Annotated in this window: 33 protein-coding genes and 1 pseudogene (1 of these 34 running past the window's edge); 14 read left to right on the top strand and 20 right to left on the bottom strand. The window is 71.2% G+C overall.

From position 1 onward, the window contains the following. A partial coding sequence (locus CAP_RS00390) for a GAF domain-containing protein (RefSeq protein ID WP_044234752.1) occupies nucleotides 1-3,021 on the top strand: 3,021 nt, incomplete at its 5' end. A 161-nt stretch (nucleotides 3,022-3,182) separates the two neighbouring features. On the opposite strand, the gene CAP_RS00385 is transcribed toward CAP_RS00390, so the two are convergent. Then, nucleotides 3,183-4,400 carry an SUMF1/EgtB/PvdO family nonheme iron enzyme gene (locus CAP_RS00385; protein WP_052373873.1) on the bottom strand — a complete coding sequence of 406 codons (1,218 nt, stop codon included), beginning with the start codon at nucleotides 4,398-4,400 and terminating at the stop codon, nucleotides 3,183-3,185. 225 nt (nucleotides 4,401-4,625) lie between these two features. Here CAP_RS00385 and CAP_RS00380 point away from each other — a divergent pair, with 225 nt between their 5' ends. Together CAP_RS00380 and CAP_RS00375 are read left to right on the top strand one after the other, a co-directional pair. Beyond that, nucleotides 4,626-7,421: a hypothetical protein gene (locus CAP_RS00380; protein WP_044234694.1), complete on the top strand. Its 2,796-nt coding sequence runs from the start codon at nucleotides 4,626-4,628 to the stop codon at nucleotides 7,419-7,421. A 56-nt stretch (nucleotides 7,422-7,477) separates the two neighbouring features. Continuing rightward, nucleotides 7,478-7,861 (top strand): DUF533 domain-containing protein, encoded by a 384-nt coding sequence (locus CAP_RS00375; RefSeq protein WP_044234692.1) that lies wholly within the window; start codon nucleotides 7,478-7,480, stop codon nucleotides 7,859-7,861. 51 nt (nucleotides 7,862-7,912) lie between these two features. Here the strand turns inward: CAP_RS00375 and CAP_RS00370 are convergent, their stop codons facing one another. Genes CAP_RS00370 through CAP_RS00360 form a run of 3 tightly spaced genes read right to left on the bottom strand, consistent with a single transcriptional unit; the run spans nucleotide 7,913 to nucleotide 11,606 of the window. Continuing rightward, the gene (locus CAP_RS00370) at nucleotides 7,913-8,809 is read right to left on the bottom strand and encodes an FAD binding domain-containing protein (RefSeq protein ID WP_044234686.1); all 897 of its coding nucleotides are present in this window, start codon (nucleotides 8,807-8,809) and stop codon (nucleotides 7,913-7,915) included. Further along, a complete protein-coding gene (locus CAP_RS00365; protein ID WP_081864406.1) occupies nucleotides 8,806-9,354 on the bottom strand; it encodes a (2Fe-2S)-binding protein in 549 nt (182 codons plus the stop codon). The genes CAP_RS00370 and CAP_RS00365 overlap by 4 nt, the downstream gene beginning before the upstream one ends. Further along, entirely contained in the window at nucleotides 9,351-11,606 is a 2,256-nt protein-coding gene (locus tag CAP_RS00360) for a xanthine dehydrogenase family protein molybdopterin-binding subunit (protein ID WP_044234684.1), read from the bottom strand. Before CAP_RS00360 ends, CAP_RS00365 begins: the two co-directional genes overlap by 4 nt. Before the next feature lie 524 nt (nucleotides 11,607-12,130). Between CAP_RS00360 and CAP_RS00355 the strand changes: the two genes are divergently transcribed. After that, complete coding sequence (locus CAP_RS00355) at nucleotides 12,131-12,892, top strand: hypothetical protein (RefSeq protein ID WP_044234681.1); 762 nt, start codon at nucleotides 12,131-12,133, stop codon at nucleotides 12,890-12,892. A 58-nt stretch (nucleotides 12,893-12,950) separates the two neighbouring features. Here CAP_RS00355 and CAP_RS00350 read toward each other — a convergent pair whose 3' ends face one another. Together CAP_RS00350 and CAP_RS00345 are read right to left on the bottom strand one after the other, a co-directional pair. Continuing rightward, on the bottom strand, nucleotides 12,951-13,580 hold the full coding sequence (locus CAP_RS00350) for a nucleotidyltransferase family protein (protein ID WP_044234679.1): 630 nt from the start codon (nucleotides 13,578-13,580) through the stop codon (nucleotides 12,951-12,953). Continuing rightward, entirely contained in the window at nucleotides 13,577-14,548 is a 972-nt protein-coding gene (locus tag CAP_RS00345; RefSeq protein WP_044234677.1) for an XdhC family protein, read from the bottom strand. Before CAP_RS00345 ends, CAP_RS00350 begins: the two co-directional genes overlap by 4 nt. Nucleotides 14,549-14,590: 42 nt before the next feature. Between CAP_RS00345 and CAP_RS00340 the strand changes: the two genes are divergently transcribed. From CAP_RS00340 to CAP_RS43360, 3 genes are all read left to right on the top strand, one after another. Further along, complete coding sequence (locus CAP_RS00340; protein ID WP_044234675.1) at nucleotides 14,591-16,648, top strand: HEAT repeat domain-containing protein; 2,058 nt, start codon at nucleotides 14,591-14,593, stop codon at nucleotides 16,646-16,648. Between the two features lie 1,862 nt (nucleotides 16,649-18,510). After that, entirely contained in the window at nucleotides 18,511-18,912 is a 402-nt protein-coding gene (locus CAP_RS49610; protein WP_156040354.1) for a hypothetical protein, read from the top strand. An 8-nt stretch (nucleotides 18,913-18,920) separates the two neighbouring features. Further along, nucleotides 18,921-19,715 (top strand): hypothetical protein, encoded by a 795-nt coding sequence (locus CAP_RS43360; RefSeq protein WP_156040353.1) that lies wholly within the window; start codon nucleotides 18,921-18,923, stop codon nucleotides 19,713-19,715. A gap of 4 nt (nucleotides 19,716-19,719) precedes the next feature. Here CAP_RS43360 and CAP_RS00325 read toward each other — a convergent pair whose 3' ends face one another. The 10 genes and pseudogenes from CAP_RS00325 to CAP_RS56015 all read right to left on the bottom strand — a co-directional run. After that, on the bottom strand, nucleotides 19,720-21,039 hold the full coding sequence (locus CAP_RS00325) for a hemolysin family protein (RefSeq protein ID WP_044234665.1): 1,320 nt from the start codon (nucleotides 21,037-21,039) through the stop codon (nucleotides 19,720-19,722). 70 nt (nucleotides 21,040-21,109) lie between these two features. Beyond that, complete coding sequence (locus CAP_RS00320; protein ID WP_063748615.1) at nucleotides 21,110-22,486, bottom strand: glutamate--cysteine ligase; 1,377 nt, start codon at nucleotides 22,484-22,486, stop codon at nucleotides 21,110-21,112. Nucleotides 22,487-22,549: 63 nt separating this feature from the next. Further along, nucleotides 22,550-23,545, bottom strand: coding sequence for a homocysteine S-methyltransferase family protein (locus CAP_RS00315; protein ID WP_231511005.1), 996 nt, complete (start codon nucleotides 23,543-23,545; stop codon nucleotides 22,550-22,552). 267 nt (nucleotides 23,546-23,812) lie between these two features. Then, nucleotides 23,813-26,647 carry a VWA domain-containing protein gene (locus CAP_RS00310; RefSeq protein WP_044234664.1) on the bottom strand — a complete coding sequence of 945 codons (2,835 nt, stop codon included), beginning with the start codon at nucleotides 26,645-26,647 and terminating at the stop codon, nucleotides 23,813-23,815. After that, a complete protein-coding gene (locus CAP_RS00305) occupies nucleotides 26,644-28,548 on the bottom strand; it encodes a vWA domain-containing protein (protein ID WP_044234663.1) in 1,905 nt (634 codons plus the stop codon). The genes CAP_RS00310 and CAP_RS00305 overlap by 4 nt, the downstream gene beginning before the upstream one ends. Nucleotides 28,549-28,554: 6 nt before the next feature. Then, nucleotides 28,555-29,508, bottom strand: a complete 954-nt coding sequence (locus CAP_RS00300) for a DUF58 domain-containing protein (protein ID WP_044234661.1) — start codon at nucleotides 29,506-29,508, stop codon at nucleotides 28,555-28,557. 14 nt (nucleotides 29,509-29,522) lie between these two features. Further along, nucleotides 29,523-30,530 (bottom strand): AAA family ATPase, encoded by a 1,008-nt coding sequence (locus CAP_RS00295; RefSeq protein ID WP_044234742.1) that lies wholly within the window; start codon nucleotides 30,528-30,530, stop codon nucleotides 29,523-29,525. Between the two features lie 128 nt (nucleotides 30,531-30,658). Next, on the bottom strand, nucleotides 30,659-32,626 hold the full coding sequence (locus CAP_RS00290) for a DUF8809 domain-containing protein (protein WP_044234659.1): 1,968 nt from the start codon (nucleotides 32,624-32,626) through the stop codon (nucleotides 30,659-30,661). A gap of 192 nt (nucleotides 32,627-32,818) precedes the next feature. After that, complete coding sequence (locus CAP_RS56020) at nucleotides 32,819-33,490, bottom strand: HvfA family oxazolone/thioamide-modified RiPP metallophore (protein ID WP_442340130.1); 672 nt, start codon at nucleotides 33,488-33,490, stop codon at nucleotides 32,819-32,821. Beyond that, nucleotides 33,457-33,822, bottom strand: a pseudogene (locus tag CAP_RS56015) (response regulator transcription factor); the annotation flags it as partial. The gene CAP_RS56020 and the pseudogene CAP_RS56015, both read right to left, overlap by 34 nt. A 234-nt stretch (nucleotides 33,823-34,056) precedes the next feature. Here CAP_RS56015 and CAP_RS00280 point away from each other — a divergent pair. The 3 genes from CAP_RS00280 (at nucleotide 34,057) to groL (ending at nucleotide 37,676) form a co-directional block, all read left to right on the top strand. Next, complete coding sequence (locus CAP_RS00280; RefSeq protein ID WP_044234647.1) at nucleotides 34,057-35,058, top strand: NAD-dependent epimerase/dehydratase family protein; 1,002 nt, start codon at nucleotides 34,057-34,059, stop codon at nucleotides 35,056-35,058. A 657-nt stretch (nucleotides 35,059-35,715) separates the two neighbouring features. Further along, nucleotides 35,716-36,006, top strand: a complete 291-nt coding sequence (gene groES / locus CAP_RS00270) for a co-chaperone GroES (protein ID WP_044234644.1) — start codon at nucleotides 35,716-35,718, stop codon at nucleotides 36,004-36,006. A gap of 38 nt (nucleotides 36,007-36,044) precedes the next feature. Beyond that, nucleotides 36,045-37,676, top strand: a complete 1,632-nt coding sequence (gene groL, locus CAP_RS00265) for a chaperonin GroEL (RefSeq protein ID WP_044234642.1) — start codon at nucleotides 36,045-36,047, stop codon at nucleotides 37,674-37,676. Between the two features lie 69 nt (nucleotides 37,677-37,745). Here the strand turns inward: groL and CAP_RS00260 are convergent, their stop codons facing one another. Next, complete coding sequence (locus tag CAP_RS00260; RefSeq protein WP_044234640.1) at nucleotides 37,746-38,258, bottom strand: TrmH family RNA methyltransferase; 513 nt, start codon at nucleotides 38,256-38,258, stop codon at nucleotides 37,746-37,748. A gap of 12 nt (nucleotides 38,259-38,270) precedes the next feature. Beyond that, the gene (locus tag CAP_RS00255; RefSeq protein ID WP_052373870.1) at nucleotides 38,271-39,095 is read right to left on the bottom strand and encodes a PDZ domain-containing protein; all 825 of its coding nucleotides are present in this window, start codon (nucleotides 39,093-39,095) and stop codon (nucleotides 38,271-38,273) included. A gap of 62 nt (nucleotides 39,096-39,157) precedes the next feature. On the opposite strand from CAP_RS00255, the gene asnS reads away from it, so the two are divergent. From asnS to CAP_RS00235, 4 genes are all read left to right on the top strand, one after another. Further along, nucleotides 39,158-40,504 (top strand): asparagine--tRNA ligase, encoded by a 1,347-nt coding sequence (asnS, locus tag CAP_RS00250; protein ID WP_044234638.1) that lies wholly within the window; start codon nucleotides 39,158-39,160, stop codon nucleotides 40,502-40,504. Between the two features lie 160 nt (nucleotides 40,505-40,664). Then, the gene (locus CAP_RS00245) at nucleotides 40,665-41,501 is read left to right on the top strand and encodes a class II glutamine amidotransferase (RefSeq protein WP_044234635.1); all 837 of its coding nucleotides are present in this window, start codon (nucleotides 40,665-40,667) and stop codon (nucleotides 41,499-41,501) included. A gap of 55 nt (nucleotides 41,502-41,556) precedes the next feature. Beyond that, the gene (locus CAP_RS00240; RefSeq protein ID WP_052373869.1) at nucleotides 41,557-42,192 is read left to right on the top strand and encodes a hypothetical protein; all 636 of its coding nucleotides are present in this window, start codon (nucleotides 41,557-41,559) and stop codon (nucleotides 42,190-42,192) included. 41 nt (nucleotides 42,193-42,233) lie between these two features. Next, nucleotides 42,234-43,151, top strand: a complete 918-nt coding sequence (locus CAP_RS00235) for a patatin-like phospholipase family protein (protein WP_044234634.1) — start codon at nucleotides 42,234-42,236, stop codon at nucleotides 43,149-43,151. Between the two features lie 93 nt (nucleotides 43,152-43,244). On the opposite strand, the gene CAP_RS00230 is transcribed toward CAP_RS00235, so the two are convergent. Continuing rightward, complete coding sequence (locus CAP_RS00230) at nucleotides 43,245-43,730, bottom strand: nuclear transport factor 2 family protein (RefSeq protein WP_044234633.1); 486 nt, start codon at nucleotides 43,728-43,730, stop codon at nucleotides 43,245-43,247. A gap of 195 nt (nucleotides 43,731-43,925) precedes the next feature. Continuing rightward, on the bottom strand, nucleotides 43,926-45,418 hold the 3' portion of the coding sequence (locus tag CAP_RS00225) for a beta-ketoacyl synthase N-terminal-like domain-containing protein (protein ID WP_044234632.1). The gene runs 484 nt beyond the window's last position; 1,493 of the gene's 1,977 nt are visible here — the last part of the coding sequence; the start codon falls outside the window, past its right edge — the gene reads right to left on this strand; the stop codon is at nucleotides 43,926-43,928.

Here is a 45,418-nt window from a genome sequence, read left to right as displayed (position 1 = left end):
CGGATGGTCGAGGACGGTCACAAGCAGGAGGTCCACCTCACCATCGGCCGCCTCTTGCGCGGCGAGAGCGGCGGCTCCTCGCGCGACGAGGCGCTGTTCACGATCACCGAGCACCTGAACCGGGGGGCAATGCTCATCACCGATCGCGCGGAGCGCCGCGCCCTCGCGGAGATGAACCTCACCGTCGGCCGGAGGGCCAAGGCGGCCATTGCCTACCAGACCGCCGCGGACTACCTGCGCGCCGGGATCGCCCTGCTGGGCGACGCGCTCGACGCCTCCTGGGCGGACGACTACGCGCTCTGCTACGGCCTGCACGCCGAGCTGTGCGAGTGCGCCTTCCTCACGGGCGACCTCGCCGAGGCCGAGGCGCTCTTCGGCACGGCGATCGCGCGCGCCCACGCCCCGGCCGACCAGGCCCACCTCCACGACATGCGGATGGTGCTCTACACGACGGCCGGCAAGTACCGCGAGACCCTGGACGCGGGCTGGACGGCCCTCGCGCTCTTCGGCCTGGAGGCGCCCACCGGCGCTGGAGGGCGCGCCGCGCGGATGGAGGCCGAGCTCGCCAGGGCCCAGGCGACCCTGGCCGAGCGCACCCCCGAAGCGCTGCTCGACGCCCCTGGCCTCGTCGACCCCGAGCGGCGCCTGGAGATGAAGATCCTCATCGACATGAGCCTCGCCGGCTACTTCGTCGATCCGGTCCAGTTCGCGCTGGCCGTGGCGAGGGCGGTCAACATCTCGCTCGAGCACGGCCACATGGACCTGTCGGCCTACGCCTACATGCTCTACGGCCTCGTCCTCCAGGCCTCCGGCAAGCTCCGGGAGGCCCACCGCTTCGGTGAACTCGGCCTCGCGCTCTGCGCGCGGTGGAACAGCCCCCGGGTGGAGGCGAAGGTCCTCTGCTCCGCGGCGAGCACCTTGATGACGCTCTTCGAGCCGCTCCGGGCGTCGCTCCCGCGCGCCGCGCGGGGGATGAAGCTCGCGCTGGAGTCGGGCGACACCCTCTCCTTCTCGTACTGCGCTTACATGAAGCTCTTCAACAAGGCCGCCGCGGGCGAGGAGCTGCGTGCCCTTCGCGCCGGGCTCACCGAGGTGCGCGCGCGCCTCGTGAGCTTGAAGAACGCCCCTGGCATCGAGGTGGTGGAACTCGGCATGCAGTTCGCCGCGTGCCTCATGGGCGAGACCCGGGCCCGCACCTCGCTGGGCGACGCGACCTTCGACGAGGACGCCCTCGAGGCCCGCCTGGAGCAGGCAGACGCCTCGTTCAACGCCGGCTGGTACTACACCCTCAAGGTCCAGCTCGCGGTGCTCTACGGCGACCCCCGGGGCGCCCTCGCCTCCGCCGTGCGCGCCGAGCCCTTCTGCACGGCCCTTGCCGGGTGCTTCTTCCTGACCGACCTGATCTTCTACGCGAGCCTCGCCCGCGCCACGCTCGGCGCGGACGGCGCGGACGGCGCGGACGGCGCGGACGGCGCAGGCGGCGCCGACGCCGAGGCCCTCGCCCAGGGCCGCGCCCAGCTCGCCGCGTGGACCGAGAGCTGCCCCGAGAGCTTCCTGCACAAGAAGCTCCTCGTCGACGCCGCGCTCGCGCGCGCCTCCGGCGACCCGATCGCCGCGATGGGCCTCCTGGATCAGGCCATCGAGGCGGCGCGGCGCCACGGCTTTGTCCACCACCAGGCCTTCGCCAGCGAGATGCTCGCCGAGCTGCACCTCGCCGAGGGCCGGCCCCACGCGGCCTCCCTGCACCTCTCCGAAGCGCACGGCGCCTACCTCCGCTGGGGCGCCACCGCCAAGGCCGAGCACCTCGCCGAGACGTACGCCGAGATCTTCGTCCCCTGGCCGGGGATGCAGCGACCCGGGGGATCCGCAGAGGCCTCCCCTGCCCTCCCGTCGAGCACCGTCACCACCACCACCGGTGACACCAAGAGCAGCGCGCTCGACATGGTCGCCCTGCTCCGCGCCGCCCAGGCCATCGCCAGCGAGATCGTCCTGGAGAAGGTGCTCGACCGGATCATGCGCCTCGTCGTCGAGAACGCCGGCGCCCAGCGCGGCTTCCTCTTCCTGCCCCGCGAGGGCAAGCTGATGACGAGCACCTCGATGACGGTGCAGCCGGATACCGTCACCGTGGGCCCGCCTGTCCCCCTGGAGGAGACCCGGGACGTGGCCCACACCGTGGTCCACTACGTCGAGCGCACCCGAGACCCCGTGGTCCTCGCCGACGCCCACCGCGACACCCGCTTCGCCGGCGACCCTTACATCCTCGCCCGGCGCCCGCGCTCCCTCCTGTGCCTCGCCCTGACCCACCAGGGAAAGCTCACCGGCGTCCTCTACCTGGAGCACAACGACGCCGCCGACGCTTTCACCCCGGCCCGCCTGGAGATCTGCCACGTCCTTTGCTCCCAGGCCGCCATCGCCGTGGAGAACGCCCTCCTCGTCGCCCGCGTCCAGGCCTCCACGACCGCGCTGCAGCGCCTCAACGGCGAGCTGGAGGCCCAGATCGCCCTGCGCACCGAGGAGCTGCGCGAGACGAACGATCACCTCACCCGCGAGCTGGGCGAGCGCGCCCGGGCCGAGATCGAGCGCGCCAGGCTCCAGGAAGAGGTCATCCAGGTGCAGCACGAGCGCCTCTCGGAGATGTCCACGCCGCTCATCCCCATCACCGACCGGATCATGGTCATGCCCCTCATCGGCACCATGGACGCCGCGCGGGTCAACCAGGTGCTGGAGACCGCCCTCGAAGGCGCGCAGTCACGGGCCGCCTCTGTGGTGATCATCGACATCACCGGCGTGCGTCGCGTCGACTCCCACGTCGCCAGCTCCCTCATCAAGACCGCCGCCGCCCTCCGCCTCCTCGGCGCCCAGGTGGTCCTCACCGGCATGCGCCCCGAGGTCGCCCACACCATCGTGTCCCTCAACATCGACCTCAAGGGCATCGTCACCGTGGGCACCCTCCAGAGCGGCATCCTCCACGCCCTCCGCCACTCCGGCGAAGCCGGCCGCATCCGCTCCGCCCTCGCCTGATTCTCATTCACACGGCAGGGGCTCGCGCACCCGCCCCACGCCGAGCAAAGCTCGTCGGGGCCCCCCACTCCGCGATCCACCCGCGGCTTCCACAGCGCTCTGCCGCTTCGGGCCTGACGCCCGTCGCCTCTGGAAGCGGACACCGTCCCCGGCCGCATGGTTCAGGGCGTGGCCGGGGTGCTCGCCGAGCCGCAGCAGCGGAAGCCGAGGTGGTAGTTCCCGTGGCTGTTGTGGTCCTTCACCTTGGTGCCGTGCCAGTCGGGGGCGCGCCAGCGGCAGTCGTCGGGGTGGGCCTCGTAGCCGGAGAAGATGAACCAGCTCCCCTTCATCTCCGTGTAGCCCATGCCCCCGGCGCTCGACATCTCCTCGGGCCTGGTGGGGAGGTTCATGTGCTCGGCGACGTTGCCGTGCTGGTCGTAGACGCCGAGGGGGCTCACGCAGCCAGGGAACGCGCCCGCCGGGTAGGCGTTGGTGCCGCAGCGCTTCCAGCCTCCGGAGGTGCAGCCCTTGGTCTTGTTGCTCGCCGTCGCGCAGCGGGCGTGGTCCTTCTCGGCGCCGTAGGCCCAGCGGATGTCACGCTTGTCGTTGTGGCGGTGGCGGGAGAGCTTGCGCTCGCGGTTGAAGACGTACTCGTCGTCGGGGGTGTGGAGCGCGCCGGCGCAGCCGCCTTCCCACTCGTGGGCGTCGCAGAGGCGCTTGCCCACGGCGGAGCACAGCTCGGAGGCCTCGCGGGCGGTGGCCCACACCACGGGGTGCTCGCAGGGGATGCCGGGGAACTCGTAGCGGTCGATGCACGCCTTGGCGTCGGCCTCGGTCTGGCCGGCGGCAGGGTCGTAGAGGGGGACCATGAAGGGGGCGCCGCACATCGGCTTGTCGGCGTCGACGACCTGCGCGCGCTCGCGGGTCTCGCGGCACTGGCGCCGGGTCATGGCGTACTTCGCGAGGGCGGGGTTGCCCTGGCCGAGGACCTTGGACTTGCCGAAGATGGCGCGGACTGCGGCGAGCTGCGCCTCGCTGAGGCGCATGGTCGCGGCCATGCGGCCGAACATCGCCTCGCGCTGGGCGTCCAGGGTGGTCGGGTAGAGGTCCTCGTCGGGCAGGGGCGGCGGCGGAGCGGCGGCGGCGGCAGCGCTCGCGGAGGTGGATGGCGCAGTCGCAACCTGGGCGCTGCTCCCCGGCGGAGCGCTGCCGGGGGGCGCAGCGGCGGAGGCTCCGGTCGTGGGCGCGCCGAGGAGCGAGGCGTGCGCCACGCTGGAGGCCGGCTTGCCTTCGGTCGTGCCTGCATCGCCGGACGTGTCACGGCAGGCCGAGGCGGCGAGGGCGGCAGAGAGCGGCAGGAGCAGCGACGCGACGTGAAGAAAAGAGCGGGGGAAGTGCATGGGACGCGGGGCGAGCGGCGCACCATGGAGCGGGCTCCGCGCATCCGTCAAGGGCCGTTGCCACCCCCCGCTCTGGGACACGCGGCACCGGGAAGCCGGGGTGGACGGGGGGGGTGTCGGGCAGGTCATGCAGAGGAGTTGGCCCAGGTGCCGGGCACCCGCTAGCTCCGGGCAAAGCATGCTCGCGAAGTGCATTACCCCGGGGCTCGCCGCGAAGGACCGAGCATGACCGACGCCTGCATCACGCTGGAAGAGGTCCTCTCGGCCGCTGCCGTGCGCAGCGCGGCGATGGTGGCGGAGACCGCGGGCTACCTCACCCTGGCCATCGCCGACGCCACCTCGCGGCTCCCGCTGTCGATCGACGACCGGGCCGTGCTCCTCACCACCGAGGGGACGGTGACCATGGCGCGGCGCGGCTCTCCCGTGCCCGCGTCGGAGTCAGCGCGGATGCTGCGGGACGTGCTGGCGCGCCTGCTCACGGTCTCCTCGGGGACGGCCATGCCCGGGCTCGCGGTGGCAGCGCGCCCGCGCGCGGAGACGGACCGCGGCGCCGACACGGTGGTGGAGGAGATCGAGGCGGCGCTGATCCCGGTGAACCGCAGCGCTGCACGCCGTTCGCTGGCCCGTCTGGCGCGCGAGACCCTGCGCGCCAGGGAGTCCGGGCGGCTGCGGAAGGCCCCTCGTGTCACAGCCCAGGTGCCCGTGCAGCCCGCAGCGCAGGCGCCTGTCGCCTTGCAGGCCGCGCCGGTCGCTGCGCCCCTCCACCAGCCGATCGCCGCGCCCCTCCACCAGCCGATCGCCGCGCCCCTCCAGCCCGTCGCTGCGCCCCTCCAGCCCGTCGCTGCGCCCCTCCAGCCCGTCGCAGCACCCCTCCAGCCGATCGCAGCGCCTGTTGCTCCTGTTGCACCGCCTGTCGTTGCGGAACCCCACGGAGCAGCACAGACAGCCCCGGCGCTCGCCCCGCAGCCCGCGGGGGCGTCCCTGCCTGCACCCGAGGTGGTGCGGGGGAACATGGCGCCTCTTCCGGGGCCGGAAGACGACATCGCGACCTCGCTTCCTGCAGCCATCGCACTCGTAGTCCCCGCGCTGACCGTCGGTGCAGACACCCTCGCGAAGGTCGCGTCCCAGGGCTCCACGGTGCAGGACGACGTCTCCACCGCTCCCCCCACGATGGTGGCGCTCCTCCCGGTCGTGCAGGCGTCGGGGCCCGTGCTTGCGCACAGCGCCGCCGCAGAGCCTGAGCGCGAGGGCCTTCAGGGCCGTGCGTCGCTCCAGGAGAGCGCTCCGTTGCTCCACACCAGCCTGGAGGACGACGCGGCACTGCTCGACGCCCTGGAAGAGCCGCCGGCGCCCGTGATGGCGCGCGTCGCGTCATCGTCCTCGTCGCCGCACGCGCTGCAGACGCCTGTCGAGCCGAGCCCGTTCTTGCCGGCGCATGTGCCAGAAGAAGCACTGTCTCCCCTTCCTGCGCCAGCCGCTGCCTTGCCGCGGTCCGTGCAGCCTCCGGAGGCAGCACGGCAGACGCCTCCCGATCCGTCCCCTTCCCTGCCCGCTGCCTTGAAGGTTCTGGAGGTCAGTCCGGGCGCGCCGCGTGTGTCGACTCCTCTGCCGCCCTCCGTCGTGCCCGCGCTGCCGGTACTGGAGGCGGCGCCGCCGACCCCCGAGCCTACGCCGACGGCGATCGGGATGACCTGGGTGGAGCCTGTCGACACGGCTGTCGAGGAACCAGGGGCCCCCACGACGCTCGACGTGGTGACGGCCTTTGCGCCTCCTCCGGTGCCTCCGGCGCTGACACCTGCGCCTCTTCCGGCGCTGACGCCTGTGCCTCCTCTGGCGCTGACGCCTGCGCCCCTTCCCGCGGTCACTCCCCTGCCCTCTCCGGCTGCCGGGACGCAGTTCGCCGCGCCTGCACCGTTCTCGCTGCCGCTGCGCGACCACGTCGAGCCTCAGGAGCTGACGCTCCCCTTGCGCCTCAGCGCTCTCGCGCCTCCTCCGGTGGACCCGCAGCCGTGCGACGCCCTCTCCACGGCAACGCCTGCACCGCCCCCTGCGGCCGCAGCCGTCGAGCCCTCTGTCGCGCCTCCCGAGGTGACCGCAGTCGTCGAGGCGTCTGTCGCACCGCCGCCGGTGGCTGCACACGTCGACGTTCCCGCCGCGTCAGGTGCGGTGGCTGTCGCCGCGGAGCCCTCTGCTGCACCCCCTCCGGTGGCCGTGGCCGTGGAACCTTCCGCTCCACCGCCCTCGGTGGCCGCTCACGCCGAGAACACTGTCGTTCCCCCTGGGGTGGCTGCTCGCGTCGAGCCCTCCGTCGTGCCTCCCGCGGTGATCGCTCCCGTCGAGCCCTCCGTCGCGCCTCCCGCGACAGAAGAAGCTTCTCCCGGCAACCCCGGGGTTTCCGGCCCGGAACTCGCCGCCGCAGCTCCGGTCTGGACCGCGACCCCCTCTCCTGCTCCTGCTGCAGTACTCGCACCTGCCGAGGCCTCCCCCGCAGGTCAGGACCTCGCTGCGGGCGGTGACCTCACGCCATCCGCGGAGACAGCACCGCCGGAGCCGATCCTCACGCCGACGGCCGCCCTTCTCCAGGTCGCCATGCGGGCGGCCGCTCGGACGACGGAGGAGGTCGGAGAGAGGACCCGGGCCGACGATCTGCTGGAGAAGTTCGCGCGGCCCGAGGAGGACCCCGGCCGACGCGTCGCAGCGCGGACCCTCAAGGCGCTCGCAGGGCTCGACATGACGGTCACGCCGCCCCCGGTGGGAGGGTTCCAGCTCGTGGATCCGGCGCGGCGGACGTCTTCGCTCCCGGCCGAGACGTCGGCGGCGATGACGCCGACGCCGGTGCCGGTCAGGGTCGCGCCGGTCAGGGTCGCGCCGGTCGTGGTGTCCCCGGGGGGTGGGCGCAAGAGGCCCCTGTGGATGGCGCTCCTGGCGCTCCTCCTCGTCGGCGCGGCGGGGGTGGCCTACACCCTGCGCCCGGGGTTCCTCTCGGCGTCCGTGGATCCCGCGACGGCAGCGACGCCGTGAGGGATCTCGCGGCTGGCGATTGACGCTCGCCCCTCGGACCGTGGACACTCCCTGCCATGAAGACGCAGGACCTGGCGATCTTGAAGTCTCTGGTGAGCGTTGCGTGGGCGGACGGGGAGTACCACGACAGCGAGCGCGAGATGGTGGAGGCGCTCATCTCCGCGTTCGAGGCGAACGAGACGGAGGCGCAGTTCATCCGCGAGTACGCCTCCGAGCAGAAGACGCTCGACGACATTCCCCTCGACGATCTCTCGGAGGCTGATCGCCGGTTGCTGCTCCAGCACGCGGTGTACCTGACCTTCGTGGACAAGGAGCAGCACGAGGCCGAGAAGAAGTTCCTCGAGGCGCTGTCGACGCACCTCGGCCTCGCCGAGGACGAGGCGCGCCAGATCCGCGAGGCCGCCGAGCAGCGCGCCCAGGCGCACATGACCATGCTCTAGTCTCCACGAAGGGTCTCGCGACCCCTCGCCCCGCCGCGCAAAGCGCGTTCGTTACACGGGCGCGCCGAGGTCGCGCAGGAAGGCGCGGACCACGGAGCGGGCGCAGTGCGCGCGGTAGTCGCGGGTGGAGCGGATGTCGTCGATGGGGGAGACGTCGGCGTCGACGGCAGCGTCGATGTCGGCGGCGGTGAGGTCGCGGAGGGGGCGCGAGGTGGCGAGGGTGCGCACCCTGGAGAGGAGCGCGGTCACGGGGGCGACGGACGCCATGCCGAGGCCCAGGCGGGTGAGGCGGTCGCCTTCGCGGACGGCCACGCCGGCGAGGGCCACCTTGGAGATGGACTGGGCGCGGCGGGTGCCGACCTTGCGCCAGATCCAGGGGGAGCCGGCGGGGGGGAGGTCGATCTCGACGGCGACGATGACCTCGTCGGCGGCGCGGGTGGAGCGCTTGTAGGCGGTCTGGAGGGAGGCGAAGGGGATGCGGCGCTCGCCGCGGACGCTGTGGACCACGAGGGTGGCGTCGTAGGCGGCGAGGGCGGTCACGCCGTCGGCAGCAGGTGAGGCGGTGGCGAGGTTGCCACCGAGGGTGCCGCGGGCCTGGATCTGGATGGCGCCGATGTCGCGGCCCATGCGTTCGAGCATGGGCGCGCGGGCGAGGACGGCAGGGTCGCGGCGCATGTCGAGGTAGGTGGCGGCGGCGCCGATGCGGAGGCGGTCGCCGTCGAGGGTGATGCCGCGCAGCGCAGGGAGGCGGGAGACGTCGAGGACGAGCGGAAGCGCGGCCTCCTTCGCGAACGCGGGGCGCGTCTCCTGCTCGACGAGCCAGTCGGTGCCGCCGGCGAGGAGCACGGTGGGCTCGCTCCGGGAGACGCGCTCGGCGAGGACGGCGCAGACGTCGGGGAGGTCCGCGGGGCGGCGCATCTCGAAGAGGCGCAGGTCGGAGACGCTCACGGGGCCTCCTGCCGGTCGTGGCTGACATCACGCGCGCCACGCGCGTCGCCGACGTCGCGCGGGTCGCCGACGTCGCGCGCGTCGGCACGCCGGAGCACGGCCGCGGCGCGCACGCTCTCGATGATGCGCTGGTAGCCGGTGCAGCGGCAGAGGTTGCCGGCGAGGGCCTCGCGGATGGCGTCGTCGTCGGGGTCGGGGTTGCGGCGGAGGAGGTGCTCCGCGGAGATGAGCACGCCAGGGGTGCAGATGCCGCACTGGGCGCCGCCGTGATCGATGAAGCAGCGCTGGAGGGGGCTCAGGTGGCCCGCGGCGCCGAGGCCCTCCACGGTGGTGATCTCGCGGCCCTGACACTGACCCACGGGGACCAGGCAGGCGTTGACGGGCTCGCCGTCGAGCAGGACGGTGCAGGCGCCGCACTCGCCCTCGGCGCAACCTTCCTTGGTGCCGGTCAGGCCGAGGACGAGGCGAAGCGCGTCGAGGAGCCGCTGGAGGGGCGGAGCGTCGAGCTCCCGCGCGGCGCCGTTCACCTTGAACGAGATCTTCATGCGGTCCTCGCGAGCGTATGCAGGCGCTCCGGTGTCATGGGCAAGCTGTCGGCGATGAGCCCCGTGGCGTGCTCGATGGCCGCGGCGAGCGCCGGGGCGCCGCCGTCCATGGGCAGCTCGCCGATGCCCTTGGCGCCTCCGCCAGGGCCGTACGGCCAGGGCTCCTCGATGAGGGTGGTGTGGAAGGGCGGGGCGTCGAGGGAGGTGGGGATGATGTAGTTCGTCATGCGGGGGTTCTTGATGAGGCCCTCCTTCCAGACGACCTCCTCGCAGAGGGCCCACCCGATCGCCTGCAACGTGCCGCCCTCGATCTGGCCCTTGCACATCACGGGGTGGATGGCCTTGCCCACGTCGGTGGCGGACCAGAAGTTCTTCACGGTGACCTCGAAGGTGTCGAGGTCGACCTCGACCTCGGCGATGTCGCAGGCCCAGGCGAAGCAAGGGTAGGCGTCGCCCTTGTAGGTGGTGTCGTCCCACTGGATGAAGGAGGGAGGCTCGTACACCTTGAGGCAGCTCACCTCGCGCTCGCGGGAGAGGAGCCGGTCACCGGCCTCCGTGAAGGAGCCGCCGCCCGCGGCTTGCTCGGCGAGGACGCGCTCGGCGATCTCGCGGGAGGCGCCCTCCACGATGGCGCCGACGACCATGACCGTGCGGGAGGCGACCGTGGGGCCGGAGTCGGGGACGACGGTGGTGCTGGGGACGGCGAAGTCGACGTGGGTGACGGGGATGCCCGCGGCGTCGGCGGCGATCTGGCGGAAGACGGTCTCGGTGCCCTGGCCGATGTCGGTGGAGGCGGTGCGGATCTGGAGGCGGCCGCCGGGGAGGAGGTCGATGGCGACCTTGCCCTTGAGCATGCGCTCGCCGGAGCCGGTGAAGCCCGCGCCGTGCATGAAGACGGAGGCGCCGATGCCGCGGGCGACGCGGCCGTTCACCGCGGGGCCAGCGGCGCGCTTCTCGTGGTACCCGCTCTCGGCGAGCGCGGCTTCGAGGCAGGCGTGTCCGCCCACGGAGAGGCCGAGGGTCTGTCCGGTGGCGGTGGTGTCGCCGGAGCGGAGGAGGTTCTGGGCGCGGAGGGCGACCGGATCCTTGCCGATCGCACGGGCGATGCGGTCCATGTGCCGCTCGATGGCCCAGATGGTCTGGGGCGCGCCGAAGCCGCGGAAGGCGCCGTTCGGCGGGGTGTTGGTGGCGACGGCGACGGACTCGATGAAGGCGTCCTGCCAGCGGTAGGCGCCCGCGGCATGCAGGGTGCCCCGGGAGAGGACGACGGGGGTCAAGGTCATGTAGGCGCCGCCATCCATGAGGATGCGGGCCTTCAGCGCGCGCAGGGTGCCGTCGCGGTCGCAGCCGGTGGTGATCTCGACGATGGCGGGGTGGCGCTTGGTGGTGGCCTCGATGTCCTCGGTGCGGTCGTAGATCATCCGCACGGGGCGGCGGCTCTTCCGGGCGAGGAGGGCGGCGTGCAGGGCGATGATGGAGGGGTACTCCTCCTTGCCGCCGAAGCCGCCGCCGGTGACGGCCTGGGTCACGTGGACGCGCTCGGAGGACAGGTCGAGGGCGCGCTTGAGGACCTTGTGCACGTAGTAGGGACACTGGAGCGAGCCGGTGACGTGCACGCCGGCGTCGTCCCAGAAGGCCACGAAGCCCTGGGGCTCGATGTAGAGCTGCTCCTGGTGGTGGGTCTCGTAGCGTCCGGAGACCACCACGTCGCAGGCCGCGAGCGCGGCGTCGATGCCGGCCTCGCTCGCGGCGCGGCCCTCGGCGTCGCCGCGGCCCTTGGTGATCAGGTAGCGCTTGAAGACGTTGTCCTCTCCCCAGATGACGTCCTTGCCGGCGAGGGCGGTGTCGATGTCGAGGATGGCCGGGAGCGGCTCGATGTCGAGGGTGATGGCTCGGGCGGCGCGGTCGAGCTTGAGGCGGTCGGGACATGCGATGAGCGCGACAGGCTCGTAGGCGTGGAGGATCTTGCCTTCGGCGAGGACGGGCTGCTCCTCGCTGATCATCAGGATGGCGTTCACCGGGATGTCCCGGGCCTCGACGACGGTGACGTCGCTCCAGTCGAAGCTCGGGTCGAGACGAATACCGCGCAGGACACCGCGGGGGACGGTGCTGCGGAGGGTGCGTCCGAAGATCTCCCCGGGCATGCCGGGGAGATCGTCAATGTAACGCGCAGATCCGGTGACCTTGGCCGTGCCGTCGGTCCGGGGAACGCTGACACCCACAGAGTGGGTCGAGGGGGGGCTCGTCGCCATGGGCTGGTCCCTGCGACCTTATCCTGCGGGGGACAGGGGCGTCGACTGGTTACGCCGTGAAAGGGAGGGCGGATTGCGCGCATTCGATAGCGGGCGCACGGCGCTGCCGGCTCCGCGTGCAGATTGCGTGGGACGTCTGTCGCAATGCGCTACGCGCAGGGGGATTCAATGGCGAGCCCGACCGCCGTACGGCGTCACCTCCGCGCCTCCTCAGGCGATCGACCCGCACACGACCCGCACACGACCCGCACACGACCCGCACACGACCCGCGCGCGATACGAAGACACGACCTGCGGGGGAGCCGCAGGCGACCCCATCGAACGAACGTCCCTGCGCCGCGTAACGGGTGACGCTGTTGTCTTACGGTGAGCAGAAGGAGATTACCGACAAACAGGTCGTAGTTTTCTCGGCTGGCAGGCCTTTCGGTTTCGGCTACCCTCGGATCTGTCTGGTGCCTCGCCAGCGGTGGCCTGCTGCATCTCAGGCGGTTGAAGGCAGGTCCCCCCCTCCGGAGGTATTCCCCATGGGGTCCATCGATTACAGTCGGTTTTCCCGGGTGCTGCAGCGCTGCGACGAAGTGGCCTCGGAGCCGGGCATGAAGATGGTCGTGGTCCGGGTTTACGAGACGTCGCTCCGCGAGGCTGCCGAGGCTTTCCTGAACGCGCACGAGGCGGTCCGGGTCAGCGAGGCGGCGTTCAGGAAAGAGCAACGCGAGGCGATGGAGGCGCTGGTCACCCTCGATCGTCCCTACCGCGAGGTGCGGGGGCGGGTGCTGGCCTTCGCGCCGGAGGCGGTGCTGCCCGACGCGCTGCGGTCGCAGCAGACCGACCTGGATCGGCTCGACGCCATCGAGGGGATGATCGATACGCTCGACGATCACGCCGGGGAGACCTGGGCCGACGAGCTGGCGCAGGGCGCGTTCGGGCAGCTCGCCGCGCGGACCGTGAAGGAGGTCAACGAGGCGCTCCATGCCGACAGGACGCTCGGGATGGCGCGGGAGGCGCGCGCGTCGGCGTACGGTCCTGCCTTCGAGCGCTACCTGCGCTTCAAGCGCGCGGTGCGCGACGCGCTGGGCCCGAAGTCGCGGCAGTTCCAGCGCATCCACCTGCGCGCCCCGAACCACGCCGACACCGGCCCGGTGACGCGGCCCGACGTGCGGGTGGAGCCCTTGGCCGTGAGGCCCAGCGTGCCGCCCAGCATCCCGATCGAGGCGATTCCTCCCACGGAGCGCGTGGGCCGCCAGGCGCCCGCGGGACACGCCGCGGCACCGTTGAACCAGCCCTGAGACACGGCCCGACGCGGGGAACGCGGGGCGCGCAGCAGCGTTGCCGGTCAGCGCTTCTTCAGCCGAGGAAACGAGGCTGGGTGCCGGTGAGCCGGAAGAGGTCGATGGGCTTGTCGAGGTCGGTGAGGATCGCGGGGTCGTCGACGTCGTGGTCGACGATGCCGGCGCCGAGGGAGCGCAGGTGGTCGCGCAGCGGCGGCGGATCCGGTTCGGCATAGCGCGCGAGGGCCGCGGCGCGGACCACCACCGGGTGACCCCCACGGCTGTCGTGGCGCGGGCGCACGGCGAGGGGCGGTGGGTCTCCCTGAGCGATGCGCGCGAGGAGCTGCGCCACCGTGGTCCCCCGCGCAGGAGGGGTGTCGACGGGGGAGATGATGGCGATGTCGGTGGGGGCGAGGCGGCTCGCGGCCACCGCGAGGGAGCCGGCCGGGCCGAGATCGTCGGCGGCGTGGGAGACCAGGAGGTCGATGCCCGGTCGCACGTAGCGGATCAAGGCGGTGACCACGGGCTGACGGGCGACGATGAGGACGCGCGCGCTCTCGGCGTCGAGGCGCGCCTCGGCGTGCGCGATGGCCAGGGGACGCTCGGGGGCGCCCTTCGTCGCGCCGGGCCAGGCGAGGAGCGCCTTCGGGCCGCCAAGCCGCGTGCCGCGCCCTGCGGCGAGGAGGATGGCGACGGGGGCGCTCACGCGTCCACCTCGTCGCTGGCGCTGGAGCAATCGGCGCTGGAACGGTCGACCAGGGCCTCGTTCACGGCGGACCAGCGGGGGCGCTGACGACCCGAGCGCCACGCGATCAGCTCGGCGGCGATGGACACGGCGATCTCGGCGGGGGTGCGGGCGCCGATGTCGATGCCGATGGGGATGCGCACCCGGGCGAGGTCCGGCTCGGGGACGCCCTTGGCCTCCAGGCGCGCGCGGGTGCGGGCAGCCTTGGCCCGGCTCCCCACCGCGCCGACGAAGCCGAAGCCGCGCGTGATGGCCCACTCGACGGCCGTCTGATCGAGCTGGTGATCATGGGTCATCACCACGGCCGCAGCCTCGGGGAAGGCACCGCTGAAGAGGGCGGTGACCTCGGGGTCGTCGTGGTCGGCGTGCACGAGGCGCACCGACTGGGCAGGGCGGGGCTCCTCGATGCGCTGCCCGGCCGGGAGCGGGGCCCCAGGAGACGGCAGGGCCACGGGGACGAGGCGCGAGAGATCCGCGGCGGCTTCGCGGGCGTCGCAGAGGGTGACGCGGAAGCCGAGCGCGGCGAGCAAGGGCGCCGTGACGGTGCCGACGTGGCCCGCGCCGACGACGAGGACGTGGACGGCGGGGTGCATGGGCTCGATGAGGATGTCGACGGAACCGCCGCAGCACATGCCGAGCGACGGGCCGAGCCGGAAGGTGTCGAGCCTGGGGGTGCTCGTGGGATCGTCGAGCGCGCTGGCCATGGCCGTCAGCACGGCTTTCTCGACGGCGCCTCCGCCGACGGTGCCCACCGCGGTGAGGTCCTCCACGAGGCAGAGCTTCTGTCCTGGTGTGGAGGGCGCAGACCCGTGGCGCGCCACGACCGATGCGACTACGACCCGGCGGCCCCGCTCGAGAGCGTCCAGCGCCACGCGCAGGACCTCGTGCGGCAGGGCCGTGCGCGGGATGAGCTGGCTCAGGTCGGGCATGGATGAAACTCTAGCGACCCCTCGCCGGGACGAAAGGATCAGATGACTGCACCCGCCACTCTACCCGCGCTCGCCAGGAACCTCGCGGACCCTGGCTTCACGCCAGGGAAGCGTCACTTCCAGGAGCTGCTCGATCTCGTGGTCGGAGGTGACGAGGAGACCGGTGCGCTCGCCGAGAAGGCCCTGCGGCGGGCAGGGGCTGCGGCGCTGCCGGCAGCGCTTGGCCGCGCGTCCGAGGCGGTGCTCCCCGCGAGGGCGCTGCTGATCCGGTTGATCGGGCGGATCGCCAGCGGGGCCATCGAGGCGCCCGCAGCCGGAGGGCAACCCTGGGGCGCCGGCCAGTCCGCGGGGGGAGCGTCAGGCGAGGCGGCGCGCGAGGTGTCCCCCGGGGAGGGAGGGCAGCCTGCGGTGGGTGAGGTCGCCGAGGTCGCCGAGGTCGCGGCAGCGCGGACCTTCTTGCTGGCGAGGCTGCGGGACGACGATGCCCGCACGCGGCGGCTCGCGGCAGTGGCCCTCGGCAAGATGGGCGCGGGGCCAGAGCCCGCTGCCGTCGAGCAGGCGATGCTCGCGGCGGCGCGTGAGGAGCAGGCGCCGGAGGTGCGGCGGGCCATGGTGGCGGCGCTCGGGCGCGTGGGGGGACGCGAGGCGATGACGCTGCTCGAAGGGCTGTCGCTCGATCCGGTGATCGGCGAGGCCCGCAAGCGCGCCGAGCTGATGGTCAAGCGCACGCTCTCCCGCGAGCGGGCCTCCACCATCCTGGGCGACGCCACGCCGGAGCGGCCGTTCCGGGTCGCCCTGCGCTGTCGCCCGGGGCTCGAACGGCTCCTCCTGGAGGAGGTCGGCGCGCTCTCGGGGGGCAAGGCGAAGATCGCGCACGATCCTCCCGGCGGGGTGCGGGTGGAGTTCGCGCTCGCGCAGCCGCTGAACACGCTGTTCCAGGCGCGCACCATGCTCTCGCTGGCGATCCCGCTCCCGGCGCGCGCGCTGCGGGCTGGCGAGGACGTGGCCGACGTGGTGGCCGAGCGGCTCCTGTCACGCGAGGCAGGCACCGCGCTGCGCGGGCTGACCTCGGGGCCCGTGCGCTACCGGATCGCGTGGACCGGGGGCGGGAAGCGGCGCGCGCAGACGTGGAAGGTCGCGCAGGCGGTGCAGGCGAGGGCCCCCGATCTGGTGAACGATCCGCGCGACAGCGCCTGGGAGGTGCTGGTGCACGAGGCAGGGGACCGGGTGCGGGTGGAGCTGTCTCCGAACCTGCCCGATCCGCGCTTCACGTACCGGCGCGGCGACGTCCCCGCCGCGTCACACCCGACGGTCGCTGCGGCGCTCGCGCGGATCGCCGGGGCGCGGCCCGACGACGTGGTGTGGGATCCTTTCGTGGGCTCGGGGCTGGAGCTGTGCGAGCGGGCGAAGCTCGGGCCCTACCGGCGGCTTTACGGATCGGACCTCGATCCGGCAGCGCTCGCGGTCGCGCGCGAGAACCTGAACGCGGCCGGAGCCGGGGACGCGGAACTCTTCGAGCGGGACGCGCTGTCGAGCGTGGTGCCGTGGGGACGCAGCACTGGCAGCACTGGCGGCGCGGGCAGCGGTGGCGGCGCGGGCAGCGGTGGCGGCGCGGGTGGAGGGAAAGGGCGTCGGGCCGAGCCGCCGACGCTGATCCTCAGCAACCCGCCGCTGGGACGCCGCCTGCATCGGCGGACCGACCTCGGGGAGATGCTGGAGCGCTTCGTTTACAATGCGGCGCGGCTTCTGGCACCGGAGGGCAAGCTGGTGTGGATCTCGCCGCTGCCCACGCGTACCGCGACCGCGGCGGAGCGCTCGGGCCTGAAGGCCGAGCTGCTCACGTCCATCGACATGGGCGGCTTCGAGGCGCAGATCCAGGTCTTCGTGCGGGATACGGAGGGCGGCAGGGTGCGCCGGGAGAACGCGGAGGGCCGCTCAGACAGCGCCGGAGTTCATGGCGAGCACCGCCACCGCCGCGCCCACCACGATGGCCACGAGCATCAGAATGAGCACGCTGCGCCAGGGCGACTTCGAGGGCGGCTCGGGAGCGGGGAGCAACCCTCCGGGGGCCGCGAACGGAGACATCCCCGCCGGTCCTGAAGGAGCCCCCGCGAAAGGGGCCATGCCGGTCTCTCCGGGGCGCTGGTTGGCGCCGAAGGAGCCGATCATCGAGGGGCCGAGAAGGCCTCCCGGCTGCTGCCCGGCGCCTGGAAAGCCGCCGGGTTGCGCCATGCCTGCGGGCCCACCATAGCCGCCGGGTGTCTGCGCGGGGCCGGAGCCGCCGTAGCCGCCCGGCATCTGTCCCGGACCGGGCCCCCCGTAGCCACCAGGCTGCTGGGCTCCCGGGGGCGCGCCGTAGCCGCCCGGAGACAGACCCCCGGCCCCGGGACCACCGTAACCGCCGGGCGGCTGGGCGCCCGCGGGACCGCCATACCCCCCTGCATGGGGTGCAGCGTCCGGCCCACCGTAGCCGCCACCCCCAGGGTACGCCGCTGCGGGCCCACCAGCCCCACCAGCCCCGCCAGGACCACCGAACAGCGGCGCGCCACCGGACATCGCTCCACCGTGACCGCCGCCGTGACCGCCGCCAGGGACACCGCCATAGGGCGACGGGCGCGCTTCACCAGGGAATCCGCCCGGCGCTCCAGCTTGAGGGGAGAATGCAGCCGTTGCAGCGAAGGCGCCGTGGCTCCCGGCGACCTGGGAAGCAGCGGGACCAGGCCCGCGCTGCAGCCCGGCCGCGAGCGAGGCCTCCGGCCCCTCGCGCATGACCGTGCGCACGTCGTCGTCGTCGTCGTCGTCGTACGACGCCGGCAAGCCCTGGGCCGGAGCGAGCCCGCCGCCCCGGCTTGCCCAGGGCGCATCGGGGACGCCAGGAGAGGCTGACGTGTCGAGCGCCACGGTGCTCCCCAGGTGCGCGCTCGCCGAGGCCGGCGGCGGCAACCTGGGCCCCCGGGGCGCGGAAGGTGGCGCAGCCTTCGGGACAGGCCCACCTGCGCCCCTGCGCCCGGCACTGTCGGGGCCTCGGGGCACCGGGTACTCGCGCATCACGGTCGCGGCGCTGTCGTCGTCTTCGTCGTCGTGGAGGGCCTGCGGCACGCGCTCCAGGGGTTTCGGCGCGGCTGCCATGGGGCGGGCGCCAGGAGGTGGCCCGAAGCCCACCGCCGGAGCGCCTGCGGCGGGACGCTGGGCAGGAAACCCTGCGGCAGGACGCTGCACCGCAGGCCCGGCGCGCGGTGGCTCCGGCGTGAGGTCACCCGCCCTCATGACGGTGCGGACGTCGTCGTCGTCGTCGTCGCTCGTGGAGTCCTCGTCCTCCAGGGCCCGGAGGCCCCGCACGCCCATGTCGGGGTGCCACTCCTCCAGCGCCTTGCGCAGCGCCGCAGCGTTCCGGATGCGGGCTGCCGGCTCGCGCTGGAACGCGCTGTCGATGATGTGCTGGAGGTCGTCGTCACCCACGTCGAACACCGCGAGCGGCGCAGGCGACGCGGCCGAGAGGCGCTGCCGCGTCTCCACGTCGTTCACGCCTCCGAAGGCGGAGGTGGCGGTCAGCATCTCGTAGAGCGTCGCCGCGATGGCCCACACGTCATCGGTCGGCGACAGGTCGCCCCCCGCCGCGCGCTCGGGCGACTGGTAGGCGAGCCGGCTCGGAATGCGCCGCACGTCGACGAGCACGCCCTTCGAGCTGCGGTCGACGGCGGTGGTGACCACGCAGGCTGGCGAGATGCTGCCGTGCGCGACGCCCAGGGCGTGAAGCGCCTCGATCCGCTTCGCGAGACGAATGGCCCATCCGACTGCGTCGAGCTCGTTCAGCGGTCCATCGCGCGAGATTCGATCGGCGAGCGTTTCCACGGAGGGCCCGAGCCTAGTACCCCTCAAGAGAAGTTTGTACCAGGATCCGCGCCTCGCCCCGACGTCTGCCCCCGCAGTGTTTCCTCGGCGAGGATCCTGATAGAAGGCTGATGATGGGACGCTCTGCCCTCGCGCCGAACCCTGCTGCCCTGGCCGCTGCCCCCGCCTTGCTCCAGGGCCTCGTCACGTCCACCACCACGGCACGAAGCCCCCGCGCGGCGCTCTCCCGAAGGCTACCCGGGAGCCTCCGCCAGCTTCGGGGCCGCGGCATTCACTGCGCCTTGCTTGCCGCTGCGACCGTCTTTCTGCTCGGTTGTCAGCACACGCTGGACATGCCGAAGCTCCAGGGCGAGCAGCGCGCCGCGACCACGGTTCGTTACCTTGGCGTACGGGGGGAGACACGGCTCTATCCGGACTACAGCGCGCTGAACGCCAGCATCCTCGCGCCTCCCGCAGGCGCGCCGCAGGGGACTTCGACCAGGCCGGTAGCACCGCAAGGAGCACCGCGATGATGCGGGCGATGGATGGAGTGACCCTGGCGGCGCGGCACCTCGCGCTGACGCTCGCCGGAGTGTCGCTCGCCGGGACGTCGCTGGGGTGCGCGGGAAGTCCTGCGCTCGCAGCCCAGCTCGTGGCCGCAGCGCAGCCTGGCCACCTCCCCCTCGTCGTCTCCTGCTGGGAGAAGCAGGTCGAGGCCTCCGGGTTCCAGGGAGAGTACGTGACCACCGTGGACTTCACCGTGGAGGGAGAGATGTCGCGCCTGCGCGACGCCCGCGTCACCGCCGTCACCCCCGACGACGCGCGGGGACAGGCGCTCGCCACCTGCGTCGCGCAGGCCCTGAACGGCACGACCCTGCCACGCACGGCGGACGGGGAAGGCCCAGGCTTCGCCCCCGGCACGGCCATGGCGGTCAAGGGCTACGCGATCGCGTTCGTCGCTCCGTCTCCCGACGAGCGCGGGCGCGCGGAAGCGCAGCAGGCCCACGTGCTGCTCGGGCCGCGCGCGAACCGGTGCGAGGGCCTCTACCGGTACGCCCCGCCGCGCGACGTCACCGCGCTCTCGACCGAGCTCGAAGAGCAGGAGAAACGCGCGCAGGCCTCGGCCGAGGGCTCACCCGACCAGCACGCGCGCGCCCTGCAGAAGGTCTACGACATCCAGCTCGAACTGCGCGAGCGCCTCCGCCTCGACGCCGCAGCCCCCGAGGTGCCTGCCGCCAACCGTCAGCGCCTGGAGGAAGCGCTCGCGCTGGTGGACCAGGATGCCCGCCGCACCGGCGCGCTGATCCGCTGCGAGGCCCCGCCGCTCCCGCGGTGAACCCTCACTCCTTGGGCGGGATCGGGGCCTCGGGCTCGGTCGGCACGATGCGCACCCGGCGCACCCTCCGCCCCGCGACGTCGATGGCGACGAGCGTGTGCCCCTCGCACTCCACCCGCTCCCCTGCCTCGGGCGGGTGCTCCAGGCGCGCGATCATGTAGCCGCCCACGGTCTCCACGCTCTTCACCTCGGGCAGCAGCGTGATGTGCGCGTCCCGCTCCAGGTCGGCGAGCAGCACGCGCCCGTCCACGTCCACGATGCCACCCCCGCGGCGGTGGATGGGCGGGACCTCCTCGTCGTTCTCGTCGCGGATCTCGCCCACGATCTCCTCGAGCAGGTCCTCCATGGTGACCAGCCCGATGAACTCGCCGGTCGCCGAGGTGATGATCGCCACGGGCACCTGGCGCGCCTGCATCTCCAGCCGCAGGCGCTCCACGGTGATGTTGTCGCGCGCGAAGATGGGCTTGCGCAGGAGCTCGGCCACCCTCGACGCGCGCCTCCGCCCGCTCAGCACGTCGAACAGGTCGCGCAGGTGCAGGTAGCCGAGCACGGTCTTGCCGGTCTCGTCGAGCACCGGGTAGCGCGAGTACCCCGCGTCGCCCGCGTGGCGCACCGCCTCGTCGATGGTCATGTTGCCGCGCAGGGTCGCCGCGTCCGTGCGCAGCGACATCACGTTGCGCGCCGTCCGCCGCCGCAGGTCGAAGATCCGCACCAGCATGCTGCGCAGCGCCGGATCCAGGCCCGCCGGGCTCCGCGTCAGCAGGAGCCGCAGCTCCTCCGAGGTGTGCGCGATCTCCTCTTCACCCGCCGGCTGCAGGCCGAAGAGCCGCACGAAGGCGTTGGCGAGGGAGTTCAGGACCCAGATCACCGGCCAGGCCATCAGGAAAAACCCGTGCAGCGGGTACGCGGCGAGGAGCGTCACCTGCTCGGTGCGCTGGATCGCGAGCGACTTGGGCGCGAGCTCACCGATAACGGTGTGGAGCGCGGTGATCACGATGAACGAGATCGCCACTGCGATGCCGTGCGCGCCGACCCCGGCCCACTTGCCGAAAGGTTCGAGCAGGGGCTCGATGAGGTGGGCGATCGCCGGCTCGCCGAGCCAGCCGAGGCCCAGCGACGCGAGGGTGATGCCGAGCTGGTTTGCGGAGAGGTAGGAGTCGAGGTGCTGCGACATCCTGAGCGCGAGCTTCGCCTGCGCGTTCCCCTCGCGCACGAGCTGCTCCAGCCGCGTCGGGCGCATCTTCACGATGGCGAACTCCGACGCGACGAAGAACGCGTTGAGAAGCACCAGGAGCGCGGTTGCCAGGAGATAGACGATGGTCATGCCGGAGAGGTTCTCCCCCTCCCGTCGCGCAACCGGTCAGCCGGCGCTGCGGGAGGAGGTCGAAGGCGTGTCAGATCCTGGCGAGCTCCAGGATCCGGCGGCGAGGATCGGAGCCGCCCTCGCCGAGCTGCTCGAGCATCGCGTCCGCGGGCGACATGCCCCGGGAGACGAGGCCACCGAGGCGCTCAAGATGCACCCGCTCGTCCTTGCCGTTCTTGTTCACGCGCCCCCGCCGCGCGAGCCCTCCTGCGGAGATCTCCAGGAGCCGCTCGGCGTACGTCGCCAGCTTCTTCCCCCTGAAGGTCGCCTGGAGCGCCTCCTCGGCGATCGCCGGGCGGAGCGCCATCAGCTCGTCGTACGTGTAGCTCTCCGAGAGCGCCTCGGCCTCGTCGAGCGCCTGGGCGTCGTAGAGGATCCCGGTCCACAGCGCCGGCAGCGCGCAGATCAGGTTGGCCGGGAGCGAGTCCGCGCCACGCACCTCGATGGTCCGCTTCAGCCGCACCTCCGGGAACATGGTGTTCAGGTGCGTCTCCCAGTCGCTCCGCGTGGCCCGGTAGCCGTGGGCGCCGTGCTCCATGAACTCGCGGAACGTCTGGCTGGTGTTGTCGAGGACCTTCCCGTCGCGCTTGATCAGGAACATCGGCGCATCGAGAGCCCACTCGACGTAGTCGAAGAAGCTCTGCCCATCCTCCATCACCCGCTGGATCAGCCCTTGCCGCGACGGGTCCACGTCGAGCCACACCCTGGCGCGGTAGCTCCGCCCCCCGAAGGGCTTGCCCTCGTAGAACGGAGAGTTCGCGAACATCGCCGTCACGAGCGGCGACAGGCGCAGCGTGACGCGCATCGCCCGCATCGCCTTCTCCTCGCTCGCATAGTCGAAGTTCGCCTGCACGGTACACGTCCGGCGCATCATGTCGTGCCCGTACTGGCCCCGTGTGGGCAGGTAGCGCTGCATGATCGGGTAGCGCCCCTTCGGCACCCAGGTGAGGTCCTCCTGCCGCGCGAACGGGTGGAACCCGATCCCGAGCCAGACCAGGTGGAGCTCCGCCGAGATGTCGCGCAGCTCGGCCAGGTGGCCGCTCATCTCCAGACAGATCTGGTGGATGTTCTCCAGGGGCGCGCCGGAGAGTTCGAGCTGCCCTCCCGGCTCCAGGGTCACCGAGGCCCCGCGCCGCAGCAGCGCGATCAGCGGCCCGCCTGGCTTCTCCGGCTCTGGTGTCCACCCGTGCCGCTCGACGAGCGCCCCGAGCACCGTCAGCACGCTCCGCTCGCCCTCGTACGGCAGCGCCGCGCCCGTCGACGCATCCACGCCGAACTTCTCGGCTTCAGCTCCGATCCGGTGCAGCTCTTCGGGCTTCATCGCCTCGAAGAACGGCGCGAGGAGATCGTCCCGAGAACTCAGGAACTGCTGTTCTTTCACATCGCCCGCCAGGCTACCTTCGGCCATCTTCAACCTTGCTCTGGTGCATCTTTGTGCGGCTGGTAGCCCCCCCCCGGGCAACAGGCCCGCTCAGACCGTCCGACGCCAGGCGGGCACGCGCCTGGCTTCCCGGAGGACCTTCGAGAGAGATGCGAGGTGTTCCACTGTGGTCCCCGCGCCTCCGCCGACGATCCGGGCACCGGCATCGATCAAACGCATCGCGGCGGCAACCCATGCGTCGACGTCGGACATCACTCCGGGCGCATCCTCCCCGGACGCCCCCTCCGCCTGGTGTTCTTGCCCGCCATGTTCTTCTCGACTTGCCTGCCCTTCCGGGCCAGCGGCCGCCGCCCGTTCCTGCTGGAGGGCAGCGCCCGCCGAGGCGCCGAGCGAGAAGCCGATCTGACCGTCGAACTTGGTCTTCTTCAGCCGCGACAGCGCGCCGAGGCCGAGCGTCGACGAGTCCACGTCGAGCACGATCGAGTCCACCCCGCCGTCGATCGCCACCTGGACGGCATCTTCCAGCTTCTCACCGTCGGCCGTGCACGAGCCCGGCGTCAGCTCCAGGTGGACCCACGTCGCGAGCTGCGTCGCGTTCGCGCTGTCCACCGCGGCACGCCGCGCCATCCTCGCCAGCCCCGCCGGCACGGGCGAAGCGGCGTCGAAGCCGCACGCCATCAGGATCTCGCACCCCGCCGCGGACATCCGGGTCGCGTGGGTCGCGTAATCCTCCGCGACCCGGTCGGCCTCGGGCCCGCTCACGTTCGCCGGGAACCGCCCGAGCACCCCGGCCACGGCCACGCGGCGCGACACCGTCGCGGTGGCCTCCAGCGCCAGGTCCACCGCCACCCCCGTCAACGCGGCAGCCCGGAAGGCCATCCCGATCGGCGCCAGCGCCCTCGGGGTCGTGCCCCAGGTGAGCGCACACAGCACGTCCACCCCGGCCTCGATCTGCGCCTCGTAGAGATTGCGCACCGCGTCGGGAGCCTCGCGGATCAGCCTGCCCAGAGGGGCCGTGGGATCCAGCCGCACCCCGAGGGCCCGCAGGGCAGCGAGCGCGTCACAGCCCATCAGGAGCGGACGCATGCCCGACGGGCGAACGATCGTCGCTTCGTCTGCGCTGACGCTGCTGGCAGCCTGTCCCTGCTCGCCGATCACCTGTGCTCTCCGGGAAACTAGCCCAAGACTGACCCGGCGCATCGCGAAATGGTGCACCCCGGGCTCGACGCCGCGCGGCGGGCAGCGCCCTGACAAGCCGGCGGTACACCCTGACCCGATGGAATACCGCCAGGCTCGCCAGCGCGACCCGGCGCCCCCCCCGCACCCTTGACCGTGACGACGCCCGACCGGACCTCACGAGGCCGCGTGGGCTTTCCGGCCCGAGTCGGCCGTCCGCCCCCGGCGGGCCACGAATTTGCGATCGAAGAGCCGCACGCGCCGTACCAGCAGGTCGAGGAGGAACACCACGATCGCCGCGTAGATGAAGCGGCTCCACAGCTCCTCGTGGAAGGTCACCTTCTCCCCGGCCGGATCGAAGATGGCCGCCACGCTCTCCGGATCGACCTTGCCGCCCGTCGCCGCCGCCGCCTTGTCGAGCGTCGGGACGTCGGGCTCGAAGCTCGCGTACTCGCGCGGGTACGGGTTCGACACGTGCCCGTAGCTCACCGCTGCCTGCTTCATCGACCCGTCGGTCGCCTCGCGCAGGTGCTCCGCCCGCAGCAGGAACGAGCCGAACCTGTCGAGCGGCACCGCCACCTCGTAGCGCCCCGGCGCCGTCTGGCGCATGTCGACGACCCGCGTCTCACCCCCGGGCTCCGGCCCGATGATGCTCAGCTTCGAGCTCAGGTTGTTGTCGAAGCGCTCGTCGACGCCGAACGCATCGACCGACGCGCGCAGCTCGCCGCCCACGATCTCGGCCTTCATGTCCAGCTCGCGCCGGTGCTTCTGCCGCATGTGCTCGTGGACGAGCTGCCCCCAGAACCGCTCGAACCCCGGCCACCTCAGCCACTCCACCGCCCAGCGCGACTTCACGTCGCTCGTCCAGGCCAGCGTCCACCCGAGCCCCACCCGCCAGCGCGCCAGGATCGGCTCGCCCACGTCGCTCGTGAGCAGCTCCTGCGCCGGCGTCGGCTTCAGCTTGGTGGAGACATAGCCGTGCAGGTACGGCGCGGTCCGCACGTCGATCCCCCGCAGGAACGCCGCTTCCCCCACCTGCGTCACCGGGAACCACTCCTCCACCGCCGCCGCCCGCGCGATCATCTCCGTCTCCTTCGTGAAGACGCGCGGCAGGTTGTTGGGATCGGCGACCGCGTGGTACCGGCCCCCGCTCACGTCGGCCATCATCTTGAGGAGCTGATCGTCGACGTCGCTCCCGAGCCCCACCGTGGTCACGGTGATCGACTCGGCGGCCATCGCCGACACCACGTCACGGATCCCGCCCGACGGCGCCTTGCCGTCCGTCAGCAGGATGACGTGCTTCTTCCGCGCCTGCGTGACCGTCATGTCCTGGTAGGCCGCGTCGAGCGCGGAGAAGATCTCCGTCCCGCCCCCCGGCTGGATGCGGGCGATCTCCCCGGCGATGCGCGCCCGGTTCCGCGCCGGCTGCATCTTCACGTAGCGCGTCGGTGCCGTGTCGAACGCGATCACCTGGATCAGATCGTCCGAGCCCAGCACCCCCGCCGTCGCCTTCGCGGCGGCCTTCGCCATCTCCAGCGGCAGGCCGGTCATCGACCCCGAGCGATCGATGACCAGCGACATCGCCACGCTGGGCATCTCCTTCTTCCGCTCGTTGTCCATCCGCACCGGCAGGATCCGCTCCATCGTGGTGCGGTACCAGCCGCCGAGCCCGTAGCCGCTCTCGCCCCCCGCGAAGAGGAACCCGCCCCCGAGATCGCGCACGTACGTCTCGATCAGCTCCTGGGCCTGGAGGCTCATCGCCTCCTTCGCCGTGTCGGAGACGATGAGGAAGTCGAAGCGCTCCAGCTCCTTGATCGACCCGGGGAACCCCGCCGGCGGGCGCACGTCCACGTCGAGCTGCTGCGCCGTGAGCGCGCTCGACAAGGGCCCCGCGTGCTGCGGCGTCCCCTCGATGTAGAGCACCGCGGGGCGCCCCGGCACGTCGATGGTGGTCGCCCAGCGGTTGTTCTCCTTGAAGGTGTCGTCCTTCAGCTCCTCCAGGTCGAGCGCGTAGGTCACCTGCCCCGCGACGCGCACCACGCTCTTGAACACCACGTCGTTCGCGCCGGCCTTGAGGTCGAGCTGCTTCAGGCCTTCGAGGCCGTTCAGCATCTCCCCCTGCTGGAGCCTGGCCCGCGCCGTCGTCGCGCGGCTCGCGTAGATGTCGGCGTGGATCTCGAAGGTCTCCCCCACCTTCACCCGGTCCGGCATCCGCAGATCGCGGAGGGCCACCTCGGCCGGCGCCGGCCTGCGGTACGGGATGGTGTGGAGCCGCACCCCGAAATCACGCGCCCGGTTCGCCTCCGCGATCACGTCGCCATCGGTCTGCACCCCGTCCGAGAGCAGCACCGCCCGCTTCAGGTACCCCGGCGGGTACAGCCCGTACGCGAGCTGCAGCGCCGCCTGCAGGTTCGATCCCGCGCCGAGATCGCCCCGCTTCCCCTGCGCGTCCACGTGGCGCCCGATGGTGGGAAGCGGCGGCTGCTTCTCCGCGTCCTCCGTCCCCGATCCGGGCTCTCCGCCTTCATCGAGCCGCGGCCGCCGCGCGAAGGTGATCACCTTGATCACCGCGTCCTCGGGCTTCTCCGCGTATGCCCGCCGCACCGCCTCGCGCGCGTCGCCCAGCGCCTCGTCCGTCACAGAGTCGGACACGTCGACGAGGTAGACCGTCGCCACCTTTTCCGTCGTCGCCGTGCGCGCCAGCCGCGAGAGCCCCAGCGCCACGAGGGCCACGAAGGCCACCCGCAGGAGCACCGAGAGGATCCGCTGCTGCCAGGGCAGGTCCGCGAGCGAGGCCCCGAGCACCGCGACGAACCACGGCGCGAGCAGCGCGGCCCCGAGCATCTTCGGGTTGAGCAGCTCGTACTTCACCCCTCCCCGCTCCCAGGTGAGCGTCGGGTCCGGGTGCAGGAGCACGAAGCGCCGGTAGGCCCAGAAGAGCAGCCCCGCCAGCGCGACGCAGGTGATGGTCCAGGCGATGACCCGGAAGCGGCGCCCCTTCCACACGCTCACACCGTCACCCTCCTGTGATATGTCAGCCACTCGATCGCGGTCACCAGCAGCACCGCCGCGAGCAGGTACACCCAGATCTCGCGCCGCACGCCGATCTTGAACTCACCCACCGCGCCCGCCGCGCGCCCGTGCACCTTGAGATCCGGCACCGGCGTGATCGCGCTCTCCGCCGCCGACGAGAGGTTCGCCGCGAACATGCTCTTCTCCTCCGAGCCGGGCGCACCGACCGCGAGCGTGTAGAACCCCGCCTGCTGCCCGAGGAACACCGCCCGCCCGTCCTTGATCGGCACTGACCGCGTGCTCCCGTCGGGGAGGGACAGCGTCCCGCTCTCCGCCGCTGACGGGGCCGGGATGTGCCACACCACCCCCGTGCGGAACGAGGAGATGTAGCCCGTGTCCTCCTCCACGAAGTCGTTGATGGTGTTGAGCAGGAGCAGCGGCCACGAGATCCGGAGCGGCAGATCGCTCTCCCGGATGTCCATCCCGAGCGCCACGAACTTCACCCCCGCCCGCCGCCCCTGGAGGAGCAGCGGCCCCTTGTAGCTGCTGGCGACGACCTTGTCCTCCTTCTCGCCCTTCAGCACGTGCGCGCGCGCCACGTTCACGTCGCTGAGCGAGGTGTACCGGAGGATGGGGTGCTTCGCGTCCAGCTCGTCGAAGCCCAGGCGGTAGTTGGGGTCGTCGTCCGCGACCTCCTTGCTCACCTCGAAGGGCACGTTGGTGCCGGTGGGGTTCAGGTAGAGCAGGCTCCCGCTCCCCGGCGCCACGTTCGGCGTCACCCCGTCGAAGATCGTCACGTCGAACGACCCGTTCCCCGGATAGCGCCCGGGGTCCACCACCGTCACGTCGAGGTACTCGTCGAGCAGGAGCGCCGCCTCCAGGTACATGTTCCCCGGCGACACCACCTGCACCCGCGCCCGCCGCCGCTCCGGCAGGAGCGCGAACGCACGGTCGTCGGCGGGCAGCTCGTCGGACCCACCGTCGGCGAGCGCGAGCTTCGCCTCCAGGGTCCGCGACGCGCCCGACAGGTTCGGGTAGAACCGCGGCAGCCGCTCCTTCGGCTGCAGCTTGAGCCGGGTCAGGTCCGTGAGCTGCCCATCGCCGAGGAGGCTCAGCTCCAGATCGAGCACCTCGTCGCTGGTGTTGGTGACCTCCAGCATCACCTCGTAGCGGCTCTTGTCGAGCGGGTAGCGCCGCACCGAGAACTGGGTGATCGCCGCGTTGCGCCCGCCCTTGCCCACCGGCACGAACGACAGCTTCGCGTCCCCCGTGTCCACGGCCCCCGCCCCGTCCGACGGGTCCCCGAGTGCCCCGTCGCTCACCACGATGATCTCCGGCGACGACATCCCCCGCAGCGTGTCCGTCGCGAACCTGAGCGCCCGCGCGAAGTCCGCCGTCGCGTCCGTCGCCTTCACCGCCGCGACCGCGGCCTCCAGGTCCGCGATCTCGCCCGTCAGCGTCGACAGCGGCGTCACCGCGGCGTCCATCTGCGCGATCAGCATGCGATCGCTCCCGGACAGGCCGCGGACCATCCTCTTCACCTCGTCCCGCGCCGCCTCCATGCGCGACGGGGCGACGTCGGTCGCCTTCATGCTCGCGCTCGCGTCGAGCAGCACCACGATGTTGCGCCCCTCGATGGTGTTCGCCGCCGTGCGCGGATCGCCGAGCGCGAGGAGGAGCAGCGCCAGCAGCGCGAGCTGGAGCAAGAGCGACAGCAGCCGCTTGAGCTGCGAGAAGAGGCTCGTCGCCTCCTTGTCGCGCAGGATGCGCTCCCAGATCCGCGAGAACGGCACCGGCACCGGGCGCCGCTTCAGCTTGAGGATGTAGAACGCCACCACCAGCGCCCCGGCGACGGCGCCGATCTGGAGCAAGGTGGCGAGCGGGAGTCCGGTGAAGTGCATCGCCGCCTACCGCAGGAACCCGCCGCGCCGGAACACGCGGAGGATCAGCTCGTCGAAGGGTACGGACACGTCGGCGCGGAAGTAGCTCACCTGCCGCGCCGTGCAGAAGCGCTTCACCTCTTCCAGGTACTCCTCGTAGGCCTGGCCGTAGCGCTCCAGCACCTTTGCGGTCACCGTCACCTCGCGCTCCTCTCCGGACTCGCAGTCGTACACCCGCACGTCCCCCCGCAAGTCGGGCCGCGCCTCGCGCGGATCGGCCACGTGGAGCACGAACGGCTCGAACTTGTTGTACCGGAGCACGTTGATCCCCCGCTCGAAGCCGGCGGGATCGTAGAGATCGCTCACCAGCACCGCGAGCCCGCGCCGCTTGTGCTGCGCCACGAAGGTCTTCATCGCCTCGCCGAGGTCCGTCGCCCCGTCCGCCCCGGCCCCGCGCAGGAAGCGGAAGATCCGGAAGATCCGCGCCTTACCGCGCGTCGACGGCATGCGCCCGCTGATCTCGTCGGTCGCGGTCACCACCGTGATCCGGTCGAGGTTCGCGAGCCCCACGTACGCCAGCGCCGCGCAGAGCCGCTTGCCGTGCCGGAGCTTCTCCCCGTCGCCGAACGCCATCGACGCCGAGGTGTCGAGGATGAAGTAGATCGCGAGGTCCTCCTCCTCCTCGTAGAGGCGGATGAGCAGCCTGTCGAAGCGCTGGTACGCCGCCCAGTCCAGGTAGCGGATGTCGTCGCCCGGCGCGTAGTCGCGGTGATCCGCGAACTCCACCCCCGAGCCGGTCTTCTTCGTGCGCCGCTCGGCGCGCATCGCCCCCGAGAACACCCGGCGGCTCACCATGGCCAGGTAGTCAAGCTTGCGCTGGAACTCGTCGTCGAACAGATCGTCGTCGACGCTCACCGACGCGCCGCGCGCGCGGCGTGACAGCGGTGAAGCAGCCCTCTTGAAGACGTCGAGCAGGCCCATGGCAGCTCCGACCGTTACTTGCTGCTCTCGGGCAGGTGCTTGAGGATCGACGTCAGCACGTCGTCCGTCTTGATCCCCTCCGCCTCGCCCTCGAAGTTGAGCAGCACCCGGTGCCGCAGCGCTGGCAGCGCGCTCGCGCGCACGTCCTCGATGGAGGGCGCGAACCGCCCCTCGAAGAGCGCCCTGATCTTCGCCGCCAGCAGCAGCGCCTGCGCCCCGCGCGGCGACGCCCCGAACTTCACGAACCGCTTCACCGTGTCCAGGCTGTCATCCACGGTGGGGTGCGTCGCCTGCAGCAGCCGCACCACGTAGTCCTGCACGTGCTTCGACGCCGGCACCTCGCGCACGAGGCGCTGCATCTCCAGGATCCGCGGCCTGTTCAGGACCGGCGACACCGTGGGCGTCTCCGCGCCCGTGGTCCGCTCCAGGATCGCGTTCAGCTCCTCCCGCCCCGGGAACGCCACGTGCAGCTTGAAGAAGAACCTGTCGAGCTGCGCCTCCGGCAGCGGGTACGTGCCCTCGCTCTCCAGCGGGTTCTGGGTCGCGAGCACGAAGAACGGCTGCTCCAGGGTGTGGCTCTGCCGCGCGATCGTCACCCGGTGCTCCTGCATCGCTTCGAGCAGCGCGCTCTGCGTCTTCGGCGTGGCGCGGTTCACCTCGTCCGCGAGCACGATGTTCGCGAACAGCGGCCCCTTCCTGAAGGAGAAGTTCCGCTGCCCACCCGCGCCCTCCTCGATCAACGTGGTGCCGATGATGTCCGCCGGCATCATGTCGGGCGTGAACTGGATGCGCGAGAACTGCAGATCCAGCGCCTCGGCGACGGTGCGCACCAGCATCGTCTTGCCGAGCCCGGGCACGCCTTCCAGCAGGGCGTGCGACCCCGCCAGCATGCACGTGAGCACCCCGTCGATGATCTCCCGGTTCCCGACGATGACCTTGCCGACCTCCTCCCGGAGCGCCCCGATGCTCCGCTGGAAATCGCCCACGTCGGCCCGCGCTGCTTCCTTCGTCTTCTCGGCCATGGCGTCCTCTACAGGGCCCGTCGCTCCGGGCCCTTCGACCAGGCCCGCCTGCGCGGGCTTCTTCATCCGATCCCGCCTGCGCGGGCATCCCACCACCAGGGACCAGAGCGCGCGAGCGCGTGCTGCCTCTACTCGCGCGGCCTGATGAGCTGGAAGTAACGGTTCACGTAGAACCTGTACCCGTCGGGGATCTGCTCCTTGTTGATCTGCTCCTCCGCGACGGTGCGGTACTCCGTGAACACCTTCTTGTACGGCGCCCCCTTGAACCCGCGCTCCGCGGCGCTGAGGATCACCTCGCTGTTCGAGGGCCCCTGCTGCGTGTCGACCGCCTGGGCCTGCACGTCCTGCGTCCCCATCTTGGGATCGGTGCGGTTGCCGGCGATCTCCCCGCCTCTCCCCTTCCCCGCGCCATCGCCGCCGGGCTGGCTGCCCTCGCCGCCGCTCTCCTGACCCTGACCCTGACCCCCCGACTGCTGACCGCCCCCACCACCGGGCATCAGGATCTTCTTCCCGCCGGGACCGAGCACCCAGACCTGCCCCTCGCCAGGCTTCCTCCCCTGCTGGCCCTGGCCCTGACCCTGCTGGCCCTGGCCCTCCTGCCCCTCTTCCCCCTCTTCACCTTCCTGGCCTTCGCCCTGGCCTTGACCCTGCTGCTGCTGCCCTTCGCCCTGCTGGCCGCTGCCGCCGCGGGCGCGCTTGCCGAAGCGCATCATCCGCGACATCCGCTGCTTGCCGCCCTGCCCCTGCTGGCGAAGCACCTCCCGCAGCTCCTCCAGCCGCTGGCGCAGTTCTTCCTTCTCCTGCTGGGACATCTCCTCTTCCTGGAGGCGGTTCAGGTCCTCTGCGGCCTGCTCCAGATCGTCGGCGGACATCCCCAGCTCGCGCATCAGATCCTGCGCCGCCTTCGACAGCTCGCGGTCGAGCCGGTCGAGCTGCCGCCCGCTGCGCTCCTTCTGCTCCGCCTCGCGATCGAGCCGCTCGAGCTCGCGCTCCTTCTTCTTCAGGAGCCGCTCTTCCTCCTCGCGCTGCTTCGCGTCCTCGCTCTTCTTCTGCTGCTTCTGCTTGAGGAGTTGCTCCTGCGCCTCGGCCCGCTTCTCGTTCAGCGCCTGCATCGCCTCCTTGCGACGCGCCGCCGCGCGCTCCAGCGCCTTCTGGAGCCGCTCCAGCTCCGCCTTGTCGGGCTTCTTCTTCTTGTCGCGCAGGCGCTCGGCGAGGTCCTTCAGGTCCTTCTTGGCCTTCTCCAGGTCCTTCTTTTCGAGCGACTCGCCCACCTGCTTGGCGAGATCGCTCTTCTTCAGGTCGAGGCCCGTCTCCTTCAGCTCTTCTTCGAGCGCCTTGAGGTCGGCCTCCGCGCCCTTGAGCAGCTCCCGCTCCAGCGCCTCCATGCGCCGGAACGCCTCGGTGCGATCGAGGCGCTTGTTCGCGATGTCCTCGATGAGCTGGTTGAACCGCTCCACCGCGGCCTTCGTCTCCGGGCTCTGGTCCTTGCGCTCCAGCGCCTTCGACGCCTCGCGGAACAGTTCCAGATCGTCCGGCGACATCAGGAGCGCGTCGATGGTCTGCGCCACGGGTGCCTCCCGCCGCGGCACCCGCACCTCCAGCAGCGCCACCCCGAGCAGGCCGAGCCCCGCGAGCGCCGGCGCCCAGAGCTGGTCCGGCACCGGGAGCGGCGCGGCCTTCGCGGGCCGCAGCTCCGCGGAGAACGCGCAGGCGTCGTCGATCGCCGCCTCCATCAGGGGCGAGCGCTGGGCCGTCGGCACCGACTCGAACGCCACCGCGTTCGTCAGCCGATCGTGCAGCTTGTGGTGGCGATCGAGCGCCATTGTCCCCACCCGCGGCGGCAGCCTCCGCAGCATCGCCGCGATCACCACCACCACCACCAGCGCCCCTGCGCCGATGAGCACCTGCCACGCGCGCGGCTCCGACAGCAGCGCCGGCATCACCTTGCGCGTCGCGAGCGCCGAGGCCGCCACGGCGAACGCGGCCGTCAGGGCCAGGGGGAGCGCCCGGAGCGCCCGGGAGAAGCGCAGCCTCCACTCGACGAGCTGCGCGGCGCGGTGGATACGACCCAGGTGCTTCGTGCGGGAATCGCTCACGTTGCTCGGCTATCCGGGCAGGGCCGCCCGTGCTGGGGGAGGAGCGTGGCGGAGATCGCCATGCGGAACCCGTCAGGGAATGACACCGCGACGTACTTCGGGCGCCATTGTACCTGCAGACGTAGCGCACGCCCGAAAGTTCCTCGGGAGGAACGCGCCGCCTGCAAAGAACTTACGCCTTATCGTGAGGTGCTATTCCCGGGAAGCATGGCCGGGAGGGGCGGATCTCACCGCCCGGAGGACTTCTTCGCGCTCCGGGCCGATGATTTCCCTGCGGACCGCTTCGCCGTCGCCGCGCCGGCCTTCCTGGCCCCCGCCCGTCCCGCCGTCTTCCTGGCAGGGGCCGCCTTCTTCGCCGCGCCAGCCCGCGTCGTCTTCTTCGCCGCAGCGCCCTTCGCCGCAGCGCCCTTCGCCGCAGCGCCCTTCGCTGCGCCAGCGCGCGTCGCCGTCTTCTTCGCCGCAGCGCCCTTCGCCGCAGCGCCCTTCGCTGCGCCAGCGCGCGTCGCCGTCTTCTTCGCCGCAGCGCCCTTCGCCGCGCCAGCACGCGTCGCCGTCTTCTTCGCCGCAGCGCCCTTCGCTGCGCCAGCGCGCGTCGCCGTCTTCTTCGCCGCAGCGCCCTTCGCCGCGCTCGCCTTCCTCGACGAGGTGGTCGCGGAGGCGGCGCGCTTCGCCGGGGCAGCGCTCTTCGGGGGGATCGAGGTACGCTTCGACGAGGCCGAAGCCCGCGCGCCGCGCCGCGATCTCACGTTCCCCGACTCGGCCGAACCCGCCTCGTAGGCGGGTCCGGGCTCCTTGTTGTACCGACCCAGGACCTCTCGCAGGCGGTCGTCGAGATCGGCGAACTCGAACGGCTTGTTCAGCCATGCGTCGGCCGAGAAGAGCGGCGAGGTCATCTCGTTCAGGTTCTCGCCGATGCCGGTCAGCATGATGACGCCGGTCTGGGCGAAGGGCCTGCCCTCACCGGCTTCACCCTTGATCCGACGGCAAACCTCCCAGCCACTCATGCCGGGCATCATCACGTCGAGCAGGATGAGGTCAGGCACGTGTTCCTGCGCCATCCGCCAGGCGACGTCCCCTTCGGACGCCTCGACGACGGAGAAGCCCAGGTTCTTGAGGTGACGCGTGACGAGGCTCAGCATGGCCGGCTCGTCCTCGGCAACCAGTACGCGCAGCGGCGCGGTGCTCGCAGCAGACATGGTGGCGGATGAGAGTACGTGGCGGAGGATCGGTCAAGAGGGACGATTCCCCACAGACCCCGGGATGTGCCCGCGCCGCGCGGCGGACCCACCCGGACCCGGCGCGCGCGAAGCATGTCCCGGAGCGCGGCGCTGCCCTTCGTGCAGAGCGAAACGGCGCCCGTACGGCGATGAGACTACGCGGATCGCCCGACTCCTGGACGAGGCGCCGCCGGATGCGCGTAGCATCGGCGCATGGGCGAGGTGGTCGCGGTCAGCGGGGCGGCGGGCTTCATCGGCTCGGCGGTGGTGCGAAAGATCCTCGATGGGGGGCGCTCCGTGAGGGCCCTCGTCGAGCCCGGGACGAAGAGCCAGAACCTGGACGGACTCCCCCCGGACCGGGTCGAGATCATCCCGGTGGACGTCTGCGACTACGTGGGCATGGCGCGGGCCCTCGACGGCTGCGCCGCGTTCCATCACCTCGCCGCCATCTACAAGACGTGGATGCCCGACCCGCGGCCCATCTACCGCGTCAACCTCGAAGGCACCACGACCGCGCTGCTCGCCGCCCGCGCGGCCCGCGTCCCCCGCATCGTCTACACCTCCTCCATCGCCGCCATCGGCCTGCGCGACGACGGCGCCCCCAGCGACGAGACCGTGGCGTGGAACCTCCAGGAGATCGCCAACGACTACGTGCTCACCAAGCACCTCTCCGAGCGCACCGCGCTCCGCTTCGCGGAGGCCGGCCTGCCCGTGGTGGTCGTCAACCCCGGCTTCCCCTTCGGCCCTGGCGACGCCGGGCCCACCCCCACCGGGCGCTTCCTCCTCTCGCTGCTCCGGCGCGAGACGCCCGCCGTCGGCGCGGGCGGCGTCTCGGCCGTGGATGTGGACGACGTGGCAGACGGCCACCTCGCCGCCGAGACCCGCGGCCGCGTCGGCGAGCGCTACATCCTCGCCAACCACAACGTGAGCTTCATCGAGCTCGCGCGCCTCGTCGAAGAGATCTCCGGCGTCCCCGCCCCCACGCTGCACGTCCCGGGCTGGGCGGGCCGCGGCATCGCCCTCGGCATGGAGCTGTGGGCCAACCACGTGACCCACACCGAGCCCGCCGCGACCTACAAGAGCCTCCGCTACATTCAGCAGTCCGCCTACGTCGACGCCTCCAAGGCCCGCCGCGAGCTGGACTTCCCCTGCACGCCCCTCCGCACCTCGGTGGAGCGCGCCATCTCCTGGTTCCGCGCCCAGGGCATGGCCTGATCCCGGGCCTGTCACCTCCCCCTCCCCTCTTCCTGCTGGCAGGAAAGCTCCCTGGAACGTTCCGACCTCTCTTCCTTCCAGAAGAAAACCTCCTCGGAACGTTCCGACCTCCCTTCCTTCTGGAAGGAAAGCTCCCCGGAGCGTTCCCCCCTGCCTCCCTCCTGGAAGGAAGACGCCTCGGAGCGCTCCGACCTCTCTTCCTTCTGGAAGGAAGGCACCCGGGAACGTTCCGACCTCCCTTCCTTCTGGAAGGAAGCCGCCTCGGAGCGCTCCGACCTCTCTTCCTTCTGGAAGGAAAGCTCCCCGGAGCGTTCCCCCCTGCTTCCCTTCTGGAAGGAAGACGCCTCGGAACGTTCGGACCTCTCTTCCTTCTCACATGAGGACAGCCTGGACGTTTCCCTGCCCCTCTTTGACGGGCGGGGACCAAGGCGGCGGGGCTCGGAGCCGAGATCCCGCCTCCCCCCCCGCTTGACAGCCCATGTCGACTGACTAAGTTGCCGGCCGCAGCTAGCACTCACAAACGGCGAGTGCTAGCAACCCACCCAAACCACGGTCATCGCGGGGTTCGCTACGTCCGCCTGGGCTCATCCGGGCGCCGACGGCGGCCTCGCTCTGACAGAGGGTCGCCGGATTCGACGCCCTCGGAGGACTCGCACCATGAAGATCCGTCCGCTCCAGGACCGCGTGATCGTCAAGCGCATCAAGGAAGAAGAGAAGACCAAGGGGGGCATCATCATCCCCGACACGGCCAAGGAGAAGCCCATCGAGGCGATCGTGGTCGCCGTGGGCAACGGCAAGGTCCTCGAGGACGGCACCACCCGGAAGCTCGACCTCAAGGAGGGCGACCGCATCCTCTTCGGGAAGTACTCGGGCACCGAGGTGAAGGTCGACGGCGAGGAGCACCTCATCCTCCGCGAGGACGACATCCTCGGCGTGATCGAGCGCTGAGTTCGCGAGCGACAGAGATCTAGAAGGAGAGAACGACTATGGCAGCCAAAGAAATCTTCTACAACGAAGCCGCTCGCAGCTTGATCCTCGCCGGCGTGAACGCGCTGGCCGATGCGGTCAAGGTCACCCTCGGCCCCAAGGGCCGCAACGTCGTCATCGAGAAGAGCTTCGGCTCGCCCACGGTCACCAAGGACGGCGTGACCGTCGCCAAGGAGATCGAGCTCGAGAACCGCTTCGAGAACATGGGCGCGCAGATGGTGCGCGAGGTCGCGTCGAAGACCAGCGACGTGGCCGGCGACGGCACCACCACCGCCACCGTGCTCGCCCAGGCGATCTACCGCGAGGGCTCCAAGCTCGTCGCCGCGGGCCACAACCCGATGGAGATCAAGCGCGGCGTCGACAAGGCGGTCGAGGCGATCGTGGAGCACCTCAAGGCCTCCGCGAAGCAGACCAAGGACGCGAAGGAGATCGCGCAGGTCGGCACCATCAGCGCCAACGGCGACGAGACCATCGGCAAGCTCCTCGCCGACGCGATGGAGAAGGTCGGCAAGGAGGGCGTGATCACGGTCGAGGAGGCGAAGAGCGCCGAGACGACGCTCGACGTGGTCGAGGGCATGCAGTTCGACCGCGGCTACCTGAGCCCCTACTTCGTGACCGATCCCGAGGCCATGAAGGTGGTGATGGAGGACTGCTTCATCCTCATCTCGGAGAAGAAGATCTCCAACATGAAGGACCTCCTCCCGGTCCTCGAGGCGATCGCGAAGAGCCAGAAGCAGCTCCTCATCATCGCCGAGGACATCGAGGGCGAGGCGCTCGCGACCCTGGTCGTGAACAAGCTCCGCGGCACGCTGCACTGCGCCGCCGTGAAGGCCCCCGGCTTCGGTGATCGCCGCAAGGAGATGCTGAAGGACATCGCGATCCTGACCGACGGCCAGGTGATCGCGGAGGAGCTCGGCCTCAAGCTCGAGAACGTCACCATCAGCGATCTCGGCAAGGCGAAGACCGTCCTCATCGACAAGGACAACACCACGATCGTCGGCGGCGGCGGCAAGAAGGACAAGCTCAAGGCCCGCCAGGCCGAGATCCGCGCCCAGATCGAGAACACCAGCAGCGACTACGACCGCGAGAAGCTCCAGGAGCGCCTGGCGAAGCTCGTCGGCGGCGTCGCGGTGGTGAAGGTCGGCGCAGCGACCGAGACCGAGATGAAGGAGAAGAAGGCCCGCGTCGAGGACGCACTGCACGCGACGCGCGCGGCCGTGGAAGAGGGCATCGTCGCCGGCGGCGGCGTGGCACTCATCCGCGCCCAGGGCGCGCTTGAGGGCCTCAAGGTCACCGACGAGCAGCGGTTCGGCGTGAACATCATCCGCCGCGCCATCGAGGAACCGCTCCGCCAGATCACGGCGAACGCGGGCGAGGAAGGCTCGATCGTGGTCCAGAAGGTCCGCGAGGGGAAGGACTCGTTCGGGTACAACGCCGCGAGCGGCGAGTACGGCGACCTGCTCGCCATGGGCGTCATCGACCCGGTGAAGGTGGTCCGCTCCGCCCTGCAGAACGCAGCGAGCGTGGCGAGCCTGATGCTCACCACCGAGGCGCTCATCGCCGAGCGGCCCAAGGACGAGAAGGCCGCAGGCGGCGGCGGCGGTCACGCCGGCCACAGCCACGACTTTTGATCGACGGCTGAGCTGAACCGCTGAGACGAGAGGGGATCGCGAGAGCGGTCCCCTCTTTCTTTTTGTGGGTCAGGCGCGGGCGCGGGGGTCTTTGCGGCGGGCCCACTCGCACATGATCATGCCGGCGGCGATCGCCACCGGGTACGAGTGGTTGATCCCGTACATCGGGATGGCGATGACGTCGTGGCAGGCGACGAGCAGCTCGGGGGAGAGGCCGTCGTTCTCGCTGCCGAAGAGGAACACCAGGCCCGACGGGAAGGGTGACTCCCAGAGGGTCTGGCGGGCGTGGTCGCGCTCGACGCCGATGAGGTGGCGGCCCGCGACGGCGGCGAGGAAGGTCGCCTCGTCGGGGTGCTCGACGATGTTCTCGTACTTCTGCATGCCCATGGCGGCGCGCTCGTAATAGGGCTCGCTGCCGATGAGGAAGATCTCCTTCGCGAGGAAGGAGTGGGCGGTGCGGATGATCGCGCCGATGTTGAAGGGGTTCTTGGCGCGGCAGATGGCGATGGAGAAGTCGCTCCGGAGCGGGGCGAGCTCCTCGCGGATCTCCGCGGTGCTGAGGCCGAAGGAGGAGATCTTCACGAGCGATCCGGTCTACGGCAGGGGGCCGACCTGCTCGAAGGTCGGGTAGATGGGGCCCTCGGTGACGGTGACGGTCTCGGTGGAGCCCGCAGGGTGCTTGAGCAGGAGGACGATGCCGGTGAGGGGGACGGCGTTGAAGGCGCTGCGCACCTGGTTGGTGGTCATCTTGCGGACCTCGCGGCCGCCGATGGCGAGGATCTGGTCGTCGCGCTGGACGCCCGCGCGCTCGGCAGGGCCGCTCGGGGAGGTGCGGGTGATGTAGATGGAGCTGGTGCGCAGCTCGTACCAGAGGCCGAGGCCGACCTGAGCGTGGGCCGGCTCGAAGGCGATCTCCACGCGGGCGCCACCTTCGAGCTCGATGGGGACGCGGCCGAGGGAGATCTGGTCCGCGCTGGGACGGAAGTCGCGGATGCCGATGGGCTTGTCGTTGAGGGCGTTCGAGTCCCACATCTCGACGCGGAGGTGATCCTCGGGCTTCACGACGAAGTTGCCGGCGGGGCTGCCCGGCCAGGTGGGTTCGAGGGTGTCGGACTGGGGGTTGGTGCGGAGGACCTCCTTGCCGTTGAGGAGGAGGCGGGCGTAGGGGTCGGGAAGGCTGCCCGCGCCAGCACCCCAGGTGCGGCCGTCACGGGTGCGCTCGGGGACGTTGCCGGAGAGGAACTTGATCCACCGCATGTCCTCGGGCGGCGGGGGGTCGAGCACCTGCCCCGGCGCAGGCGCGCGGAGGCGGGTACCCAGCTCGGGGTAGACGGCTGGACAGCCGGTGAAGGTGGTCAGCGCGAGGAGGAGCAGCGCGCCGAGGCGCGTCCGCTGGCGGACGTTCGGGGAGAGGGCCACGGTGGGCCCATTTTTGGCCGGAGTGCGCTTCGTCCGCAACAAATCCATGCTATTCGCGGCGCATGCAGGATGCCCCCATGATCACCACCAGCGCTCTGTCCGAGCATGTTGGCCAGCAGGTCACCCTCCGCGGCTGGCTCTACAACAGGCGCTCCAGCGGCAAGGTCCACTTCCTGGAGCTGCGCGACGGCGCCGGCTCGGTCCAGTGTGTGATGGGGAAGAACGACGTGAGCCCCGAGCTGTTCGCGTCGGCAGACCGGGTCTCGCAGGAGAGCTCGATCGAGATCGTGGGTGAGGTGAAGGCCCACCCGAAGCGGCCCGGGGTGTTCGAGGTCGCGGTGAAGGACTTCCGGGTGCTCGCGCTGACCCAGGGGGAGTACCCGATCTCACCGAAGGAGCACGGGACCGACTTCCTGATGGACCACCGGCACCTCTGGCTGAGGTCGCGGCGTCAGCACGCGATCATCCGGGTGCGTCACACCATCATCCAGGCGATCCGCGACTTCTTCGACGACCGCGGGTTCACCCTGGTGGACGCGCCGATCTTCACGCCGAACGCCTGCGAGGGGACCAGCACGCTCTTCGAGACGGACTACCACGGCGACAAGGCGTACCTCACCCAGTCGGGGCAGCTCTACATGGAGGCGGCCGCCGCGGCGTTCGGGAAGGCGTACTGCTTCGGGCCCACGTTCCGCGCGGAGAAGTCGAAGACGCGGCGGCACCTGTCCGAGTTCTGGATGGTCGAGCCCGAGGTGGCCTTCATGGATCTCGCGGGGGACATGGACCTCGCCGAAGACTTCATCTGCTTCATCGTGGCGCGCGTGCTCGAGCACCGCCGGCCCGAGCTGGCCATCCTGGAGCGGGACGTGAGCAAGCTGGAGTCGGTGAAGAAGCCGTTCCCGCGCATCCAGTACGACGAGGCCGTGAAGATCCTGAACGAGGCGCGGGCCGAGAAGCGGCGCTCGGGAGAGCCGGGGGCCGAGGAGGTCCGGGACTTCCCCTGGGGAGAGGACTTCGGGGCCGAGGACGAGACCGTGATCTCGAGCCGCTACGACCGCCCGGTGATGGTCCACCGTTACCCCGCCGAGGTGAAGGCGTTCTACATGAAGAAGGATCCCTCGGATCCGCGCTTGGCGCTCTGCGTCGACGTGCTCGCGCCGGAGGGTTACGGCGAGGTCATCGGCGGCGGGCAACGCGAGGACGATCTCGCCACCGTCGAGGCAGGAATCGAGGCCCACAAGCTGCCTCGCGAAGCGTTCGAATGGTATCTTGACCTGAGGCGCTACGGGTCGTTCCCCCACGCCGGCTTCGGGCTCGGGGTGGAGCGGACGGTCGCGTGGCTCTGCGGCCTGCCTCACGTTCGAGAGACGATCCCCTTCCCGCGCATGCTGAACCGGCTGTCCCCGTAATTCCTCCCAGGCAGCACGGACGCAGGTTCTTCCTGCTTCGTCGCGGGATCGGTTGCACTCCGGTCCAACCCCTTTCAAAAAGAAGATGAGCGGCGGACCGTTCCCTCCCGGGTCGCTTGCTCTCATCCGCCCACGCCCCGCCAACCCTCCGAGGTCACCCATGGCTCGTCTCGTCGGCTTCATCGGTAATCGTCCCGATCTCGGCGCGCGTGCTCTCCACATGGAGGGGCGCCCCTTCGCCGTCCGCAAGAAGACAGACGTGGTCCCGGGGTGGGGCGTCGGGTTCTACCAGGGCGGGGAGATCCTGCTGAAGCGGCGGCCCCTCGACGATCGGCCCGAGGTGAGCCTCGTCGAGATGACGGCGAACCTGCGCGCCGACATCCTGATCGCGCACATCCGCAAGGCGACCGTGGGGAGCCTGCGCACCGAGAACACGCACCCGTTCCGGTACCGGCAGTGGCTGTTCGCGCACACGGGGACGGTGGAGGCGTTCACCAAGCTGCGGACGCGGATGCGCGAGTCGCTGCCGGTGTTCCTGCAGCGCGACGTGCAGGGCGAGACGGACAGCGAGCTCTTGTTCCACCTCTTCCTCTCGTTCCTGCACGACAGCGGTCAGCTCGACAGGCCGAGCGTGGACGCGGCGAGCGCGCGCACGGCGCTCCTGTCGAGCCTCGCGCTGGTGGACCGGCTCTGCGCCGAGGAGGGTGCCGGGCCGGCGGCGATGAACATCCTGCTCTCGAACCCGGAGTACCTGCTCGCGGTGCACCGGGGCCCCTTGATGGCCTACCGGGTGTTCGAGGGGCGCCAGGACCTGGAGCGGCTCTATGGCGACGCGGGGCTCGGAAGGACGCGGCTGCCAGACCTCGCCGGGAGCCGGCTCACCGTGGTGGCGTCGGACTTCGAGGACGATCGGCCGCCGCCCGGATGGACCGCGGTGAACGAGCGTGCGATCGTGACGTTCACGCGCGGTGATGCCCCTGCAGTCGATCCGATCTGAAGCCCGAGCCCCTGTCCACGCGCCGCGCGACGGTGTGCGCGCGATAGCGCTGGCGATGATGGCGTGGGCCGTGGCGCTGGCCTCGGGATGCGGGCACGGCGCGGGGACGGGTTACGCGACGTCCGCCGAGCTTCCGGAGGAGCGCCGCCGTCCGGATGGAGTGGCGCTCGATCCAGCCAGCGAGCCGCCCCCCGCAGTGGGCCGCGCTGAGGTCGGCGAGGGGCTGGTGACGCTGCAGGCGCCGCTCGGGGTGAACGTCGCCGTGAGCACCGTGGCGGACTTCTTCCGGCGGGTGGTGCAGGAAGACAGCGATGGGCTGAGCGCCATGCTCACGCGCGACGCGCTCGTCGTGGTGCCGAGCACGATCAACCAGGGTGGGCAGACGCCGGCTCTGGGGCCGCTCTGGGAGCAACGGTTCCGGCGGCTGGACTACGGCAAGCTCGCAGGAGAGACGATCTACCGGGCGTCGGAGGTGGAGATCTACCGGGCCGAGGACGCGATCGAGGTGCCACCTCACCCGGGGATTCAGACCCAGACGCTCGACGACGATGACGTGCTGGTGCGGGTGCCGATCATCACGGCGCGGGTGGGCGCCGAGAGGCTCCTCGGCGACGAGCTTCTGTTCTGGCTGCGCCGAGACGGGACGCGCTTCCGCGTGTACCGGGTGCTGGAGGACTTTCAGCTCCAGTAGGCTTTGCCAGGGGGGTAGGTATCCATCATCATCGCCCTCCCATGAGCCGCTTCAAAGTTGCGTTCGTGAGCTCCGGAGGAGCGGCGAGGGGGCTGACCCACCTCGGCGTGCTGAAAGCCTGTGAGGAGCTGGGCATCCACCCGGAGATCTACGTGGGCGCCGGCGCCGGGGCGCTGGTGTCGGCGACCTACGGGCAGGACATCCCGCTCGACGTGATGCTCGATGCGTACCGGCTGCCGTGGCGCCGGCGTCACAAGGGCCCACGGCTCTACGCGTCGACGTTCCTCGGGAGCCCGGGGCTGAAGGATCTGTTCGATCCGAGCTACCTGCTGTCGGGGATGTTCTCCATCGACAAGCTGGAGCGCTACGTGCGGAGGACGCTGCCGATCAACGATTTCCGGCAGATCCCGCAGGCGGTGTACGTGACGGCCGTGGACGTGGACACCGCAGAGCGGGTGGTGTTCGGGCCGGGGTTCGAGGAGACGGTGCCGGTGAGCCAGGCCGTGGCCGCGAGCTGCTGCATCCCGGGGCTGTTCCGGCCGTACCGCATCGGCAACCGCTACTTTCTGAGCGGAGAGGTGATCCGGACCCTGTCCGCCGATCTGGCCGTGGCCGCAGGCGCGCGGGTGGTGATCATCTCGAACATCTACCGGCCCGAGGAGCGGTCGGAGTCGGAGCGCTCGCTGGCGCGGAGCGGTCCGCTGGGGGTGCTGCGGCAGTCGCTGAACATCCTGCTCGCAGAGAAGGAGCGGCGCGGGGTGGAGCTGCTGTCGAAGATCTACCCGAACGTGACGTTCCTCGACGTGGCCCCCGCCGTGGGCGCCTACGGCTACATGAACCGGTTCGCGGCGCGCCCGCTGGTGATGCGCGGCTACCGGACCGCGCTGCGCGTGCTCGCGATGGCGAAGGAGAAGGGCGTCTTCGACGGTCCCCTCACGCCGCGCAAGGCCCTGAACTGAAGGGCCGACCAGGGAAGCTGCTGCGCCCCGCGTCGTCGGTCGGCCTCCCTGGCCGCGGAGCACTCGCGACGCTTTCGGTCAGCTCTTGCGGCGCTACATGCCAGCGATGATGCGGAAGTCGTCGCGGTAGGGGACGAGCTCCAGGCGGTTGTCGTCGACCTTGTGGCGCCACTCATCGCCCTTGGGGCCGGGGATGCGGTAGCTGGCGCTGAAGGTGTAGTCGACGAAGACGACGTCCTCGGCCATCGTCACGCGGCGGTAGCGGATCTCGTAGCGGATGGAGCGCGCGTCCTGGAACTTGCCGGAGAGGTACCCGCGCAGGCCCTCGTAATCGAGGTCGTCGGCGGCGTCGGTGTTGCCGCCATCCTCGTAGTACTGGGGGGAGGCGAGCTGCAGAAGCCCTCCGATGTTCTTGGTTTCGACGGCGCGCCGGTACTTCTCGCAGAAGGCGACGATCTTGCGGTTGTCCTCCGAGTCCTCGACATCCGTGTTGGGGATGTAGTGGGTGCTGCACCCGCCAAGGGCGGCGGACGCGAGGAGGAAGAGCGGTGCGGCGACCTTGGTGAGACGGTGGACCATACGCGGCAGTCGAAACCTTCGAGGTGGCTTGCAGATTCCAGGGGGGACCTTGCCAGATGATTCCCGGCCACCGCAAGGGTACTGCGTACCCTGGCTCAGGGGCCTGTCGGCCCCTGCGCTCCCGATGGTCGCTACCCCTGGTTGCTCCGCAGATCGCCTCGGCAAGGTCCCGGGACGAGGTTGGGGAGCGGAGTGCTACGCCCCCGAGCCGGGGTACGCATACGCAGCACGGAGCCAGTGGAGGAGGGCGAGGTGGCCCACGGGGCCGTCGTGGTGGATGGGGGTGTCGAGGTCGACGCGGCGCAGGGGTGTGGATCCTTCGGGATCCGTCTGGAGGAAGAGGGCGACGGCGCCGCGGGTGGGGAGGCGGCCGAGGGGGTCGGTGAGCGCGAGGAGGCGACGGCCGACAGGGCCGTCGTCGTCGGCGGCGACCACGATCATGCGGTCAGCGTCGCCCGCAGCGATGAGCTCGGAGGCGGCGAGGAGGGCTTCGAGGGCACCCCCAAGGCCAGCGCTGGTCGCGAAGCTCGGGCCAGTGAGCTGGTAGACGATGGCGCACTCGCCCGCGATGGCGTTCGGCGACGTGGCGGGGAAGAGGCGGGGATCGACGAAGCGGGCGCCGCGCTGGCGCAGGCGGGCGTGGTAGGTGTCGTTGGTGTCGATGGTCGCGAGGGCGTGGCCGGCGACGATGCCGGCGCCGCGGAGCGCTTCACGCCCGAGGTCGGCGGCAAGGGCGGCGACAGCGGCGAGGCCGAGGCGGGAGAGGTCGTCGAGGCGGGCGAGGCGATCGCGCGCGACGCCCGTGGCCACAGAGAGGGCGTCGCGGTCGTAGTCAGCGATGTGGGCGTGCGCGCGCAGGTGCACGGGCCGGAGGGGTGGGGGGCGGCGGGCGCTGGGAGACGCCGAGAGCAAGAGCGCGGCGTTGGCGCCACCGAAGGCTGCCGAGAGCTTGAGGGCGGCGGCGAGGGGGCGATGCTCGGCGCGTTCGAGGAGGAGCGCAGGGGCCTCCGGGTCGAGGTCGCCCTCGGAGGCGGCGGGAGGTGCGGTGGTGGTGGCGAGCGCGTCGGCGGCGGCGAGCGTCTCGATGGCGCCTGCAGCGCCGAGGGTGTGGCCGATCTGGGCCTTGAAGGGGTGGACGACGGGCAGATTGGCGCAAGGAGGCGCGGCGGTGGGAAGAGGCGCGGCGGTGGGAAGAGGCGCGGCGGTGGGAGGGGGCGCCGCGGTGAGTGAGGGGGTCGGGAGGCGAAGCGCGCTGTGGATGGCGCGCGACTCCATGGCGTCGTTGTAGGGGGTGGCGGTGGCGTGCGCGCTGACGAGACCGACCGAGGTGGGAGAACAGGCGGCGTCGGAGAGGGCGCGGGTGGCCGCGCGGGCGAGGCCGGAGCCCGTACGGTCGGGGGCGGTGATGTGGACCGCGTCGGTGGAGGCGCCGAAGCCAGCGATGCGGGCGAGGACCGGGGCGCCACGGGTGTGGTGGGAAGGGACGAGGGCGAGCACGGCGGCGCCCTCGCCGACAGACATGCCGTCGCGGCCCACGCGAAAGGGGCGGGGGCGGGTGGGGGTGGTGGCGCGGAGGGCCTCGAAGCCCGCAGCGACGAAGACGCTCAGCGCGTCGTAGCCGCCGGCGAGGACGAGGTCGCAGGCGCCGCGGTCGAGCCAGCGGAGGGCGAGGCCGATGGAGACGGTGG

Source organism: Chondromyces apiculatus DSM 436 (assembly GCF_000601485.1).
Classification (GTDB): Bacteria; Myxococcota_A; Polyangia; order Polyangiales; family Polyangiaceae; genus Chondromyces; species Chondromyces apiculatus.
Note: the sequence above shows the minus strand (reverse complement) of the source record. Positions and strands in the feature narration are given on the sequence as shown.

Excerpts from the sequence above, each read along its gene's own strand:
- CAP_RS00385 (WP_052373873.1), bottom strand. The coding sequence starts at position 4,400 with ATGCACTTCCCCCGCTCTTTTCTTCACGTCGCGTCGCTGCTCCTGCCG.
- CAP_RS00380 (WP_044234694.1), top strand. The coding sequence starts at position 4,626 with ATGACCGACGCCTGCATCACGCTGGAAGAGGTCCTCTCGGCCGCTGCC.
- CAP_RS00375 (WP_044234692.1), top strand. The coding sequence starts at position 7,478 with ATGAAGACGCAGGACCTGGCGATCTTGAAGTCTCTGGTGAGCGTTGCG.
- CAP_RS00365 (WP_081864406.1), bottom strand. The coding sequence starts at position 9,354 with ATGAAGATCTCGTTCAAGGTGAACGGCGCCGCGCGGGAGCTCGACGCT.
- CAP_RS00360 (WP_044234684.1), bottom strand. The coding sequence starts at position 11,606 with ATGGCGACGAGCCCCCCCTCGACCCACTCTGTGGGTGTCAGCGTTCCC.
- CAP_RS00355 (WP_044234681.1), top strand. The coding sequence starts at position 12,131 with ATGGGGTCCATCGATTACAGTCGGTTTTCCCGGGTGCTGCAGCGCTGC.
- CAP_RS00345 (WP_044234677.1), bottom strand. The coding sequence starts at position 14,548 with ATGCCCGACCTGAGCCAGCTCATCCCGCGCACGGCCCTGCCGCACGAG.
- CAP_RS00340 (WP_044234675.1), top strand. The coding sequence starts at position 14,591 with ATGACTGCACCCGCCACTCTACCCGCGCTCGCCAGGAACCTCGCGGAC.
- CAP_RS49610 (WP_156040354.1), top strand. The coding sequence starts at position 18,511 with ATGATGGGACGCTCTGCCCTCGCGCCGAACCCTGCTGCCCTGGCCGCT.
- CAP_RS43360 (WP_156040353.1), top strand. The coding sequence starts at position 18,921 with ATGGATGGAGTGACCCTGGCGGCGCGGCACCTCGCGCTGACGCTCGCC.
- CAP_RS00325 (WP_044234665.1), bottom strand. The coding sequence starts at position 21,039 with ATGACCATCGTCTATCTCCTGGCAACCGCGCTCCTGGTGCTTCTCAAC.
- CAP_RS00320 (WP_063748615.1), bottom strand. The coding sequence starts at position 22,486 with ATGGCCGAAGGTAGCCTGGCGGGCGATGTGAAAGAACAGCAGTTCCTG.
- CAP_RS00315 (WP_231511005.1), bottom strand. The coding sequence starts at position 23,545 with ATGCGTCCGCTCCTGATGGGCTGTGACGCGCTCGCTGCCCTGCGGGCC.
- CAP_RS00305 (WP_044234663.1), bottom strand. The coding sequence starts at position 28,548 with ATGCACTTCACCGGACTCCCGCTCGCCACCTTGCTCCAGATCGGCGCC.
- CAP_RS00300 (WP_044234661.1), bottom strand. The coding sequence starts at position 29,508 with ATGGGCCTGCTCGACGTCTTCAAGAGGGCTGCTTCACCGCTGTCACGC.
- CAP_RS00295 (WP_044234742.1), bottom strand. The coding sequence starts at position 30,530 with ATGGCCGAGAAGACGAAGGAAGCAGCGCGGGCCGACGTGGGCGATTTC.
- CAP_RS56020 (WP_442340130.1), bottom strand. The coding sequence starts at position 33,490 with ATGGCTGAACAAGCCGTTCGAGTTCGCCGATCTCGACGACCGCCTGCG.
- CAP_RS00280 (WP_044234647.1), top strand. The coding sequence starts at position 34,057 with ATGGGCGAGGTGGTCGCGGTCAGCGGGGCGGCGGGCTTCATCGGCTCG.
- groES (WP_044234644.1), top strand. The coding sequence starts at position 35,716 with ATGAAGATCCGTCCGCTCCAGGACCGCGTGATCGTCAAGCGCATCAAG.
- groL (WP_044234642.1), top strand. The coding sequence starts at position 36,045 with ATGGCAGCCAAAGAAATCTTCTACAACGAAGCCGCTCGCAGCTTGATC.
- asnS (WP_044234638.1), top strand. The coding sequence starts at position 39,158 with ATGCAGGATGCCCCCATGATCACCACCAGCGCTCTGTCCGAGCATGTT.
- CAP_RS00245 (WP_044234635.1), top strand. The coding sequence starts at position 40,665 with ATGGCTCGTCTCGTCGGCTTCATCGGTAATCGTCCCGATCTCGGCGCG.
- CAP_RS00240 (WP_052373869.1), top strand. The coding sequence starts at position 41,557 with ATGATGGCGTGGGCCGTGGCGCTGGCCTCGGGATGCGGGCACGGCGCG.
- CAP_RS00235 (WP_044234634.1), top strand. The coding sequence starts at position 42,234 with ATGAGCCGCTTCAAAGTTGCGTTCGTGAGCTCCGGAGGAGCGGCGAGG.
- CAP_RS00230 (WP_044234633.1), bottom strand. The coding sequence starts at position 43,730 with ATGGTCCACCGTCTCACCAAGGTCGCCGCACCGCTCTTCCTCCTCGCG.